A 57,671-nucleotide genomic window follows, 5' to 3' on the forward strand; every position below is an offset into this window, starting at 1 on the left:
GTTGTCCTCGCGCTTCAGGTAGACCGGATTGCGCAGGCGTGCCGACAGATTCGGCGCGCGTTCGAGTTCGGTCTCGCGCGCCACGTCGTAGACGCGTGCGGTCAGGGTTTTCTTCAGGTAGTCGTGGGAAGCCATGCGGGTGGCGCGGTGCGCTATGTGAGACGGGAAAAGGTCAATGATAGCGCCAACGGGGTACGCTCTGGCCCGTTGACTATCCCTCGAGCCCGTCCTGCGCGGGCCGCCCGACCGTTCGGTCGGGAAATCCGGTGTGTGGCCCGTGTGTGCGATTCGCCATGAAATCGCGTAAAGCCCCGCCTTTGCTCAGATTTCAGCCGTCAACGCGTGGCGGGATCATGCGGTAGAATTCCATTTTGGAATAAGGATCGGAAGATGCACTGGCAGCCTCGGATCGCCCACTTGATGCCCGCACCGCGTGAGTCTTGCCCCGCGGCGGAGCGTCTCGTCCGCCACGCACGATCGTGTAGCTAGACCCGAGCGCCGCGAAGCGACCGGTGTGGGTACACCGCCGGTGGCGCTTCGCTCCCAAATAAGATTTCCAGCATTGCGCCCCACGCGCACCGTCATCCGACGCCTCGCCAATGAGCGCGCCTGGTTGACCCACCGAGTCGTCCGAACATGAACGCACCTCAAGTATTCGATCCGCACGGGGCCGCCGCTGCGGTGGCCGCCGATCCCGAAGCGCGTCTGCGCGAAATTCCCTATAACTACACGTCGTTCTCCGACCGTGAAATCGTTATCCGCCTGCTAGGCGACGAAGCCTGGGCGGTGCTCGCCGAGTTGCGCGCGGAACGCCGTACCGGCCGCTCGGCACGGATGCTGTACGAAGTGCTCGGCGATATCTGGGTCGTGCGCCGCAATCCGTATCTGCAGGACGACCTGCTCGACAATCCGAAGCGCCGCGCGCTGCTGATCGAGGCGTTGCATCACCGGTTGAGCGAGATCGAGAAGCGCCGCCGCGCCGATCTGGTCGAACACGGCGACGAAGCGGGCGTTGACCGCGCCGCGCGCGTCGAAACGCTGGTGCAGGCCGCGCGCCGTGCCGTCGACGCTTTCGAAAGCGAATTCCAGAAAACCTACGATCTGCGCCGCCGCGCCACCAAGGTGCTAGGCAAGGTCACGGAAAAAGACAACATCAAGTTCGACGGCCTGTCCCGTGTCTCGCACGTGACCGACGCGACCGACTGGCGTGTCGAATATCCGTTCGTCGTGCTCACGCCGGATACCGAAGCCGAGATCGCCGGCATGATCAAGGCGTGTTTCGAACTCGGTCTGACGGTGATTCCGCGTGGCGGCGGCACGGGCTACACGGGCGGCGCGGTGCCGCTCACGCCGTTCTCCGCTGTCATCAACACCGAGAAGCTCGAACAGCTCGGCGCGGTCGAAATGACCGAACTGCCGGGCGTCGACCGCAAAGTCGCGACGATTTTCTCCGGCGCTGGCGTCGTCACGCGTCGCGTGACCGAAGCGGCCGAACAGGCCGGCTTCGTGTTCGCGGTCGATCCGACCTCGCTGGACGCGTCCTGCGTCGGCGGCAACGTCGCGATGAACGCGGGCGGCAAGAAGGCGGTGCTGTGGGGCACGGCGCTCGACAACCTCGCCTGGTGGCGCATGGTCGACCCGGAAGGGAACTGGCTCGAAGTCACGCGCCTCGACCACAACATGGGCAAGATCCACGACGTCGAAGTGGCGCGTTTCGAGCTGAAATGGTTCGACGGCAACTACGCGCCGGGCGAGAAGCTGCTGCGCAGCGAGTCGCTCGATATCAAAGGCCGCGTGTTCCGTAAGGAAGGCCTCGGCAAGGACGTCACGGACAAATTCCTCGCTGGCCTGCCGGGCGTGCAGAAAGAAGGCTGCGACGGGCTCATCACGTCCGCCCGCTGGGTGCTGCACAAGATGCCGGCGCACACGCGCACCGTCTGCCTTGAATTCTTCGGCCAGGCGCGCGATGCGATTCCGAGCATCGTCGAAATCAAGGATTACTTGTTCGAGACGTCGAAGCAGGGCGGTGCGATTCTCGCAGGCCTGGAGCATCTGGACGAGCGCTATCTGCGCGCGGTCGGCTACGCGACCAAGAGCAAGCGCAATGCATTCCCGAAGATGGTGCTGATTGGCGACATCGTCGGCGACGACGCGGATGCGGTCGCGCAGGCCACCTCGGAAGTCGTGCGCATGGCCAACGGCAAGAGCGGCGAAGGCTTCGTCGCGGTCAATGCCGAAGCGCGCAAGCGTTTCTGGCTCGACCGCAGCCGTACCGCCGCGATCGCCAAGCACACCAACGCGTTCAAGATCAACGAAGACGTGGTGATCCCGCTCGACCGCATGGGCGAGTACACGGACGGCATCGAGCGCATCAACATCGAGCTGTCGATCAAGAACAAGCTGCAACTGGTCGACGCGCTCGAAGCCTTCTTCAAGGGCGGCAAGCTGCCGCTCGGCAAGAGCGACGACGCCAACGAAATTCCGAGCGCCGAATTGCTCGAAGACCGTGTGCAGCAGGCGCTCGATCTGTTGAAGCGCGTGCGTACGCGCTGGGAATTCCTGCGCGACAAGCTCGATCTCTCTTTGCGTGAAGCGCAGCACTATCTGGTCGGGCTCGGCTACGAAGCGCTGGCGGAGAAGTTCGCCGACCGCGCGGACGCGCAGCCCGATGCGAACGTGTTCCATGTCACCCAGGACCGCACGATTCGCGTGTCGTGGAAGCAGGAAATCCGCGCGGAACTGCGTCAGATCTTCAACGGCGGCGAGTTCAAGCCGATCCTCGACGAGGCTCAGGCGATCCACAAGCAGGTGCTGCGCGGCCGCGTGTTCGTGGCGCTGCACATGCACGCGGGCGACGGCAACGTCCACACCAATCTGCCGGTCAACTCCGACAACTACGAGATGCTGCAGGACGCCCATACGGCGGTTGCGCGCATCATGAAGCTGGCGCGTTCGCTCGACGGCGTGATTTCCGGCGAGCACGGCATCGGCATCACCAAGCTCGAATTCCTGACCGACGACGAGATCGGCGAATTCCGCAAGTACAAGCAGCGCGTCGATCCGCATGGCCGTTTCAACGCGGGCAAGCTGCTCGAAGGCGCCGACCTGCGCAACGCCTACACGCCCAGCTTCGGGCTGATGGGTTATGAATCGCTGATCATGCAGCAGTCCGACATCGGCGCGATTTCCGAGTCGATCAAAGACTGCCTGCGCTGCGGCAAGTGCAAGCCGGTGTGCGCGACCCACGTGCCGCGCGCGAACCTGCTGTACAGCCCGCGCAACAAGATTCTCGCCACCTCGCTACTGGTCGAGGCGTTCCTGTACGAAGAGCAGACCCGCCGCGGCGTGTCGATCAAGCACTGGGACGAGTTCAACGACGTCGCGGATCACTGCACCGTCTGTCACAAATGCGTGACGCCGTGCCCGGTGAAGATCGATTTCGGCGACGTGACCATGAACATGCGCAACCTGCTGCGCAAGATGGGCAAGAAGAAGTTCAACCCGGGCAACGCAGCCGGCATGTTCTTCCTCAACGCGACGAATCCGCAGACCATCAACCTCGCGCGCACTGCGATGATGGGCGTCGGCTACAAGGCCCAGCGCCTCGGCAACGAAGTGCTGAAGAAGTTCGCGAAGAAGCAGACGGCGCACCCGCCGGCGACCGTCGGCAAACCACCGGTCACGCAGCAGGTGATCCACTTCATGAACAAGAAGATGCCGGGCAATCTTCCGAAGAAGACGGCGCGCGCGTTGCTCGATATCGAGGACAACAAGATTGTCCCGATCATCCGCAATCCGAAGACCACCAACGCCGACACGGAAGCGGTGTTCTACTTCCCGGGATGCGGCTCCGAGCGGCTCTTCTCGCAAGTCGGTCTCGCCACCCAGGCCATGCTGTGGGAAGCGGGCGTGCAAACCGTGCTGCCGCCGGGCTACCTGTGCTGCGGTTATCCGCAGCGGGGCTCGGGCCAGTACGACAAGGCCGAGCAGATCGTTACGGACAACCGCGTGCTGTTCCACCGTGTCGCCAATACGCTGAACTACCTCGACATCAAGACGGTCGTGGTGTCGTGCGGCACGTGTTACGACCAGTTGGCCGGCTATGAATTCGAGAAGATCTTTCCGGGCTGCCGGATCATCGACATTCACGAGTTCCTGCTGGAGAAAGGCATGAAGCTCGAGGGCGTGAACGGCGTGCGCTACATGTACCACGACCCGTGCCACACCCCGATCAAGACGATGGACCCGGTCAAGCTCGTCAACCAGTTGATGGGCTCGGAGAACGACGGCTACAAGATCGAGAAGAACGATCGCTGCTGTGGCGAATCCGGCACACTCGCGGTCACGCGGCCTGACATTTCGACGCAGGTGCGCTTCCGCAAGGAAGAGGAAATTCGCAAGGGTGCGGCGAAGCTGCGCGGCATTCCGGTGGTCGCCAGCGCCGGCGCGAATGGGACTGGCCCGGCCAACGCGGCAGGTGCGCCGAACGGCGCTTTGCCCAATACGGGCAACGGCACGCAACAGGCTGGCGCCACCGACGTGAAGATCCTGACGAGCTGCCCGTCCTGCCTGCAAGGCCTGTCGCGCTACAACGAAGACGCCGGCATCGAGGCGGACTACATCGTGGTCGAGATGGCGCGTCACGTGCTGGGTGAGAACTGGATGGCCGACTACGTGCAACGGGCGAACAATGGCGGAATCGAGCGCGTGCTGGTTTAATGGCACGACTGACGATTTTTGCCTGAGGACGACGATGGACTGCGTTTTTTGCCGTGAAGACGGTGGTGATGTCTTGTGGCAGGACGATACCTTGCGTGTCGTCCTCGCCGACGAACACGATTACCCGGGTTTTTGCCGAGTGATCTGGAACGGGCATGTGGCGGAGTTTTCCGATCTCGACGGGCGCGACCGCGATCGCGTGATGCAGGCCGTGTACGCGGTCGAGCGCGCGATCCGGCGCATCCTTCAGCCGGTCAAGGTGAACCTGGCGAGCCTCGGCAACCAGGTGCCGCACGTGCATTGGCATGTGATTCCGCGTTTTTCGAACGACGCTCATTTCCCGCTGCCCATCTGGGCGCCGCGCCAGCGCACGGTGTCCGAAGCGATGCTGTCGTCGCGGCGCGCGCAGGCCACCCTGCTGCGCGAAGCGGTGCGGCAGGAAATCGAACAGGCTATCGGTTGAGCGTTCCGAATCTGCCGTGTCGCGCCGGAGCCCCGAGAGGGCGGCAACCTGGGGCGGCGCGGTATTTCTACTGAGGTCATGATGAGTGGACTGACCCCTGATACGCCGGTGCCGACCGGCGTAGTCGTGCATTCCAAATCGCGCGTACTCGAATTGCAGTACGCAAACGGCGAATCGTATCGCCTGCCGTTCGAGCTGCTGCGCGTGTATTCGCCGTCGGCGGAGGTGCAGGGCCACGGGCCGGGGCAGGAAACCCTGCAGACCGGCAAGCGCGAAGTGACGATCACCATGATCGAGGGCGTCGGCAATTACGCGTTGCAGCCGACTTTCTCCGACGGACACGCCACCGGCATCTATTCCTGGGACCTGCTGTACGACATGGCTGTCCGCCAGGATGAACTCTGGCAGGGCTATCTCGCCAAACTTCAGGCGGCCGGCGTCGATCGGGATACGCCGATGGTTCAAGCCGGTGCTGCACACGGACACTGTCACTGATACGATTCGCCCCGGGCGCCGCGCTGATGCGGCGCAACATTTCAGAATACGCGAAAGGACGAGCGCGATGAGCAAAACCCACTTCGGCTTTCAATCGGTCGACGAACAGGACAAGGCGCAGAAGGTGGCGGGGGTGTTCCACTCGGTTGCCGCCAACTACGACTTGATGAACGACCTGATGTCGGGCGGGTTGCACCGGGCGTGGAAGATGTTCACGATCGCCCAGGCCAACGTGCGCCCGGGTTACAAGGTGCTCGACATCGCGGGCGGCACGGGCGATCTGTCGAAGGCGTTTGCTAAACAGGCAGGCGAAACCGGCGAAGTCTGGCATACCGACATCAATGAATCGATGCTGCGCGTGGGCCGCGACCGCCTGCTGGACAAGGGCGTGATCACCCCGGCGCTGCTCTGTGACGCGGAGAAAATTCCCTTTCCGGACAATTACTTCGATGTGGTGACCGTGGCATTCGGTCTGCGCAACATGACGCACAAGGACGTCGCGCTGGCGGAAATGCGGCGCGTGCTGAAACCGGCCGGGCGTCTGCTGGTGCTGGAATTTTCGAAGGTGTGGGATCCGCTCAAGAAGGTCTACGACGTCTATTCTTTTAAGGTGTTGCCGTGGCTGGGCGAGCGCTTTGCGAAAGACGCCGAGAGCTATCAGTACCTGGCGGAATCGATCCGGATGCATCCGGATCAGGAAACTTTAAAAACAATGATGGAACAAGCTGGCCTGGACGGCGTCAAATATTACAATTTGTCAGCTGGCGTGGTAGCTTTACATGTGGGGACCAAATACTAGGGTTCCTAACCCATCGATTTTTAAAGGAAAGTACGAAAATGTCCGATTCAGGTGTGTTATCTCCCCGTAAGGTTGGGCGGTCGCTGGTGAGAAGAATCGGACTGATCGCGGTGGTCGGTCTGATCATGGCCGGCTCTCTCGCTTCGCTCGATGCGGAAGCGCGCCGCATGGGCGGTGGCCGTAGCATTGGCCGTCAGTCGAATACCGTTTCGCAGCAGTCGGCGCCGTCGCAACCCTCCCAAAGCAATCAGGCCATGCAGCAGCGTGCGCAGCCGGCACCGGCGCCCGCGCCCACGCCGGCGCCCGCCGCGCAGCCTAACCGCTCGCGCTGGCTGGGGCCAATCGCCGGTCTCGCGGCCGGTCTCGGCATCGCCGCGCTGCTGTCGCACTTCGCGCTGGGCGGCGCGTTCGCGAGCGCCATGGCCAACATCATCGTGATTGCTCTCATTGCGATGATTGGTATCTGGCTGATCCGCCGCTTCATGGGCCGCAAGCGCGACGCGGCGCAGCCGGCGTACGCGGGCAGCGCGCCGTCCCTCAATTCGGGCGGCACGGGCTATTCCCAGGAACCGCGTTACAACGCGCCCTCCACTGGCTCTTACCTCGAGCCGCAGGGCAACCCGTTGAGCACGCCGTCCGTCAACGCCGCGCCCACCGTGCCGGCCGGCTTCGACTCGGAAGCGTTCCTGCGTAACGCCAAGGTGTACTTCGTGCGGCTGCAGGCCGCATGGGACGTCGGCAATATCGAGGACATCCGCGAATTCACCACGCCGGAGATGTTCGCCGAGGTGAGAGTCGATCTGTCTTCGCGCGGTACCGAGACGAATCAGACGGACGTGGTGCAGCTGAACGCCGAGTTGCTGGGCGTGGAAGAACGCGCGAACGAATACTTTGCCAGCGTGCGCTTCTCGGGCCTGATTCGCGAGAATCCGGGCGCGGCCGCGGAGCCGTTTGTCGAAGTCTGGAACCTGTCCAAGGCGAACCGCCCCGGCGAAGGCTGGCTGCTCGCCGGCATCCAGCAGGTCACGCAGCACTGAGACGCTGCCGGAACCGGGCCAAGGCAGGACGGTGCATCCTGATTTGGCCCCGGCAAGCGTTGGCCGTTCGGCATAGCAGGCCGCGAAGCGAACGGACGTTACAATAGGAACCCGCGCGGGCACCTCGCTCGCGCGGGTTTTTTCTTGCCACCTTCAATGACCCTCGCCGCCAAGCCCTTCGCCGCTGCTGTCAATCATCTGCTCGCCCGTGAATCGTGGGCTCGTGAGCGCCTCGCCCCGTATGCGGGCAAGACCGCCAGACTGTCGTGCCCGCCGGTCGTATTGGCGCTGCTGGTGCAGCCAGATGGCTATCTGGGCGTGGTCGCCGAAACCGAGGCGCACCAGTTCGACGTGACCATCTCGGTGCCGTCCGACGCGTTGCCGGCCTTCGTCCAGGGCGGCCAGGCGGCGGTGATGAAGCACGTGAAAATTGAAGGCGACGCCGAATTCGCCACGGTGATCGCCAAGCTCGCCGAGCACCTGCGCTGGGAGCCGGAAGAGGATCTGTCGCGGCTTATCGGCGACGGTCCGGCGTGGCGGGTGGCCTCGGTCGTGCGTACGGTCGGCGAACATGTGCAACGCACCGGCCGCAACCTGCTCGACACCGCCGCCGAATATTTGCTCGACGAGAACCCGCAACTGGTGCGCCGCACCGCGCTCGCGGACTTCAACGTTGAGCTGGCCCGCGCGCGCGACGCCTTGGCGCGGGTGGAAAAACGTATCGAGCGTCTTGAACAGAAGGTCGAAGCCCGTAGCGCCAATGCGCCGGACGCCGCCGCCACATCGCGCGGCACGCGCTAGTCAACGGGCACAACCATGCGTTTTCTGCGTTTCCTCAAGATTTTTTTCACGGTCATCCGCTTCGGCCTCGATGAGATGATGCTTAGCCGCGTCAACGACCGGCGCGTGCGTCTGCTGTTGCGCATCACCACGATCGGCCGCAAGTTCAACCAGCCGCCCGGCGTGCGTTTGCGGCTTGCGCTCGAAAGCCTCGGGCCGATCTTCGTCAAGTTCGGGCAGGTGCTGTCCACCCGGCGCGATCTGCTGCCGGTCGACATCGCCAATGAACTGGCGAAGCTCCAGGATCAGGTGCCGCCGTTCGATTCGGCGGTGGCGATCGGGCTGATCGAGAAGTCGCTCGGCGCGCCGGTCGACGTGCTGTTCGACGATTTCGAGCGGGTGCCGGTGGCGAGCGCGTCGATCGCGCAAGTCCATTTCGCGACGGTGAAAGCCGGGCAGCACGCCGGCAAAGCGGTCGCCGTCAAGGTGCTGCGCCCGAACATGCTGCCGGTGATCGATTCCGACCTCGCCTTGCTGCGCGACATCGCCGTGTGGGCGGAGCGCCTGTGGGCCGACGGCAAGCGTCTGAAACCGCGCGAAGTGGTCGCCGAATTCGACAAATATCTGCACGACGAACTCGACCTGATGCGCGAAGCGGCCAACGGCAGCCAGCTGCGGCGCAACTTCGTCGGGCTGGACCTGCTGCTGGTGCCGGAGATGTACTGGGAGTTCTGCACACCCACGGTGCTGGTCATGGAGCGCATGGTCGGCGTGCCGATCAGCCAGGTGGAGACGCTGCGCGCGGCGGGCGTGGATATTCCGAAGCTGGCGCGCGAAGGGGTCGAGATTTTCTTCACCCAGGTGTTTCGCGACGGTTTTTTCCACGCCGACATGCACCCGGGCAACATTCAGGTGAGCCTCGATCCGGCGCACTTCGGCCGCTATATCGCGCTCGACTTTGGGATCATCGGCGCGCTGTCGGATTTCGATAAGAACTATCTCGCGCAGAACTTCCTCGCATTTTTCAAGCGCGACTACCATCGCGTCGCCACGCTGCATCTGGAATCGGGCTGGGTGCCGCCCACCACGCGCGTCGAAGAACTCGAGAGTGCGATTCGCGCGGTGTGCGAGCCGTACTTCGACCGCGCGCTGAAAGACATTTCACTGGGCCAGGTGCTGATGCGCCTGTTCTCGACTTCGCGCCGCTTCAACGTCGAGATCCAGCCGCAACTGGTGCTGCTGCAAAAGACCATGCTGAACGTGGAAGGTCTCGGCCGCTCGCTCGATCCGGAACTGGATCTGTGGAAAACGGCGAAGCCCTACCTCGAACGCTGGATGAACGAGCAGATCGGCGTGCGCGGCTGGTACGAACGGCTGAAAATCGAGGCGCCGCAGTGGAGCAAGACGCTGCCGCAGCTGCCGCGCCTGATCCATCACGTGCTGGCTGCGCGCCACGATCAAGGGCGCGGCGCGAACGACGACATCGTTCAACAGATCCTGCTCGAGCAGAAACGCACCAACCGGCTGTTGCAAGGCCTGCTGCTGTTCGGCGTGGCGGTCGGTGTCGGCGCGGCGCTGGCGCGGGCGTTCCTCGCGCTCGCGTACGGCGGTTGATGGAGATTCCAAGGAGGTATTCGATGAGCGACCCCACCCAACCCGCCATGCCCGATTTCGAGTCTCGCGACCCCAATTCGCCGGCGTTCTGGGACGAGCGGTTCGAGCGCCAATTCACGCCTTGGGGTCAGGCGGGTGTGCCGTCCGCGTTTAAGTCGTTCGCCGCGCGCCACGCGAGCGCCGCCGTGCTGATTCCGGGCTGCGGCAGCGCGTACGAAGCGCTGTGGCTGGCGGAACACGACAACCCGGTCAGGGCCATCGACTTTTCGGCGGCGGCCGTGGCGGCCGCGCACGCTCAGTTGGGCGCGCAGCACGCGCCACTGGTGGAGCAGGCGGATTTCTTCACCTACACGCCGCCGTTCACGCCTGGCTGGATTTACGAGCGCGCGTTCTTTTGCGCTTTGCCGCTCGCGCGCCGCGCGGACTATGCGCAGCGAATGGGCGACCTGTTGCCCGCCGGCGCGTTGCTGGCCGGGTTCTATTTCATCGGCGCGACGCCGAAAGGGCCGCCGTTCGGTGTCGAGCGCGCGGAGCTCGACGCGCTGCTCGCGCCGTACTTCGAGTTGATCGAAGACGAAGCCGTGCACGATTCGATTGCCGTGTTCGCCGGCCGTGAGCGCTGGCTGACCTGGCGCCGCCGCGGCTGACGGGCTGCATCGCTGCGCCCGGCCGCGGCGCGGGCCGCACTTGATTCGACGGCCGCCGCCCCCACCTAGCGCAACGGCGGCTCCGTCGGGCGCTCGTCCCGGAAATCCGGGGGAGGGCTATCGTTTGCGGCTATAATTCAAGGCTTTGCAAGCGTTTACAAGATTTCAGTAGGAAAAAGGTCATGCCGATCTACGCTTATCGTTGCGAGTCATGCGGCTTCGGGAAGGACGTGCTTCAGAAGATGAGCGACTCCCCGTTGACGCAGTGTCCCGAGTGCGGGAAAGACACATTTCGCAAGCAGGTCACTGCCGCGGGTTTCCAGTTGAAGGGTTCCGGCTGGTATGTGACCGATTTCCGCGGCGGCAATGGCGGCGCGAGCGCGCCGGCCAAGCCCGACGCGAACGGCGCATCCGGTGAGAATGCGGCCGCCGGCAATGGCGCCGCGCAATCCGGCACGGCCCCGGCCAGCAGCACGGCCGCAGCTGCTTCATCGAGCGCGGCGGCCACGCCGTCCGCGCCTGCTGCCGCACCCGCCGCTTCGGCGAGCTCGAGCGGTTCCGGCAGCGCCTAGTGGGACTGCCGCCCTTGCGGGCGGCGCACACGCCGCGCCTTGGGCTTCGGCCCGCGCGGCTTTCTGGCGGTACACATGACGACGAAAAAAACGACGCTCAAATCGGTGTTCCTGACTGGCCTGCTGGTGCTGGTGCCTCTGGCTATCACACTGTGGGTGCTCGGCCTGATCATCGGCACGATGGACCAGACGCTGTTGCTGCTGCCGAGCGCGTGGCAGCCGGAGCGCCTGTTCGGCTTCCGTCTTCCCGGCCTCGGGGCGGTGCTGACGCTGGCGTTCATCTTTGTCGTCGGGCTGTTGACGCAAAACTTCATAGGGCAGAAGCTCGTGAAGTGGTGGGAGCTCGTGGTTGGTCACATTCCGGTGGTCGGCCCGATCTACACCAGCGTCAAGCAAGTGTCCGACACCTTGCTGTCGAGCAGCGGCAACGCGTTTCGCAAGGCGCTGCTGATCGAGTACCCGCGCCGCGGTTCCTATACGATTGCGTTTCTGACCGGCGTTCCGGGTGGCGACGTGGTCAACCACCTGAAAGAAGATCACGTCAGCGTGTATGTGCCGACCACGCCGAACCCGACGTCCGGTTTCTTCCTGATGGTGCCGAGAAGTGAAGTGATCGAGCTCGACATGACGGTCGACGCCGCACTCAAGTACATCGTCTCGATGGGCGTCGTGGCGCCGTCCGCGCCGCCGGCGCCGGTGCGCCGCACGACAGTCGAGCCTCCGCTGTAACGCGGTGCGTTGCGTTTCAATGCCACGCGCCGTTCAACCAATGCAAAACGAAAGACAAACATCATGTCGATGAGATCTGAATACTGCGGTCTGGTGACCGAAGAACTGCTGGGCCAAACCGTTTCGCTGTGCGGCTGGGTGAGCCGCCGCCGCGACCACGGCGGCGTCATCTTCATCGACCTGCGCGATCGCGAAGGCCTCGTTCAGGTCGTCTGCGACCCGGACCGCGCGGAGATGTTCAAGACCGCCGAAGGCGTGCGCAACGAGTTCTGCCTGCAGATCAAGGGCGTGGTTCGCGCCCGTCCGGAAGGCACCACGAACGCCGCGCTCAAGAGCGGCAAGATCGAAGTGCTGTGCCACGAGCTGATCGTGCTGAACGCCTCGATCACGCCGCCGTTCCAGCTCGACGACGACAACCTGTCGGAAACCACGCGCCTCACGCACCGCGTGCTTGACCTGCGCCGTCCGCAGATGCAGCACAACCTGCGTCTGCGCTACCGCGTGTCGATCGAAGCGCGCAAGTATCTCGACTCGCTGGGCTTCATCGACATCGAAACGCCGATGCTGACCAAGAGCACGCCGGAAGGCGCGCGCGACTACCTCGTGCCGTCGCGTACGAACCCGGGCCAGTTCTTCGCGCTGCCGCAGTCGCCGCAGCTGTTCAAGCAGCTGCTGATGGTGGCGAACTTCGATCGCTACTACCAGATCGTCAAGTGCTTCCGCGACGAAGACCTGCGCGCTGACCGTCAGCCGGAATTCACGCAGATCGACTGCGAAACCTCGTTCCTCAACGAACAGGAAATCCGCGATCTGTTCGAGGCGATGATCCGTCACGTGTTCAAGGAAACGATCGGCGTCGAGCTGGCCGAGAAATTCCCGGTCATGCTGTATTCGGAAGCCATGCGCCGTTTCGGCTCGGACAAGCCGGACCTGCGCGTGAAGCTCGAATTCACGGACCTCACGGACGCGGTCAAAGACGTCGACTTCAAGGTGTTCAGCACGCCGGCCAACACGAAAGACGGCCGCGTCGCGGCGATTCGCGTGCCGAAGGGCGGCGAGCTTTCGCGCGGCGATATCGACAGCTACACGGAATTCGTGCGCATCTATGGCGCGAAGGGTCTGGCGTGGATCAAGGTCAACGAAGTCGCGAAGGGCCGTGACGGTCTGCAAAGCCCGATCGTCAAGAACCTGCACGACGAAGCGGTCAAGGCGATCATCGAGCGCACCGGCGCGCAAGACGGCGACATCATTTTCTTCGCGGCGGATCGCGCGAAGGTGGTGAACGACAGCCTGGGCGCGCTGCGCCTGAAGATCGGCCATTCGGAATTCGGCAAGGCCAACGGTCTGGTCGAAACCGGCTGGAAGCCGCTGTGGGTGATCGACTTCCCGATGTTCGAGTACGACGAGGAAGACAACCGCTACGTGGCCGCGCATCACCCGTTCACGAGCCCGAAGGACGAGCACCTCGAGTACCTGGAAACGGATCCGGCGCGCTGCCTCGCGAAGGCCTACGACATGGTGCTGAACGGCTGGGAAATCGGCGGCGGCTCGGTGCGTATCCACCGTGAAGAAGTGCAGAGCAAGGTGTTCCGCGCGCTGAAGATCGGTGCGGAAGAAGCGCAAGCCAAGTTCGGCTTCCTGCTCGACGCGCTGCAATACGGCGCGCCGCCGCACGGCGGTATCGCCTTCGGCCTGGACCGCATCGTCACGATGATGGCCGGCGCCGATTCGATCCGCGACGTGATCGCGTTCCCGAAGACACAACGCGCGCAGTGTCTGCTCACGCAGGCGCCGAGCGAAGTGGACGAGCGCCAGTTGCGCGAGTTGCACATCCGTGTGCGTACGCCGGAACCGAAGGTGTAACGGCCTGAAGCAGGTCGGTGCTGTCTGAAAACGACAGCCGGAGCAAACAGGAAAGGCGCGTCATGCGCCTTTCTTGTTTTTTGCGTTACAGTCGATGCAACGGCGCTCCGCCTTTCATCGTTCCACTCGCCGACATGTACCGCGCAAGCGTTGCGCCCAGCTTTCACGCCATGCCGAAACCGCCGAAGATTCCGCAATCCGTTCTCGTCATTATTCATACGCCCGCGCTCGACGTGCTGTTGATCGAGCGCGCCGATCATGCCGGTTTCTGGCAGTCGGTCACGGGCTCAAAAGACCGGCTGGATGAGCCGCTCGTCGAGACGGCGGTGCGCGAAGTGGCCGAAGAGACCGGCATCGTGGTGGGCAGTGCGCGGGTGCCGCGCAATGCGCTGTTCGATTGGCACTATTCGATCGAATACGAGATCTACCCGGAGTTCCGGTATCGCTACGCTGAAGGCGTGATCCACAACACCGAGCACTGGTTCAGCGTGGAAGTGCCCGAGCAGCTCGAGGTCACGCTGGCGCCGCGCGAGCACACCGCGTTTCTGTGGCTGCCGTATGAAGAGGCGGCGTCGCGCTGCTTCTCGTCGTCGAATGCCGATGCGATCTTGCAGTTGCCCAGGCGGCTCAGTGGGCGCCCGTTAGGTGGGCATTCCGCAGAGCGTGGCCGATGAGTGTCGGCGGCGCGCGCCGTTTCGCCCGACTGCGGCAAGCGCTGCTCGGCCGCCGCTATTGGCAGCGTTACCGCTTCACCAGCGGTAATGACGTCAAGCTGCTGTGTGCCGGCGATGAATTCTTCCGCGCCCTGATTGCGCGTGTCGATGCGGCGCAAAGCGACGTGGTTCTCGAAACCTATATCTTCGAAAATGACCATGCCGGCCAGGCGGTCAGCGCGGCGCTATTACGCGCCGTCGCGCGCGGGGTGAAGGTGCGCGTGATTACGGACGGCATCGGCACCGAACGTCTGCCGATGTTCAACGATTGGCTCGCGGCCGGCATCGAGCATCGCATCTACAACCCGCATATTTTTGGCCGCTTTGGCTTTTCGCGCACGCACCGCAAGCTGGCGGTGATCGACGACCAGTTCGGATATTGCGGCGGCATCAATATCGTCGACGACTACGAGAACAACGGTGCAAAGCTGCCGTACCGGCGCTGGGACTTCGCGGTCGAATTGCACGGGCCGGTGGTCGCCGATATCCGCCAGGCGTTCGAGGTGCAGTGGCAGCGGATCCGGCTCGGACATCGGCCGCTCGACTCGCTGGAGCCGCAAGGCGGTCCGAAGACCGCCGCCTCGCTCGGCAGTCTGCGCAGGCGTCGCCGTCGCCGTAACGAGGAGTTGTGGGCGGGCGGCCAGCCGTGTGTCGCGTTCGTCGCACGCGACAACCTGATCAACCGGCGAGCCATCGAAAAAGCGTATCTGGCCGCGATCGGCCAGGCGCGCAATGAAGTGCTGCTCGCCAATCCGTATTTCATGCCAGGGCGCAAGCTGCGGCGCGCGCTGGTGTTCGCGGCGCGGCGCGGCGTCGTGGTGAAGCTGATTGTCGGGCGCAAGGAGTTCAAGGCGCTCGATTACGCGGTACCGTTTCTGTATCGCGCGTTGCTCAAGGCCGGCGTGCAGATCGCCGAATACGAAAAAACCATGCTGCACGGCAAGGTCGCGGTGGTGGATTCGAACTGGGCGACGGTCGGCTCGTCGAACCTCGACGCGCTGAGTCTCGTGCTCAACAACGAAGCCAACGTGGTGCTGGTGAACGACCCGTCGATCGGCGCGTTGCGTGAAGCGATCCTCGTCGCGTTCAAAGACTCGCGGCGCATCGACGAGGCGCGCTACGACGCCAGGCCGGCCGGCGAGCGTCTGCTCAACTGGCTCGCCTACACGAGCTATCGGGCAGTGATGAAGCTGCTGACGGTGGGCGGGTACGACTGACGTGCGCTAACGCGCCGCATACAGCGGCGGCTGTCGCACGAGAGCGGCTTAACGCGCAATGCTTGAGTCAGCGCGCGCCATATCAGCTCATGGCGTGCCGCGTTTCGGAACGATCCTAAAGACGGCCCGCAGCCTGGCAAACATAATCTGCGCTCGTTAGAAATCGGGCGGCTCGCGGCATCGTATCGCGAAGCCGAAGCCCGTTTTCTGCTCATGCCCCGCTGCCGGTTCGACTGCGCACTCATGGCAACCGGACCGGCCGCGCAACGGAGACGTGTTCGCCAACCATGCCTGCTCCCCCTTCCGCCCAAGCCAACCACCATGTGAACCTTCACGAGCAGGCCTTGCAGGCCTATCAGGCTGGTCGACATGACGTGGTGCGGACACTCGCCGATCGAATTCTCGCCGAAGACTTCGAGCATGTCGGTGCCGTCCACTTGCGAGGCTTGCTCGCGCTGGCGTCGGACCAACCACAGGACGCGCAGCGCTGGCTCGAACGGGCTCTTCAGATTCGCCCCGAGCCGATTCTGTACAACACGCTCTACGCCATTCAACTACGTCTCGGCGACTTTGCCGGCGCCGTGCGGACGCTTCGGCAGGGACTCGCGATCCAGCCGGACTTCGTGCCGCTTCACTACAACCTTGCCTTGACGCTTCAACACCTCGGCAATCTTGAGGATGCCGCGCTCGCCTATCGCCGCACGCTCGAACTCGAACCCGGCCACTCGGCGGCGCACAACAATCTGGGCCGCGTGTGCTCGGACCTCGGTCGACTGGAAGAGGCCGAGCGGCACTACCGGCGTGCTATCGAGCTTGCGCCAGCCAACCTCGTCGCGCGCAATAACCTGGCCATGGTTCTGCTCACAGCCGGCCGCTACGAAGAAGCGTGGCCATATTTCGAAGACCGCTGGGTCAGCTTCAAGCTGGCCGATGGGCGTCCCGCGCGGGTACCCGTGCAAGTGCCCCTGCCGCGTTGGCCGGGCGTGAGCCCATCCGCCACGCACGGCGGGCAGGCGCCGCCCGCGCGCGCGGGGCGTCTTCTCGTGCTGCACGAGCAGGGCTTCGGCGACAGCCTTCAGTTCGTGCGCTACCTGCCGCTCGCGCTCGCCCACTTTGCCCAGGTGGGTTATGTGTGCCCGCCGGCGTTGCGCCGCCTCTATGACCAATCCTTACGCGCCCGCTGGCCAGATCTCGTGTTGCTTGACGCGGTGCCGGCCGGGTTAGCCAGCTGGGACCAGCATATTCCGCTGATGTCGCTCCCCATGGCCTTTGCGACACACGTGGCCACGATTCCAGCCACGCTTCCTTACCTGTATGCCGATGCCGGGTTCGCCGCGCGCTGGCGCGCCCGACTGGACGCGCTGCCGGTCCCGCATCTGCCGCGCGTCGGCGTCGTTTGGGCGGGTGGCAACTCGGGGATTGCCTTGGACGGGTTGCGCAGTCTTGCCGCTGCGCAAATCGCGCCGCTGCTGACCCTGCGCAACGTGTGCTGGATCAGCCTGCAAAAGACCGACGATCCGGCCAAGCGTGCTGACGCTGCGATCAGCGCGCATCTGGTCGACTGGACAGACGAAATCACCGACTTCGCCGATACGGCGGCATTGGTCGACAACCTCGATCTGGTGATTGCCGTCGATACCTCGGTGGCGCATCTGGCCGCGGCGCTGGGCAAGCCGGTCTGGTTGCTCAACCGATTCGCGGGCTGCTGGCGCTGGTTGCATGGCCGCGACGATAGCCCGTGGTATCCCGGGCTACGTCTTTTCACCCAGCCGCAGCGCGGGGATTGGGACGATGTGCTGGCGCGCGTTGACGCGGCGCTGCAGCAAAGATTTCCCTTGCCCGAGGGCGCGTCTCCAAACCGGCGCGCGGCTCTGGTGCCGGCAGTCAGGCAGCCCTGATTGGACCTGTAAGAAGACGCTTCCACGCCCGCCGGCCCGGCCTCTCGCTGAGCGCTTCCAGCGAGGTTTTCCACCAGCCGTCCTGACTGCAACGGGCGCTACCCAGCCTACCCAGCACGCCAATCCTTCTGCATTCGCCCTGACTTGCGGCATCATGTCGGCCGACTGCGGCAATCAGGGACGGCGAACGCCCGGACAGGCAACCCTTGTCTCAAGGCAAACGCCTCTAAAAAATCTCATTCCTCTGATTGACGGATGCCGCAAAATTGAAACCGGGTTAGAAACCGGTTTCTAATAAAGTCCTTGTTTCGCGGACGGCAGCACTCAATAATAGTACGGCCGTTCGATTTTCTTTCGGTCACATTAGAACGGTAAATAGCTATGCGAAAAGGCGAACAAACACGAGCCGCAATTCTCGACGCAGCACTCGATCTGGCAAGCCGCGACGGACTGGAAGGTCTGACGATCGGGCTGCTGGCCGAGCGCATGCAGATGAGCAAAAGCGGCGTGTTCGCGCATTTCGGGTCGCGTGAGGATTTGCAGGTCGAAGTCGTGCGCGAATATCACCATCGTTTCGAAGACGAGGTGTTTTTTCCGAGCTTGCGCGAACCTCGTGGATTGCCGCGCTTGCGCGCGATGATTTCCCGCTGGATCGAGAAACGCATTCAGGAAGTCACCACCGGCTGCGTCTACATCAGCGGCGCCGTCGAATATGACGACCGCGCGGATAGCCCCGTGCGGGAGCAACTGGTGTCGAGCGTGACGATCTGGCGTGCGGCGCTCACTCGCGCAATTTCGCAAGCCATGGAAGAAGGGCATCTGCGTGCCGACACGGATCCGCAACTGATGCTGTTCGAACTGTACAGCTTCACGCTCGGTCTGCATCACGACGCGCGCTTCCTGCATTTGCCGGATGCGGTGCGTCTCACGTGGGCCGCGCTGGAAAAATTGATTGTTTCGTATCAAAGCGAAAGCCGTTAGCAGCGCTGCCTCGAATCACACGGATTCAGCAGCGCAGAAGGTTCCGATCCACGGACTCAGCTAACGGCCTGGCTTCTTGTCAAACTTGGGAGATAGAGTCATGGGACAGTACGCCGCGCCGCTGCGTGACATGCAATTCGTGTTGCACGAGCTGCTCAACGTCGAAGCCGAAATCAAGCAGATGCCGAAGCACGCTGATCTCGATGCCGACACGATCAACGCCGTGCTCGAAGAGGCCGGCAAGTTCTGCTCCGAAGTACTGTTCCCGCTCAATCACAGCGGCGACCAGGAAGGCTGCACGTACGTCGGCGACGGCGTCGTGACCACGCCGAAGGGCTTCAAGGAAGCCTATCAGCAGTATGTTGAAGCCGGCTGGCCGGCACTCGGCTGCGATCCGGAATATGGCGGCCAGGGCCTGCCCGCGTTCGTCAACAACGCGCTGTATGAAATGCTGAACTCGGCAAACCAGGCGTGGACCATGTACCCGGGCCTCTCGCATGGCGCCTACGAATGTCTGCACGCGCACGGCACGCCCGAACTGCAGCAACGCTATCTGCCGAAGCTGGTGGCCGGCGTCTGGACCGGCACCATGTGCCTGACCGAGCCGCATTGCGGCACCGACCTCGGCATTCTGCGCACCAAGGCCGAACCGAACAGCGACGGCTCGTACGCGATCAGCGGCACGAAGATTTTCATCTCCAGCGGCGAACACGATCTCGCGGAGAACATCGTCCACCTCGTGCTCGCGCGTCTGCCGGATGCGCCCAAGGGCACCAAGGGTATTTCGCTCTTCATCGTGCCGAAGTTCATCCCGAACGAAGCGGGCGAGCCGGGCGAGCGCAACGGCGTGAAGTGCGGCTCCATCGAACACAAGATGGGCATTCACGGCAACGCGACCTGCGTGATCAATCTCGACAACGCCAAGGGCTGGATGGTCGGCGAACCGAACAAAGGCCTGAACGCCATGTTCGTGATGATGAACGCGGCGCGTCTGGGCGTCGGCATGCAGAGTCTGGGCCTGACCGAAGTCGCGTACCAGAACTCGCTGGTGTACGCGAAAGAGCGTCTGCAGATGCGTTCGCTGACCGGCCCGAAGGCGCCGGAAAAGGCGGCCGACCCGATCATCGTGCATCCGGACGTGCGCCGCATTCTGCTCACGCAGAAGGCCTACGCTGAAGGCGCGCGCGCTTTCACGTACTGGTCCGCGCTGCATATCGACAAGGAACTGTCGCATAGCGACGAATCGGTTCGCAAGGATGCCGCCGACCTCGTCGCGCTGCTCACGCCGATTCTGAAGGCCTTCCTGTCGGACAACGCGTTCGAAGGCACCAACCACGCCATGCAGGTCTATGGCGGCCACGGCTTCATCGCCGAGTGGGGCATGGAGCAGTATGTGCGCGACGCGCGCATCAACATGATCTACGAAGGCACCAACGCGGTTCAGGCGCTCGATCTGCTGGGCCGCAAGATCCTCGGCGACATGGGCGCGAAGATGAAGAAGTTCGGCAAGCTGGTGTCGGATTTCGTCGAAGCCGAAGGCGTCAAGCCGGAAATGCAGGAGTTCATCAACCCGCTCGCCGACATCGGTGAAAAGGTGCAGAAGCTGACGATGGAAATCGGCATGAGGGCCATGCAGAACCCGGACGAAGTCGGCGCCGCCGCCGTGCCGTATCTGCGCACGGTCGGCCACCTGGTGTTCTCGTACTTCTGGGCCCGCATGGCACGCATCGCGCTCGACAAGGAAGCCTCGGGCGATCCGTTCTACAAGGCGAAGCTCGGCACCGCGCGCTTCTACTTCGCGAAGCTGCTGCCGGAAACGGCCATGACGATCCGTCAGGCCCGCGCCGGTTCGAAGTCGATGATGGACTACGAAGAAGCGCTGTTCTAAGACCAACGCAAGCACATCAAGGCAGGCGCCGCTCGTGTCAAACACGCGGCGCCTGCATCAGCCACACATCGCGAAGCATCCAACCCGGCTTCGCGACACCGCATAACTCTCCGGAGGAACGACGTGAGCAATCTGATCATTCGCAAGGTGGCCGTGCTCGGCGCCGGCGTGATGGGCGCGCAGATCGCAGCGCACCTGATCAACGCCAAGGTGCCTGTGCTGCTGTTCGACCTGCCCGCCAAGGAAGGCCCGAAGAACGCGATCGCGCTGAAGGCGATCGAGAACCTGAAGAAGCTGTCGCCGGCGCCGTTCGGCGTGAAGGACGACGCGCAATACATCCAGCCCGCGAACTACGACGACGACATCGAGAAGCTCGCCGAATGCGACCTCGTGATCGAAGCGATCGCCGAACGGATGGACTGGAAGCACGACCTGTACAAGAAGGTCGCGCCGCACCTCGCACCGAACGCGATCTTCGCGACCAACACGTCGGGTCTCTCGATCACCGCGTTGTCGGAAGGTTTCTCGGATGAACTGAAGGCGCGCTTCTGCGGCGTGCACTTCTTCAATCCGCCGCGCTACATGCATCTCGTCGAGCTGATCCCGACCGCGACGACGCGTCCGGAAATCCTCGACCAACTCGAATCGTTCCTGACGAGCGTGGTCGGCAAGGGCGTCGTGCGCGCGAAAGACACGCCGAACTTCATCGCCAACCGCGTCGGCATTTTCTCGATTCTCGCCGTCGTGACCGAGGCCGCGAAGTTCGGCCTGCGTTTCGACGAAGTGGACGACCTGACCGGCGCGCGCCTTGGCCGCGCCAAGTCGGCGACGTTCCGCACAGCCGACGTGGTCGGTCTCGACACGATGGCGCACGTCATCAAGACGATGCAGGACACGCTGAAGGACGACCCGTTCTTCCCGGTCTACGAGACGCCCGCTGTGCTGGCCGAACTGGTGAAGAAGGGCGCGCTCGGTCAGAAGACCGGCGGCGGCTTCTACAAGAAGGAAGGCAAGGCGATCAAGGTGCTCGACGCGAAGACCGGCGAGTACGTTGAGGGCGGCGCGAAGGCGGACGAACTGGTTGGCCGCATCCTGAAGCGCCCGGCGGCGGAGCGCCTGAAGCTCCTGCGCGAATCGCAGCATCCGCAGGCACAGTTCCTGTGGGCGATCTTCCGCGACGTGTATCACTACATCGGCGTGCATCTGGAGTCGATCGCCGACAACGCGCGCGACGTCGATCTGGCGATTCGCTGGGGCTTCGGCTGGAACGAAGGCCCGTTCGAAGGCTGGCAGACGGCCGGCTGGAAGCAGGTCGCCGAGTGGGTGCAGGAAGATATCGCGGCGGGCAAGGCGCTCTCAAACGTGCCATTGCCGTCGTGGGTGCTCGAAGGTCCGGTGGCCGAGAAGGGCGGCGTGCATACGAACGAAGGTTCGTGGTCGCCTGCGGCGAAGCAGTTCGTGCCGCGTTCGTCGCTGTCGGTCTATGACAAGCAGGTGTTCCGTGCGCCGCTGGTCGGCGAAACCGCGGCTGACCCGAAGACCTACGGCAAGACGCTGTTCGAAACCGACGCCGTGCGCGCATGGGTCGACGATCGTGCCGGCGAGAACGACGTCTTGATCGTGTCGTTCAAGAGCAAGATGAACACGATCGGACCGTCGGTGATCGACGGCCTGACCCAGGCAATCGAGCTGGCCGAAAAGGACTACAAGGGCCTGGTGGTGTGGCAGCCGACCTCGCTGAAGCTCGGCACGCCGGGCGGCCCGTTCTCCGCGGGCGCGAACCTCGAAGAAGCCATGCCGGCGTTCATGACGGGCGGCGCGAAGGGTATCGAGCCGTTCGTGAAGAAATTCCAGCAAGGCATGTTGCGCGTGAAATATGCGAACGTGCCGGTCATCTCGGCGATGTCGGGCATCGCGCTCGGCGGCGGCTGCGAACTGGCGCTGCATAGTGCGAAGCGTGTCGCACACATCGAAAGCTATATCGGCCTCGTCGAAGTGGGCGTGGGTCTGGTGCCCGCGGGCGGCGGCCTGAAGGAAGCGGCACTGCGCGCGGCGGAAGCGGCGACGCAAGTGGGCGCGACCACCGACCTGCTGAAGTTCGTGCAGAAGTCGTTCGAAAACGCTGCGATGGCGAAGGTGTCGGCCTCCGCGCTCGACGCTCGCGCCATGGGCTACCTGAAGCCGTCGGACACGATCGTGTTCAACGTGTTCGAGCTGCTCGACGTTGCGAAGAAAGAGGCGCGCGCGTTGTCGGCGGCGGGTTACCGTCCGCCGCTGCGGGTCACGCAAGTGCCGGTCGCCGGCCGCTCGGCAATCGCGACCATCAAGGCGTCGCTCGTCAACATGCGCGATGGCCGTTTCATCAGCGAGCACGATTTCCTGATCGCCAGCCGCATCGCGGAAGCGGTGTGCGGCGGCGATGTGGAAGCGGGCAGCCTCGTCGACGAAGAATGGCTGCTGCAGCTGGAGCGTCGTGCGTTCGTCGATCTGCTCGGCACGCAAAAGACGCAGGAACGGATCATGGGCATGCTGCAAACCGGCAAGCCGGTGCGCAACTAAGCGACGCGAGCCCGCAAAAACGTGCATGGGACCAGAGTAAGCGCTAAAGCGCTAACTCTGGTCGACCGCGATAAGACTGCATGGGGCAGCAGTAACCGCTAAAGCGCTAACTGCTGCCGACAAAGGAGCTTTAAATGACAAAGCAATTGCAAGACGCATACATCGTCGCCGCGAGCCGTACGCCGATCGGCAAGGCGCCGCGCGGGATGTTCAAGAACACGCGCCCGGACGAACTGCTGGTGCACGCAATCAAGTCGGCAGTGGCGCAAGTGCCCGGCCTCGACACCAAGGTGATTGAAGACGCGATCATCGGCTGCGCGATCCCGGAAGCGGAACAAGGGCTGAACGTCGCGCGCATGGGCGCGCTGCTGGCCGGCCTGCCGAACACGGTCGGCGGCGTCACGGTGAACCGCTTCTGCGCGTCGGGCCTGACCGCGCTGGCCATGGCCGCTGACCGCATCCGCGTCGGCGAATCGGACGCGATGATCGCGGGCGGCTGCGAATCGATGAGCATGGTGCCGATGATGGGCAACAAGCCGTCCATGTCGCCGCACATCTTCGATCGCAGCGAAGACTTCGGCATCGCCTACGGCATGGGCCTGACGGCGGAGAAGGTCGCCGAGCGCTGGAAGATCAGCCGTGAAGCGCAAGACGAGTTCTCGGTCGAGTCGCACCGCCGCGCGATCGCCGCGCAGCAAGCCGGCGAGTTCAACGACGAAATTGCTGCCTACACGATCACCGAACGCTTCCCCGATCTCGCCACCGGCGAGGTCCGCGTGAAGACCCGCGAAGTGTCGCTCGACGAAGGCCCGCGCGCGGAAACGTCGCTGGAAGGCCTCGCGAAGCTGCGCGCGGTGTTCGCCAACAAGGGTTCGGTGACGGCCGGCAACAGCTCGCAAACGTCGGACGGCGCGGGCGCGCTGATCGTCGTGTCGGAAAAGATGCTCAAGCAGTTCAACCTGACGCCGCTCGCGCGTTTCGTCAGCTTCGCCGTGCGCGGCGTGCCGCCGGAAATCATGGGCATTGGTCCGAAGGAAGCGATTCCGGCCGCGCTGAAGGCCGCGGGTCTGAAGCAGGACGACCTCGACTGGATCGAGCTGAACGAAGCGTTCGCCGCGCAATCGCTGGCGGTGATCCAGGACCTCGGCCTCGACCCGTCGAAGATCAATCCGCTGGGCGGCGCGATCGCTCTCGGCCACCCGCTGGGCGCCACGGGTGCGATCCGCGCCTCCACCGTGGTGCACGGTTTGCGCCGCCGTAACTACAAGTACGGCATGGTGACGATGTGCGTCGGCACGGGCATGGGCGCTGCGGGCATTATCGAGCGCCTGTGATCGCGTTCAGCCCGGGATTTGCCCCGGTCCTCGCGGTGACCCCCGCGGCGATCCCGTAAAGACCGCAGAACGGTTCGCAGGCTGTGAGGCTTGCGAACCGTTTTTCATTCTCAGCAGGCATGGAAGGAGATGAAGGACATGACGACGGATATTCTCGTCGAGCGCGCCGACGGCGTGCTGACGATTGCTCTTAACCGGCCCGAACGGAAGAACGCGATTACGGCCGCGATGTACCAGACGATGGCCGACGCGCTCGTCGAAGCACAAGGCGACGCCGCGGTGCGCGCCATCCTGATTCGCGGCAGCGTGGGCATTTTCAGCGCCGGCAACGATCTCGAAGACTTCATGAAGACGCCGCCGTCGGGCGAACACGCGCCGGTGTTCCAGTTCCTGCGCGCGCTCAGTTCGGCGGAAAAGCCGGTGGTGGCGTCGGTGGCGGGCCCGGCGGTGGGCATCGGCACGACGCTGCTGTTGCATTGCGATCTGGTCTACGCGGCCGATACGGCGAGCTTCTCGCTGCCGTTCACGCAACTCGGGCTGTGCCCGGAGGCGGCCTCGAGCCTGCTGCTGCAGCGTGTGGGCGGCTATCAGGCGGCGGCGGAAAAGCTGCTGCTCGGCGAAGCATTCGACGCGGCGGAAGCGCAAAGCATGGGCTTCGTCAATCGCCTGCTGCCCGCCGCGGAAGTCGACGCGTTCGCGGCATCGCAGGTTGCGAAGCTGGCCGCGCTGCCCGCCTCGTCGTTGCGCGTCACGAAGAGTCTGATGAAGCGCGCGAGCCAGCACGAACTGCAAACACAGATGTCGGAAGAAGCCGTGCATTTCGGCAAGATGTTGATCGCGCCGGAAGCACGCGAGGCGTTCAAGGCGTTCTTCGAAAAGCGCAAGCCGGACTTCCGCCAATTCGACTGAACGCCGCACCAGCGGCGTCGCTAGCGGCGCCCTAACCGCTCAAGGCTGCGCCGGCTGCAACGTATCGTAGTCGACGTAGCTGGTCTCGCGGCAGAAGCTGACCAGACGCACGCCCGCTTTGCGGGCAATCGCGATGGCGAGCGACGACGGTGCCGAAATCGTCGCGACCATCGGCACGTCGACGCGCGCGGCCTTGCGTACCAGCTCATAGCTTGCGCGGCTCGACAGAAACACAAAACCGTCCCGGGTATCCGCGCGATCGAGCACGAGCTGGCCGATCAGCTTGTCGAGCGCATTGTGACGGCCCACGTCCTCGAACGCGTAGCGGATCGCGCCTGCCGCATCGCACCATGCCGCGGCGTGCAGGCCGCCGGTCAGGCGGGTAAGCGCCTGGTGATCCGGCAATTCGCGGGCGGCGCGCGCGATCGCATCCGGCGCGAGCCGTTGCAGGAAGCCAGTGTCTTGCACGCGCTCCGGTTTCAGATCCAGCAGATCGATGCTTTCGATCCCGCAGACGCCGCAGCCGGTCCGCCCGGCGAGCGCGCGGCGCTTTTCCTTGAGTGCGACGAACGCCTGCTGCACCACCTGCAAGTGCACCTCGGCATGCGGCAATTCGTCGTCGTCATGCAGCTCGACCTCGATGTCCTGAATATCGCTGCCGCGCTCCACGATCCCTTCCGATATGGCGAATCCCACCGCAAACGCTTCCAGATCGCGCGGCGTGCACATCATCACGGCGTGCGAAATGCCGTTGAAGACGAGCGCGACCGGCCACTCCTGACCGACATGGTCCGTCACGGTTTCGACCGCCGCGCCGCGATGCCGGCGCACCGGGCGTTCGACAGCGCCGGGCTGGCCGGCTGTTTCCTGATCGTTCAAGCGAAGTCACTCCTTTGTCATGCTGCGCGCGCCGGTCGGTTGGAACGCGTTGCGGTCAGCCCATGCCGACGCCGCAAGAATAAGGTTCTAAAATACCCCAAGCTGGGCTTGCGTGTTGCCGGCGATCCAGGAGGGACACTGTCATGGGACTCAACGAAGCACCGCTTCTGTTCAACTTCGAGGTCCAGTCTTCGGAGAATTTCACCTACATTCCGATGTCGGTGCGCTTCAATCTCGACCGTTTCGGGCTGCGCATCACGCTCGCCCAGTGGCAAATGCTGCCGCTCGAAGACCGCAAGTTGCTGGCGCGCTTTCCGGTCGAGGAGGACGTGGAGATCGAACCGAACTTCGATCACGCCCTGTTCGAAATGCTGCGCACCCACGCGAACATCGAGCCGGAGTGGTTCACGCCCGAGGACGCGCCGGCCTGGCGCCGCACGGATAGCGTGCCGGACGGCGTCTCGAAGCAGGCGCAACTGGCCGGCCTCGTCGCGCCGGGTGTCGCGCAGTGGGCGGAACTCGCACCGTTCAAGCGCTACGTGCTCGCCAAACTGTCCCGCAAGCAGGAGATCAACCACGACTTCGTCCCGGCCATGAAGGAGTTTGGCGCGGCCGGCTAGGTGCGACCGGCTAAGGCGCGACCGGCTAAGGCGCGACCGGCTAAGGCGCGACCGGCTAAGGCGCAGCCGGCCAGCTTTATTTCATTCGCGCCCTCAATTTGTTCCGAACGCTGCCGTTATCCATGGGTTGGCGCGTAAAGTGACCCGTCTCGATGCGGCCCGACGCACCGAAATCGACCGCGCGCTCCCGCCCGCAGAACGACTGACGTTCGGAACCCATGACTCCTCTTTTATCGAAGCGGCTGCTGATCAACCTCGCGGTTGTCGCAGCGGCGGTCGGCGCGAACGCGTTCGTCGCCTACACGCAGATTTGCGGTCAACGCGACGCCGACGCGCGCATGCTGCGGTCGGCGAGCGTGCGCCAGAACCTCGACGCCTACCACGCGGCGCTCGGCGGCGGCCTTGCCGCGCTTGGCCGCTTCGAGGCGTCGGGCGAGTCCGCGCCGGCCAGCGCCGCCACCGCCATGAGCACAAGGCTGGTGGACCTCGAGCGCGATCTGCGTGCCGAGCTTGCCGGCGAACCCGCCATGCTCGACGCGCTCGCCAGGGTGGCCGTCGACAGTCATGCGCTGCAACATGATATCGACGACGCGCTGGCGAGGAGCGCCCAGGCCGAGCCAAACGCCTCGCGGGCGTGGGCGGCCTCGGCCTATACCCATCTTGGGCTCGGCCTGAATCGTGTCGAAGCCGCGCTGGCCGCGCTGCGTGGCGAGGAGAACCGGGCCTTGCAGGTTTCGCTCGCGGCGTCCGCCAGCGAAACCCAGCGGGCAATGTTCCTGCTGATCGTGACCATGCTGGCCGGCAGCGTGCTGCTGATCTTCACGTTCGGCGCGCGCGAAAACAGCGCACGCGAGAAGCTGCGCGTGGTGCGCGCGCTTGGCCGCAACGACGAGCGCTTTCGCGGCCTGTTCGACGATCATCCGGTGCCGATGTATATCTTCGAACATGAGACGCTGCGCTTTCTCGCCGTCAACGCCGCCGCGATCAAGCAATACGGTTACACGGAGAGCGAATTTCTCGGCATGACGATCCGGGCGATCCGGCCGGGCAGCGAAGTCGCGCGTCTCGAATCGCATCTTCAGCGCAGCAGCGACGGGGCTTCGCGCGGCCGCATCATGGCAGGCATCTGGCATCACCGGCGCAAGGACGGTTCGACGATCAGCGCCGACATCTCGTACCACGCACTGAACTTCATGGGCCGCCCGGCGTTCTTCGTGCTGGCCGACGACGTCACCGACCAGATCAACGCCGAAGCCGAAGCACAGCGCTCGAACCAGATGCTCGAAGCGGTGATCGACAACATTCCGCAGCGCATTTTCTGGAAGGACATGGAGTCGCGCTATCTCGGCTGCAACATGGCGTTCGCGCGCGATGCGGGGCTCGCGTATCCGGAGCAGGTGGTCGGCAAGAGCGATACCGACATGCCGTGGCGCGATTTTGCGAACCTGCTGAACGACCATGACCAAGAGGTGGTGAGCACCGGCGTGCCGAAGATGAACTTCGAAGTCGATCTGGTGATCGACGGCGTGCATCGCACCACCGTCACGAGCAAGCTGCCGTTTACCGATGGCGACGGCCGAGTGATCGGCGTGCTCGGCTCTTACACGGATATCACCGAGCGCAAGCGTGCCGACCTGGCCTTGCGTCTGCAAAGCCGCGCGCTCGATGCGAGCGTCAACGCGATTCTGATCACCGCGCCGTCGCCGTCCGGCAATCTGATCGAATACGTGAACCCCGCGTTCACACGCATTACCGGCTACGATGCGGCCGAAGTGATCGGCCATGATTGCCGCGTGCTGCAGCGCGACGACCGCGATCAGGAAGGCGTCGCGCTGATCCGTCAGGCGCTGACGGCCAACCGCGAAGCCAGCGCGGTGGTGCGCAACTACCGCAAGGACGGCGCGCTGTTCTGGAATCAGCTCTTCATCGCGCCGGTGCCGAATACCGAAGGTGTGACCACGCATCATATCGGCGTGATCAACGACGTGACCGATCTGATCCGCTATCAGGAACAGCTTGAATACCAGGCCAACTACGACAGCCTGACGCGCCTGCCCAACCGCAATCTGCTGCGCGACCGTCTGCAGCATGCGCTGATCGTCGCGCAGCGGCATCACAAGGGCGTCGCGGTGGTGTTCATTGATCTGGACGGCTTCAAGAACGTCAACGACAGCCTCGGCCACAGTGTCGGCGACCGGCTGCTGAGCGTGGTCGCCGAGCGCCTCGCGCGCTGCACGCGCACGAGCGACACAGTGGCGCGCCACGGCGGCGACGAGTTCGTGATCGTGATGACCGATACGGTCGACGAGCAGTCGCTGATCGCGTGGATGGAGCGCGTGCGCGCTTCGATTTCCGAGCCCGTGTGGCTCGACGGCAACGAGTTGTATGTGGGTTGCAGCATGGGCGCGAGCCTCTTTCCGCAAGACGGCGAGGACGCTGAAACGCTGATGAAAAAGGCCGACCTCGCGATGTACCGCGCGAAGGACATGGGCCGCAACACATTCCAGTTCTATCAGCCGGAGATGAACGCGAGCGCGGGCGCGCGCCTGAATCTCGAACGGCGTTTGCGCCGTGCCTTGCGCGACAACGAGTTCCTGTTGCATTACCAGCCGCAGGTCGACATCGGGACTGGGCAGATCGTCGGCACCGAGGCGCTGGTGCGCTGGCGCGATCCGGAGGTGGGTCTGATTGCGCCGTCGTCGTTCATTCCGGTCGCGGAAGAAAGCGGGCTGATCGGGCCGCTTTCCGAGTGGGTGCTGCGCGAGGCGTGCCGCCAGAACAAGGCCTGGCAGGATGAAGGCTTGCCGCCGGCGCGGGTGTCGGTGAATCTCTCGGCGCGGGTGTTCCAGCAGCGCGACATTGCCAAGCTGGTGATGCAGGTGCTGGCCGAGACCGGCCTCGAGCCGCAATATCTGGAGCTCGAGCTGACCGAAAGCACCATCATGCGCAACGCGGAAGAAGCGGTGTCGATGCTCAACGAACTGCACGCGCTCGGCATCGGCCTTGCCATCGACGACTTCGGCACCGGCTATTCGAGCCTCAGCTATCTGAAACGCTTCCCGGTGGACCGTCTGAAGATCGACCGCTCGTTTGTCTCCGACATCGGCGTGTCCGGCGACGACGAGACGATTACCTCGGCGATCATCGCGCTTGCGCATTCGCTGAAGTTGCAGGTAATCGCCGAAGGCGTGGAGACGTCCGCGCAACTCGACTTTCTGAAGGAGCGCGCGTGCGACGAGATGCAGGGTTTCTATTTCGCGAAGCCGCTCTCGACCGACGCGATCTCCGAGTTGATGCAGGGCGGCGTGGGGCGGGAACTGGCGACGGTCTGAGCGGCCGCCGCCGGCACGTTTACTCCGCGGGTGTGCTCAGGAACACCGGCAGTTGTTCCGCCAGTTCGGAAAACGCCTGCAGGCGCGGATGCGCCGCCTTGCTGACAACCTCCGGCAACATCATCTGCGTGAAATGCCAGGCGATCGCCACGGTGACGTGCGAAGCGTCGAACTGATCGGCCTCTTTCGGCAACGCGGCCGTCGCGAGGTCGCGTTCGAGTTCGGCATAAGCCGCCAGCAACTGGGTGGTGACCCGGTCCACCCACGGTTCGTGCTGCTTCTCCGCTGGCCGCAAATTGCGTTCGTAGACGATCTGCACGGATTTCTCGCACGCGGCGAGCGCGAGGCCGTTGAGGTGCGCGGTGCGCAGCGCGTCGTCGGGACGCGTCGGGAAAAGCCGTTGATCGGGCCCGGCGAGCGTGGCGAGGTACTGCAGAATCACCGAGGAGTCCATGACCCGTTGGCCATTGTCGGCGATCAACGTCGGCGCCTTGACGACCGGGTTGATCTTCGCGAACTGGTCATAGGTGCTGAACACCGAGATCGACTCGTGCTCGAAGTCGAACTTCAGCAATTTGAGGCAGATAGCGACTCGTCGCACGTAGGGCGAATCCAGCATTCCGATCAGTTTCATCTGTTTCCCGTTAGAACATGGATCATGGCGCGCCCGAGTCCGCCTGGGCGCCTCGTCATCTGCTTACCGCAAGCCGCTCAGTCCAGCACGGGCAGCGCGCGCGGGCGCCGGTCGCTGTCGGTGGCGACGTAGGTCAAGGTGGCCTCGGTGACCTTCACGAGATCTTCGGTCAGGCTCATGCGCTGCGCGTAGACCTCGACTGAAACGGTGACCGACGTATTGCCCGTCTTGACGATATCCGCATAGAAGCTCAGCAGATCGCCGACGAACACCGGCTGCTTGAACACGAACGAGTTGACCGCGATGGTCGCCACCCGCCCGTTGGCGCGGCGGCTCGCCGGAATCGAGCCGGCAATGTCCACCTGCGCCATGATCCAGCCGCCGAACACGTCGCCGTGGACATTCGCGTCCGATGGCTGCGGCACGACCCTCAGCGCACAGTGCTTTTGCGGAAGTTGAAGAATATTGGTCATTGGAGGCACTCTTGACAGACGTAGGGGCTCGACCGGCAGGCGGGGTGTTTCGCGACTACGCGCTGCTCGCGGCGCGGCAAGCCATAAAAAGTCACGAATGGTCACGAACAGCGGCGCCAGCCGGCTTCTGCGACAATAGAACGATCAGGAATTGTACGGGAAAGCGCCCAGCCGGGTCGCGCGATAACACATGGTGTGCCGGGCCGGCATGCCACGCTCGCCGCGCCGCTGCGAACTCCGTCGCTTCCATTTTCTCCCTAGCCGACCCCATGCGCCGCACGCCCGCCTCCGAACCCTCGCCGATTTCCACCCTGCCGCGCAACGACTGGCAGACGATCCTGTCGCTGTTGCCCTACCTTGCCACGTACAAATGGCGCGTTGCCTTCGCGTTGAGCTGCCTGATCGGCGCGAAGGTCGCCAATCTCGGCGTACCGATCGTGATGAAGCGGATCGTCGACAGTCTCGCCTCGGTGCAGCATCTCACCGCGCTCGGCCGTGCCCACGACTCGCCGGCTATCGTGCTGCTGGGCGGCATCGGTTTGCTGGTGGTCGCGTATGCGGTGGTGCGGCTCTCCACCTCGCTCTTTACCGAGCTACGCGAAATCCTGTTTTCGAAGGTGACCGAAAGCGCGGTGCGGCAACTGGCGCTGAAGGTGTTCCGCCATCTGCATGGGCTGTCGCTGCGTTTTCACCTCGACCGGCAGACAGGCGGCATGTCGCGCGATATCGAACGCGGCACGCGCGGCATCACGCAACTGATCTCCTACTCGCTCTACAGCATCTTGCCGACGCTGGTCGAAGTCGGACTCGTGCTCGGTTTTTTCGTCGTCAAATATGAGGCGTACTACGCGGTCGTCACGTTTATCGCGCTCGCCGTGTACATCGTCTTCACGGTGAAGGTGACGGAGTGGCGCACGCATTTTCGCCGCACCATGAACGATCTCGATTCGAAGGCGAATTCGCGCGCGATCGATTCGTTGCTCAACTACGAGACCGTCAAATATTTCGGCAACGAAGAATGGGAAGCGCGCCGCTACGACGAAAACCTCAAGCGCTATCGCACGGCGGCGATCAAATCGCAGCGCTCGCTGTCGGCGCTGAACTTCGGCCAGCAGGCGATCATCGGCACGGGGCTCGTGTTCATCCTGTGGCGGGCGACCCAGGGCGTAATGGCGGGGCGCCTGACGCTCGGTGACCTGGTGCTGATCAACACCTTCATGCTGCAGCTTTACATTCCGCTGAATTTTCTCGGCGTGGTGTATCGGGAGTTGAAGCAAAGCCTCACCGACATGGACCGCATGTTCACGCTGCTCGGCGCCGCGCAGGAAGTGCCCGATCTGCCGAATGCACCGGCGTTGCAGGTGAAGGGCGCGCAGGTGCGCTTCGAGCAGGTGAACTTCGCGTATGAGCCGGCGCGCCAGATTCTGCACGACGTGAGCTTCACGATTCCGGCGGGCACCACGACGGCGGTGGTCGGCCACAGTGGCTCGGGCAAGTCGACGCTCGCCCGGCTGATGTTCCGCTTCTACGATCTCGATCGCGCCACGGGCGGCGCGATTACCGTCGACGGGCAGGATATTCGCGACGTCACACAGGATTCGCTGCGGGCGTCGATTGGCATCGTGCCGCAGGACACGGTGCTGTTCAACGATTCGATCTACTACAACATCGCCTACGGCCAGCCCTCGGCGACACGCGACGAAGTGATCGCGGCGGCGCGCGCGGCGCATATTCACGATTTCATCGAAGGGCTGCCCAAGGGCTATGAGACGCCGGTGGGCGAGCGTGGTCTGAAATTGTCCGGCGGCGAAAAGCAACGCGTGGCGATTGCGCGGACCATACTCAAGAACCCGCCGATCCTGTTGTTCGACGAAGCCACCTCTGCGCTCGATTCGCGTTCGGAGCGTGCCATCCAGCATGAGCTCGATCAGATTGCCCGCGAGCGCACCACGCTGATCATCGCGCACCGCCTTTCCACGGTGGTGCACGCGCAGCAGATCATCGTGATGGACAAGGGGCGCATTGTCGAGCGCGGCACGCATGCGGAACTGCTGCAAGCGAACGGACTGTTTGCGCAGATGTGGGCGTTGCAGCAGCGCGCGGCCGAAGCGCCGGAGTCGCCGGAAGCGGTCGGCGCGGGCGAGGGTGGCAAATGAGAGGCAATTGAGAGGCAACTGAGCGAGTGGCGGGCGGCTTTGCCAAAGGGCGCCGCCCAAATGCATCTTGCCCGCTCTCAGCCTTCCCTCAAGTGCCGATCTAGCGCGCTCAACTGTGCAGGCGTGCCGACGTTTTCCCACCAGCCCTCGTACAATTCGCCGCTGGCGAGACCGCGTGTGATCGTGTCGCGGTAGTAAGGCGTGAGCGCGCGCCGCGTGCCGCGCGGCAGATCGCGGAACATGCGGGTGTCGTAGAGGCCGATGTTGCCGAAGGTGAAGCGCGGCTCGCCGTCGAGCGACAGCGCGTTGTCCACCAGGCCGAAGTCGCCGGCCGGATGAAACGCCGGGTTCGGCACCATCACCAGATGCATGCCCGGCTCGGGCAAGGCCGCGAGTTTCTCAGCGCGAGCATTCAAGGCGGCGTAATCGAACTCGGCATAGACATCGCCGCTGACCGCGACGAACACCTCGCTCGCGCCGTTGTCTTCCAGCAGCGGCAACGCCTGCACGATGCCGCCGGCCGTTTCCAATGCTTCGTTTTCAGCCGAGTAGCGCAACTCGACCTGCCAGCTCGAACCGTCGCCGAGCGTGGCTTCGATCTGCTCGCCGAGCCAGGCGTGGTTGATCACGATGGTCCGGAAGCCCGCCTGCGCGAGCCGCTCGATCTGCCAGACGATGAGCGGCTTGCCGCCCACTTCGAGCAAAGGCTTGGGGCACGTGTCGGTCAGCGGACGCATGCGCTCGCCGCGGCCCGCGGCGAAAATCATCGCTTTCTTCAGGGGCATCGTCATGGGTCAGAAGGTGTAGCCGACTTCGTTCGCGCGGCCTTCGAGATCGTCGAGCAGTTTCGCGAACGGACGCAGCGGCGCGTAGCGTTCGGCGACCTTGCGCGCATAGCCGGTGAAGCGCGGCAGATCCTTCATGTAATGCGGCTTGTTATCGCGGTAGTTGATCCGGCAGAACAGCCCCAGCACCTTGATGTGCCGTTGCAGGCCCATCCACTCGATCTGGCGGTAGAACTCGCCGAAATCGGGATCGACCGGCAGGCCGGCTTTTTTCGCCCGTTCCCAGTAGTACACGAAGCAATCCAGTTCGAATTCCTCGTCCCAGCTCAGGAACGCGTCGCGCAGCAGCGAGGCGACGTCGTAGGTGATCGGGCCGTAGACGGCGTCCTGGAAGTCCAGCACACCAGGATTGACCGGATTCGGCTCGCCGGAGAGCATCAGATTGCGCGGCATGAAATCACGCAGCATGAATACCTGCGGCTGAGCGCGGGCGCTGGCGATCAGCAGCGCGAAGGTGCGGTCCAGCACGCCACGGGTGGTTTCGTCGACCTCGCGGCCCAGATGCCGACCCAGATACCACTCCGGCATCAACTCCATCTCGCGGCGCAGGAAGGCCTCGTCGAACGGCGGCAGCACGTCCTCGCGCGACGTGGCCTGCCAGCGGATCAGCGCGTCGAGCGCGTCGCGCATCAGCGTGCGGGCGCGGCGCGGGCCGTCCTCGCTCTGGCCTTGCGCTTCGGTCAGCGCGCCGAGGTAGGAGGCGGTGCCCAGATCGGTGACGAGCATCAGCCCGGCGTCGAAATCGACCTCCAGCACGCGCGGCACATGCACGCCGGCGGCGTCGAGCAACTGGGCGACCTGCACAAATTCGCGGCACTTTTCGGGCGGCGGGGCGTCGACGGCGATCAGCGTGCCGGTGCTTTCGCCTTCCCCCGCCTTACCGGCGAGCCGGAAATAGCGCCGGAAACTGGCGTCGGACGAGGCCGGAACAAGGGTGTCGAGCTCGAGCGCATGGCGCGCCGCATGGCCTTTCAGCCAGGTTTTGAGCAGTTCGAGACGGGTATCGGTAGAGTCTTGGGAAGAGGGCAGGGTCATGAAAACCGGCAGCAAATTCTTGGGGGCAACGTCTTGCCATATAATACCCCACGACTTTTTTGACGCGACTCACGCCAGCTTTTGCGTATTCCGCTTTACCGCCCGCCTCATCGTTCGGCAGATTGTCAATATTGATGTACAGCCGACTGTCACGGTCGGGGTGTGCAGGCGGCGGATCGTGACTGCAGAAGCTGACGGACGGGCCGATTCGCCAAACGATACATGCCGCCAAGACAGCTTTCCCAAACGACACCCTCTTGTGCCAAAGAGCCGCGCAAAAGGCGGCTCGTCGCGGCGTTGATCGCCGCTCCGGGCCTGATGCCCGCGCTTGCGCACGCCCAGCTGGTGGGGGAAGCCGCGCAGCCGCAGCCTATCGACGCGCCATGGGGCATGCAGCTTGCTCCGCAACTGGAAGAACATCCGTTGCAGACGGGCCAGAAGCCGGCCACCTTCGTGCTCGGCGACACGACCAGCGGCACCACCGATCAGGACCTGGCCGCCAAAGGCTCCGCCGAGGTGCGTCGCAATACGTTCGTGATCAAGGCCGACGCGCTGCACTACGATCAGGACACGGACATGGCCGACGCATACGGCCAGGTTCACCTGAACAACAATGGCGCGACGTTTGCCGGCCCGGAAGCGCACATGCGCGTGGATTCGAGCGAAGGTTTCATGACCGCGCCGAAGTACCACTTCAACGTGACCGGCGGCTCGGGCAGCGCGGAGCGCGTCGACCTGCTCGACAACGAGCGTTCGGTCTTCACGAAGGGGACCTACACGGCCTGCGCATGCGTGGACGACCCGGCCTGGTATATCAAGGGCAGCGAGTTCGACTTCGACACCGGCGCGGATGAAGGCGTCGCCTACAACGGCGTGCTGTTCTTCCAGGGCGTGCCGGTGTTCGCCTCGCCGTGGCTGTCGTTCCCGCTGTCGGGCGACCGGCGCAGCGGGCTTTTGCCGCCCACGTTCTCGCTGAGCTCGTCGAACGGCTTCGAACTGTCGGTACCGTATTACTTCAACATCGCGCCGAATCGCGATCTGACGCTCACGCCGCGTCTGATTTCCAAGCGCGGTGTGCAGACGCAGGCGTCGTACCGCTATCTGTCGCCCACGTATTCCGGCTCGATCACCGGCGAGTTCCTGCCGGACGACCACCTGACCAAGACCAACCGCTACGCGCTGTACATCCAGCACAACCAGAACTTCGGCAACGGGTTCGGCGGCTACATCTACTACAACAAGGTCTCGGACAACACGTATCCGGAAGACCTGTCGTCGTCGGTCAATCAGTTCATGAACGGCACCCAGCTCCTGTATCAACAGGAAGCCGGGTTGACCTACAACAACGGCCCGTGGTCGGTGCTTGCGCGTGAGCAGCACTGGCAGACGCTGGCGCCTTCAACGGCGCCGTACGGCCGCGAGCCGCAGTTGAACGTGAAGTACGCGAAGTACAACATTGGCGGCTTCGACTTCGGCACGGAAGCCGACTACACGAATTTCCGCATCACCACCGCGGACACGACCGAAGGCCAGCGGGTGCTGTTCAACCCGTACATCTCGTATTCGGTGGTCGGGCCCGGTTACTTCGTTACGCCGAAGGTGCAGTGGCACTTCGCGTCGTACAACCTGAATCACATCAGCGACGACGCGCCGGTCGGCACGCCGAAGAATTTCACCGAATCGATCCCCACGTTCACGTTCGACACGGGGCTGATTTTCGACCGTTCGGTGCGGGTCTTCGGCCAGGACTACATTCAGACGCTTGAGCCGCGCCTGTACTACGTGTACACGCCGTATCGCAACCAGCAGTTCGCGCCACTGTTCGACACGGCTGAATCCGACTTCGGGCTGGCGGAGATCTTCACGCCGAACACCTTCGTCGGCAATGACCGGATCGCCGACGCGAACCGTCTGACGGCGGCGATCACAACGCGCTTCATCAACCCGGCTACGGGCGACGAACGCGCGCGCTTCGTGATCGCGCAGCAGTATTACTTCCAGGATCAGCGCGTTACGCTCACGCCGACCCAGACCAGCACGCAGGCCACTCATTCGGACCTGATTCTGGGTGCGTCACTGAAGCTCGGTGCCGGTTTCGCTTCGGAAACGGCGTTCCAATATAATGCGGACAACAACCAGCTGGCGAAGACGAGTGTCGGCTTCGGTTTCAGTCCCGCGAGCGGCAAGGTGGTCAACGTTGCGTATCGCTACACCCGCGCAACCGCGACGCTGGGCAACCAGCCAATCAACCAGGTGCTGATTTCGGGCCAATGGCCGCTGTCGCACCGGGTGTTCGGCGTCGGCCGATTCAACTACGACCTGGGTGGACATAAGATCGTCGACGGCCTGGTCGGCCTGCAATACGACGCCGACTGCTGGACGCTTGGCGCCGGTATTCAGCGCTATGCCAACGGTGTGAACACGTCGTCGCAGAATCAGTCGAGCACGCGCTTTCTCATGCAGCTGACCTTCAAGGGCCTGTCGAGCGTCGACAACGGACTGATGACCGCGTTCCGCAGCAGCATCGCGGGCTATACGCCGCTGCCGCCGCCGCCGCCGCCCGAAGCGCGTTTCACCAATTACGAATGACGTGAGCCCGATCGCGATCGTTTATAGAGTGCGAAAAGACGGGCCAGGCGTGCCCGACATCATTGGAGTATCTGTGGCAATCATGAAAAAGTTTCGCTTGGCAACGCTCGCGGCCGGTCTTGCAGCCGCGGCGTCTTTCCTGTCGGTGGCGCCCGTACAGGCGCAGGCTCTGGGCGGCAATAGCGGCCAGACGGTCGACACCATTGCCGCAGTGGTCAACAACGGTGTCATTACGCGGCGTGAGCTCGACGAGCGCATCGGCCTGATCACGCACCGCCTGAACCAGCAGAACGCGCCGGTCCCGCCGATGGACCAGTTGCGCCAGCAGGTGCTCAACCAGATGGTGCTGGAACGCATCCAGTTGCAGAAGGCGAAGGAAGACGGCATCAACATCGACGACGCCACCGTGCAAAGAACGCTCGAGCGGCTCGCGCAAGCCAACAATCTGTCGCTCGAAATGTACCGCGCGCGGATCGAGGCGCAAGGCGTGCCCTGGACCACCTTCACGAGCGACGCGCGTACCGAACTCACGCTCTCGCGCCTGCGCGAGAAGGAAGTGGACAGCAAGGTCACGGTGTCGGACGCCGAAGTCGCGAATTACATCGCCAGCCAGCGTGGCCCGAACGCCGGCCAGACGAGCGACCTGCATCTGCAGCACATTTTCCTGAAGGCGCCGCTGAACGCGTCGGAGACGGATATCGAAGCGGCTCAGAAAAAGGCCCAGGCTCTGCTGACCGAAGCCAAGGGCGGCGGCAATTTCGAGAAGCTCGCGAAGGCCAATTCGCAGGCGCCGGACGCGTCGAAAGGCGGCGACCTGGGTTTCATGCCGCCTTCCAAGCTGCCGCCTGAATTCGTCAAGGCCGCATCTGCCATGCGGCCGGGCGAGGTCGATGCGGATCTGGTCCGCACCAACGACGGTTTCGAAATCGTGCGTCTGGTGGACCGCCGCTCGGGTCAGGGCACGAGCGCGGATGCGCCGAAGCTCGTGCAAACGCACGTGCGGCACATCCTGCTGCGCGTCGGCGACGGCATGTCGGAACCGCAGGCGCGTCAGAAGCTGCTGGACATCAAGAATCAGATCGCCGCGGGCGGCGACTTCGCGAAATTCGCGCGCACGTACTCGCAAGACGGCTCGTCGACGCAAGGCGGCGACCTCGGCTGGATCAGCCCGGGCGAGACGGTGCCGGAATTCGAACGCGCGATGAACAACCTGCAGGACAACCAGATCAGCGACCCGGTGCGCAGCGAATACGGTTACCACCTGATTCAGGTGCTGGGCCGCCGCGAGGCGGAAGGCTCGGTTTCGCAGCAGATGGATCTGGCGCGTCAGGCCATCGGTCAGCGCAAGGCGGAACAGGCTTACGCCGATTGGCTGCGCGAACTGCGCGACACCGCCTACGTCGAAGTGAAACCCGTTCTGTCGATCGCGCAATAACTGTCATGACCACCGCCGCCCAGTCCGCCAGCCCACCGCTGCAGATCGCGATCACAACCGGCGAGCCCGCCGGCGTCGGTCCCGAACTGACGGCGCAGGCGCTGGCCGGCGCGGCGGCGCATTGGCCCGGCGCGGAGTTCACGGTGCTGGGCGACGCGGCGCTGCTCGCCACGCGTGCGGGCTCCGTGGGCGTCGATTGGGCCGCGCTGCTGGCGCACGGCAGGCGCGTGCGCGTGGAACACCGGCCGCTCGGTGCGCCTTCCGTCGCGGGTAAGCTGGATGCGGCCAACGGCCGCTACGTGCTCGATCTGCTCGACACCGCAATCGACGGTGCCGTAGCCGGCACGTTCGACGCGATCGTCACCGCACCGCTGCAAAAGAGCACCATCAACGACGCCGGCGTGCCGTTCACCGGTCACACCGAATATCTGGCCGAGCGCACCCATACGCCGCAGGTGGTGATGATGCTGGCCGGCACCGGCAAGCGTCCGTTGCGCGTCGCGCTGGCGACCACCCATCTGCCGCTCAAGGATGTGTCGGCCGCGCTGTCGATCGACGGCATTCTTGAGACGCTGCGTATCATCGACCACGATTTGCGGCACCATTTCGGCTTGCCGGCGCCGCGCGTTCTCGTCACCGGCCTGAACCCGCACGCGGGCGAAAACGGCTATCTGGGCCGCGAGGAAATCGAGGTCATCACGCCGGCGCTGAAGCTCGCGAACGATCAAGGCATCGACGGGCGCGGCCCGTACCCGGCCGACACGCTGTTCCAGCCACGTTACCTGGAGCAGGCCGACTGTGTGCTGGCCATGTTCCACGACCAGGGCCTGCCGGTGCTGAAATACGCCACGTTTGGCGAAGGCATCAACATCACGCTCGGTTTGCCGATCATCCGTACCTCGGTCGATCACGGCACCGCGCTCGATCTGGCCGGCACCGGCCGTGCCGACGCGGGCAGCCTGATTGCCGCGATCGACACGGCCGTGTCGATGGCGCGCCACCGTCGCGGCGGCTGATCAAGCGCTGCCGCGCGGCACGTTTCTTTTCTTAAGCAGTTCTCTTTCTTAGCGTTTCTTCGATGTCCACCAGCAGACAACAACAGGGCCGGCACCAAGGCCATATCGCGCGCAAGCGTTTCGGTCAGAACTTTCTGGTCGACCTGGGCGTGATCGATTCGATCGTTAATGTGATCCGGCCGCAGCGCGGCGAGCGCATGGTCGAGATCGGGCCGGGCCTCGGGGCGCTCACCGGGCCGCTGATCGAGCGTCTGGCGACGCCCGAGTCGCCCCTGCACGCCGTCGAGCTGGATCGCGATCTGATTGGCCGTCTGAAGACCAAATTCGGCGACTTGCTCGAACTGCATGCGGGCGACGCGCTCGCGTTCGACTTCGGCTCGCTCGCCGCACCCGGCGAGAAGGCGTCGCTGCGCATTGTCGGCAATTTGCCGTACAACATCTCGAGCCCGCTGCTGTTCCATCTGACCACGTTCGCGCATTGCGTAATCGATCAGCACTTCATGCTGCAGAACGAAGTGGTCGAGCGGATGGTGGCGGAGCCGGGCACCAAGGCATTCAGCCGTCTGTCCGTGATGCTGCAATACCGCTATTCGATCGACAAACAGCTCGACGTGCCGCCCGAAGCGTTCCAGCCGCCGCCTAAGGTCGACTCGGCAATCGTGCGGATGATCCCGTACGAACTGCACGAGTTGCCGCAGGTGGACGAGCGCGTGCTTGGCGAAGTCGTCACGGCGGCGTTCTCGCAGCGCCGCAAGATGCTGCGCAACACGCTGGCCGCGTTTCGCGATTCCGTGGATTTCGAGGCGATCGGCTTCGACCTGCAACGACGGGCCGAAGACGTGCCGGTCGCCGAATACGTGCGCGTCGCGCAGATCGTCGCGGGCCAGCCCTAAGCTCGGCCCTAAATTCAGCCCTAAGCCGTCACGCGCTTTGCCGGCGCGTTGACCAGTGCAATGCCGGTCAGCACCAGCAGCGCGGCGATCAGAAAGCGCACGCTGAACGATTCGCCGAGCAACAGCACGCCGAAAGTCACGCCGAACAGCGGTGTGAGAAACGAGAACACCGACAGGCGCGAGGCGATATAGCGCGTCAGCAGCCAGAACCACACCAGATAGCTGACGAACGCCACGATCACCGCCTGATACGCGAGGCTCGCGATCGCCAGCGGCGTGACCGTTTCCACGCGCGCCTGGCCGAGCGCCACAGCCAGCGCGAGCAGCACGACCGCCGATACAGTCAACTGATAGAACAAGGTCTTGCTGGCGCTCGAGTGGGCGAGGCGCGTGCCGCGCACGACCACCGTGGTCGCGGCCCATGCGATGCCGGCCAGCACGCCGAGTGCGTCGCCGGCCACGCCTGTCAGCATGGAGCCTTGCGCCGGGTGGCCGTGCAGGAAGCCGTCCGCGAAGGCCAGTGACATACCCGCGAACGCGACGGTGATACCCAGCCATTGAATCCGCCGCATGCGCTCGCCGTCGACGAACCAGTGCAGGCCGAGTGCCGTAAAGCACGGCGCGGTGTACAGAAACACCGCCATCCGCGACGCACTGGTCAACGTCAGGCCAAGAAAAATGCACACGAACTCCGCAGCGAACAGTACGCCCGCGAGCAGGCCGGCACCGAGAGTGCCATCGTCGCGAAAGAGCGGCGTGCCGCGCGAGCGGGCCCAGCCCCACACCAGCAACGCAGCGATCGCCGAACGCAAGCCGGCCTGAAAGACGGGCGGCAAGGCCGTGTTTGTACTTTTGATCGCGACCTGCTGGAGACCCCAGATCGCGCACAAGCCGATCATCAACAGAATGGCGAAGCTATCCGGCGCACGGCGCGCGGGCAGGGCAGTGGTGCTCATGGGCAGGATGGTGGCGAAATGAGCCCATACGATAGCAAACCTGCCCGTCGCGCCAACCGATGACCCCACCGCCTACGCGTGCTTCTTACAGGTTGCAAGCGGTTTGCTGACTAAACGACACCCAGGCGACACCTAAGCAACACCTAAGTCAGACTAATTCCTAACTGGTCTTATTTCGCGCTAAGGTGCAGCCACAGCGTTTCGTCAGCACAATCGCGCGCACGTGCCCGAGTGATCGACGTGCGACGCCCAGACATACGAACTCTTTCCGCGCAACGCGGAGCCTATACGAGGAGACGGTATGAAGCACGTAGGCAGGTGGACCGTGGCTGCGGCATTGGCGTCATCGTGGTGTCACATGGCGTACGCGCAGTCCAGCGTGACGCTGTACGGTGTGGTTGACGAAAGCGTGCGCTATCTGACCCACGCGAACCAGGCCGGCGACTCGTCGGTCGGACTCGGCACCGGCGGCATGACGCAAAGCCGCTGGGGCCTGAAAGGCGTCGAGGATCTGGGCGGCGGCTGGTCGACCTTCTTCAAGCTCGAAAACCGCATCTACATCAATACCGGCCAAAGCGATCCCACCCTGCCGTTTTTCAACGAGGCGCAGATCGGCGTGCGCTCCGACGCTTTCGGCCAGGTGATTTTTGGCCGTCAGTACAACGTCGTGATCGAAGGCGTGACGGTGGCCGGATACGGCAGCAACTCGTGGATTCCGTACGACTTCAGTTTTCAGCCCGAAGTGACCATGACCGGCGGCATCTGGACCAGCAATCAGGTGCAATATCAGGCGCGCTTCCGCGGCCTCACCTTCGCGGCCGGCTACGCGTTCGGCGGTAACGCGGGCAACTCATACGGCAGCCAGATCGGCGCGGCCCTCGCGTACAAGCCGGAAGGCGGGCCGCTCAGCGTCGGTGGTGCGTACGAAGAGTCGAAAGATTCGGTCAACGGCGCGGCCGCGAAGACGTGGACGTTCGGCGGCGCATACACCTGGAACCTGACGCGCTTTTCGGCAGGCTACATCGTCAATCAGAATGACGCGGGCTTTTCGAATTTCGCTAACGGACCTTTCACCGCACCCGCATTGGCGGCACTCAAGTACACGGACTTTGCACGCCGCCGCATGATCATGGGGGGCATCACGCAGCAGGTCAGCAACAAGTGGCACTTCGCCGCGAACGTCTGGCGCACGCTGCAGGACGGCAAAACCCGCCCGCAGGACGGCTCCGCCTGGCAGTACCAACTGGTCGCGGACTACAACCTGTCGAATCGCACCGACATCTATGTAGAAGGCGATTACTCGCTGTACCGCGGCGATCTGATCGGCGCGCAATTGCAGGGCGTCAACGGCGTCGGACTGGCTCAGAAGGGTTCGCAGATCGGCTTGATGGCAGGCGTGCGGCATCAGTTCTGAGTGCGCGTGGCTATGTAGGCCGCGCTGCAGCACAGCGTGATTCCGGGTACATTGACGGTCTCGTTACCACGCAACAGGGAGTGCGCCATGCGTCTGCTTCACACCATGCTCCGGGTCGGCGACCTGGACCGTTCGATCGCCTTTTACACCGAACTGCTCGGCATGAAACTGCTGCGCCGCGACGATTATCCGGAAGGTAAATTCACGCTGGCTTTCGTCGGCTATACGGACGAGCGCGACGGCACGGTCCTCGAATTGACCCACAACTGGGACACGCCTTCGTATGACCTCGGCACCGGCTTCGGCCACCTCGCCGTCGAAGTCGAAGATGCGTACGCCGCGTGCGAAAAGATCAAGGCGCAGGGCGGTGCAGTCGTGCGTGAAGCCGGCCCGATGAAACACGGCACAACGGTAATCGCGTTCGTCACGGACCCGGACGCACCCATAACTTTTGCCCCGCTTGACTTTCCTCAAAACTTTTGGAACGATGGACATCATTCGGAAAACTGGGAGATGCGATGCGCCACGATGGAACCAGGAGAATACTGCTACCTCAATTGATATTGAGTGAGACCTGTGCCCCTGGTGATTTTGGAGCCATCTGCCGTACCGTCGTCTTAAACGGACGAACCACCAAATACTCCTACCGTCCCATATCTGCGCGTCCAATCTCCGAGCGAGACTCTCGGACCTCCAGCTACAACCACGTCCCTACCGTAGTCGACGGCGACGGTGCACCCTGGGAACACGCAGCAATAAGCCTACTCGATATCATTGAGAGCGCGGGTCTACCAGCAAATGGTATCGACACGTCACAGGCGAATGGCACGGACCTGGCGGATTTCAAAAGATTTCTCGACACTGAAACCATCGACTATCTCACCATCCCAGACGTAAAGCGACGCAGGCCCCCTTATTTGTATCGTGCCCATCTGATTTCAAAGGTCAATGCGCGCGAGATGTCTCGGAATGTAGCGCGCCGCAGGATGTCGAGCGTCATAAATTTCTATCGACGTTTGCAAGAGCGGGAAATCATTTCCTCAGAGATAGAGATTTGGGAGACCAGCGACAAGTTAATCGAGTTTGAAAGTCACACAGGCGGTCGCAATTTTAAGATAGTCAAAAAGACAGACCTTTCCATTTCTGCTCCAGAGAAGTCCGGTCTGCTCGACGAGTGCATCATTGATGGGGGTAAGCTGCGTCCACTGCCGTTCGAGGAGCAGGCGGTTCTTCTCGATGTACTACTGGCAGGCAAGAACACTGAGATGACTCTCATTATTCTGTTTATGCTTCTCAGCGCAGCGCGCTTGCAGACAGTTTTGACTTTGCCAGTAGATAAATTTCTGGACGAAGGTTGCTCAAAGCTGAAGGACGTTCGTATTCCGGCAGGGCCGGGTACAGGAATAGACACTAAGGGAGATGTTAATAGAAATATTCACATCCCAGGTTGGTTCTACCGGCAGTTGAGAACGTATGCGCTCAGCGACCGTGCCGCTGCCCGACGCGAAAAAGGCGGCAGGTCGCTTGATGACGCATACCTGTTCCTCAGCAATCGGGGGAAGCCGTATTTCGAATCTAAATTGGACCGAAGCACGTTCGATGACGCTGCGGAAGCGGGGCAGGCGAAGAAGGGTGCCGCAGTACAGGCGTTCATCCGCAAATATCTCTTGCCGACACTTCAAGAAAAGTTTGGTGCGCAATTCACGTTGCGGCCACACGACCTGAAAGCCACAGCTGGGTTGATTAAATGGGAAGTCTTGTCCAAAGCGATTCAACTCAAAAAGCTCAATCATAATCAAGCGAGAAATCAGCTCCGGGAGTTCATGTGGCATTCGAGTTTCGAAACCACTGACCTGTACATCAACTACAAGCATAGTCGCGAGATGTTCTTCGATATTCAGAGCCGTTTCGAGAATCGTCTACTTGGCCTAATGGATATGGCCAATCACGACGACCGGAGCGACGATGACGAAGAGGAAGGCAGCAACCACCGACGGCGGGTACGACCTAGCACATAGGGAGCTCGTAGAGTTTGTAATCCCCGTCCCAAAAGGGTTAAAACTACTGTCGATTCAACAAGCGCTTATACGCTTTGGCGATAGCGGACTGACACGAGATTTTGGTTCGTTTTGCTATCTTAAGCGCGAGCCGCGCGCAATCCGTGCGCCGAATCGAGCAACTCGCGTGGCTTCGGAGACGTTTGTCCCAGCACGAAGGAAGGTGCTAGCACGCATTATTGAAGAGATGTCAGAGGCTGTCCGGCAGGGTGGGAGCCAAAGAACACAGTACCTGCACGCACAACGATTCCTCACATTCCTTGCATGGGCAGATGCCGCATACGGTTACGACGTACTGCAGACGTCGGCCACGGCCCGTGACGCGCTTCTGGCCTTCAGTGACGTTTTGCGCCAGCGGTCGCGGACCGGTGAGCTGGCCGTCTCTACGGCGTCTAACTGTCAGGCGACGGTGAGCAATTTTTTGTGTCTCGTAACAGGCGACACCGCGTTGTCGGACGAGGTAACACCGATTAAGAAGCGTAGAGCAGGCGTCAATGGAACGCCGCCGCGTTCCGACGAAGCAGTGGGGCGGCAACTCGCTTTGGATAGGTGTTTATTCGAAGGCCTCCGGGAGGTCGTGCTCCGTGGCTTGCCTTTTCCCTATGCCCTTAACGTTCCCCCATTTGTCGACCAAGGTAACAACACATTGTGGATATTCCCCACGTCGGGACTTTTCAGGACTGAGTCTGAGGTGGAGAGCCGTCACTACGAAATGAACGCATATGATTTCTCTGCCGGCCGCTTACGGACCTACGAAGAGTGCAAGAACCTTTATGCAACTCCCGCTATGGCGAAGTCCTCTGTCGCGGCGGCAAATGAGCGGTTGATGTTAGCGAATGCTGACCATCGCTGCAGCGCCCGCTTCGCGCTGGCGAAAATATCGATGAACTCATTTATCGATATGTTTCTTGCCAATTCCGGCATGAATTGGGAACAAGTACGTTTGTTGGAGTGGGCAGGGGAGCTCGCACCCGAGCAAACATCACAGGACTTCTCGCAAATTAAAGCACGCGCCGGAGGAGCAGAGGTCACGTTCTCTTTGACAAACACATTTTTGCCGCGGTTTCGCCGCTATCTCGAATTGCGCACATGGATGCTCGAAGGAGACACGACCAATCTTCTCTTCTTCCACGCGGTGAAAATTAATAACGGAAGAGGTCACCGGCTGCAAAAACTTCCGCTGGCGAGTCCAGAATTGCTGTATGCACATCGTCGAATTCTGCCGGGTATGACTTTGCTCGGAAGTAGGGAGTGGCGGTCAACCAAAACAAACTGGCATGTCAACAACTACGGTACTGCTATCGCGGCCGCTGTCGCCCAAAGCACCGTCCGGACAATTGAAACGAAATATGCAGCGGGTACCGACGAACAGATGATTCGTGAGACCGGCGAATTTTTCAGCAAGTTAAGCGGACGGTTGGTGTCGCGGGAGCGGATGGCAAAAGCGACCCCGTCGGCCGTGGGTGGCTGCGAGAAATATACAAACCCCCAGCCGTACGGCCCGGACATGCCGTTCGAGCCAAACTGCGCTCAACCGGAGGGATGTCTGTTTTGCTCAGAGCACGAAGTTGTTGCGGACGAAACAGACGTCCGAAAACTTTTGAGTTTTCGATACTGCATTATGCACACCCGAGCCCTTAGTGGCTCTAAGCAGGAGTGGCGAGCTATGTATGCGCCAGTCCTCAAGCGCTTAAAGCAACTGCTCGGCCTTATCGCTTCGGTCAGCAAAGAGGCTGAACAGTTGGTCCGGAGGATAAGAAGAGAGGTGAACAAGCAAGGCAAACTAGACCCCTACTGGGACCTGAAAATGAGCATGCTCGAAGATATTTCGAGGGGCGCGTTATGACAAGCGCAATGGCTACAAAGGCAAGGTCTCGGGCGATGACGCCCCCGCAATGGGGGTCTTTGTCTTCTGCCTTTTATCCACCTGATAGCTTCGTGGTAAGTCGGCACCAGAACGGGGCGCCCCTGTCTTTATATGGTTCGCGCGAATGGGATATGTCTCCGTATGATGGGCGGGGAGTCAGGCGGAACGTCAGTTTCGCTTTCTGGGGTAAGGGTGACTACGATACGTTGAAGTCGATGCTGGTTGATTCTGCCAAACGATTGATGTTCATTGTGATTTGGCGGCACCCGCATGGTTTCCTCGCCCCTTCCACTTTATTAAAGTACCACGAGGTCATCCGCGAGATGGTTCGTTTCTGTTTCCACAGGCGCATTTGTCTAGAGGAGTTATTGAGAAGTGCGAAATACTCTAGGTCGCTCGTCGTAGAGAAGTATGCGAGCTTCGTAAAGCGCTTTCTCGCGCTAACATCATTACTCCGGAAACAGAAGTCTAGTCAAACCGGGTTCAGTGTTCCTTCAAATCGGGACCAGGCTCCACTACGTAAGCTAAGCAAAGCGGCCATTGACGGCAGCCTGCAGTACGCACCACTACCCTCTAGAATCTACGAAAACCTTCTGAACGGATTGATGGAAGAAATCGAAGAGTTCAAAAAGGTTGAGGACCAAATCATCTCGGCGGTAAGCGCTCTTCGGTCGGAGAGCATAAGGGCGGATGCAATTCGGGAGAACAAGAACGTAAAGACTCTTTACGCGCACCGTCTCAGGTTGTGGAGAAAAGGCATCTCTCCTCGCCTAACTGCATACCTCACGTCGCGAGGGCTGCGCGTCAGTAGGTACGGTTTGAATTCAGCAATATCGAGATTTCAGCGCATCGCAAAAACCTTCTTGCATGCATTCTCGGGGGCGCGAGATTCGGAACTGCTTCACGCCCCATTCGCGTGCCATACCACCGTGTTGCTCGATGGAATTGGCTACCACCTATTGCTGTCAACTACCACGAAATTCGAGAATGGGATACCTGTGTCCGCTTTTTGGGTCACATGTGACTATGCGGAGACTGTCGTCCGAAGCTGTCAAAAGCTTTGCGCGCTCATTTATCAAATTTCACGCATTCATTTTCCGAGCTTGCCCAAAGAGTTAGTCGAATCTTCTACGCCTTTGTTCCTGAGTACAGGCTATCTATACCGCGACAAGCGCAGAGTCCCACGGCGCCGAAATCGGCCCGGAGAGACGCGGCTCGCACTAACGCCGGAGATTTTCAGTAGCTTCGACCTGTACATAAGAGACGAAGATATTAAGGAGCTGGAGGAGATTGACGTCAATCGCGCTTGGCGAAGCGAAAAGAGATTTAAGGTTGGAAGCTTTTGGCAAGTCCAAAATCACCAACTGAGGCGCTCGCTTGCCCTGTACGCAAAAGCGGCAGGAATTATTCAATCAACCTCACTTCGCAGGGTGCTCAAACATATCAGTGTGGGCATGAGCGACTATTACGCCCGGGGCAGCGAAAGTGCAAAAAACATCCTCGAGGATGACCCATACCATATGTGCAACGTGTACCAATCGAATGAAGCTGATGCGGAGGCGTTGCTATTTCTACGCGATTTAGTACAGTCTAATGACGAGTGGTCTGGACCCCTCGCGACATTTGTTGACCGGCATATTCGCACCGATAGCATTGTAATAGTGAAGAGTCGGGCTGAAATGACGTCACGCGTTAAGAGGGGGCTGATGGCTTATCAAGATACGTACCTTGGCGGGTGCGGTAAGCGAGGCCATTGCGAAAAGCGAGCAATGAGGTCCCTTGTGGAATGCCTTGATTGCAACAAGAGCGGGATTAACAAGAGAAAGCTCGACCGTGCGATAGCGGCGCAGACCAATATTGTTGCCAGGCTGCCCGCGGGTACGATGGAGCGCAGGGCCGAAGAGGAAGACTTGCGCGCCCTTACGGCGTATCGGGCAAAAAACTTCAACTAACGGAGCGCACGAGATGAATGCGATTGAAGAGTACGATGCCGCACTTGAGCGCCTCCGGTCAGGCGACACCATTCGGGTACCCGTCGGAACCCGAATAACGAATGATGCAGTATCGACCGAGGCTGGACGTGGAAAAGGCAGCATCAAGAAGAACCGCAAAGGCTTTGATGACCTAATTCGTCGAATCAAGGAGGCTACGCAAGAGCAAAAGGCAAACTCTCAGGTCAATGTCGAAACCGATGTCAGCAAGCACAATACTGCTAGCAATCAATATTTCAGAATGTATCAGGAATCACTGGCAAGAGAGCTGTCACTCCTCTACGAGAATCAGAATCTCAAAGAGGAGCGTGTCAAATTGAAAAGCACTATCGAGAAGTTGAACGCGGACTTAGCGGAGCTGAAGCGGTCGAAAGCTCCTTCAAAGTTGCATCGAGTCCGCTAGTCACAGCTCGCTCGCGTTCGATGGCCGATGTCGCGCAGTTTTAGTCGACCCGGCCTTTCTTCTGAATAAATTCAATTTTGTAGCCATCAGGGTCGGCGACAAACGCGATGACGGTCGTGCCATGCTTCATCGGGCCGGCCTCGCGCGTCACGACTCCACCTTTCGCTTTGACCGCAGCGCACGTCGCATAAGCGTCATCTACCTCCAGTGCGATGTGGCCATACCCATCGCCCAGGTTGTAGCCTGGCGTATCCCAATTGTGGGTCAGTTCGATGACCGCCCCTTGCTCTTCCGACTGATAGCCGACGAACGCGAGCGTGAAGCGGCCGTCTGGATATTCGTGTCGACGAAGGAGCTTCATCCCGAGGACGTTGGTGTAGAAATCAATCGATTTGTCGAGGTCGCCGACTCGGAGCATTGTGTGCAAGAGGCGCATGGCTTCTCCAGTGGGTAGATTGCGGGATTTTGTGCTCACTTATTGTAAGTTAATCAAGCGCTGCGCGCTTGTCGGTAGTCGGCGCAGCCTTGGCTTCCCGACGTTGTTAGCCTGACGTGGGTGACTCGCTGACGCCGCCGTTCGGCACACCGGCGGTTCGTGCTCCGTCAGTCGTATAAGATGTTACGTAACAGTAAACACCAAATTCGCATTTTCCCAAATGAGCGAACGACCAGTCTATCCCGAGATTTCTCCGAGCCCCAACCGTGGGGACCCTCCCGACTTCTGGCGGATGGAGTGGAAGCAATTCGAAGAGCTCACCTGCGCGTTATTGGAGGAGGAGCCGGGCGTCGAAACCGCCGACCTTTTCCACGATGACGGCCAGCAGCAATTTGGAGTCGATGTTCTAGCTAATCTGTCGATGGAGGTCGACGTAATCGTTGCTTCGTGCAAGTGCTATGAAGTCATCACGCCTGGGCAGGTCGTCAAATGGTCAGATGCCTTTTTGGACAATTTCGACTCTTACTGGAAAGCCCGCCACGTTCGGAGATTTATTTTGGCCGTCGCGTCGTCCGTTAACGGGCAGAAAGTCTCTGATGAGATTCTTAGACAAAAATCCCGTTTCCGTGCGATAGGGGTTGAATATTCAGTTTGGGGGCCACGCCAGTTCCAAGCGAAACTAAGGCCTCATCGAGCGATTGTCGGGCAGTATCTCGATGCCTTCTGGGTAACGCGAATATGCGGGGATGTCCCGGTAGGGGCGGGAGCAGTTGCGCCGAGCATGAACGCAGTCCTCGACCATTTTACGAATCAAGTTTCGCCGCTTCTTGCCGCCCTTTCCGGGGAAACGGACGCTCGCCTTGAGCAACTTCGACAGCGCCTTCGGGAAGAGCTGCCTGGCCCGATTGAATTTGAGCTCAACGCGATGCGGGCTGCTCCGCATTGGCATCAGCTGACGGCAAATGTGCGGAGTAAGTGCATCCGATACCTTGCATCCGCCAAGCTTCAAAACGGGGACATTGATGGTGCGACACTGTTGGCTGACGAAGCAGACGCCGTTTCTACGGATGGGGCCACGACATTCAGGGCGTTACTGCTCGCCCGCCAAGGAGACCACGCTGGGGCGCTGTTGAGGCTAGCGACAGCCACTGAGTCCTCCGCCCTCGAACTCAGAGCTGCCCTGCTGATAGAAAACGGGAAGCTTGACGACGCCGAACAACTGATAGCTGCGTTGACCAAAGGGGCGTCGGAACCATCAGTGGAGTGCTTAAGGCTCAAGGCTTTCATACTACTGTTCCGACACAACCGGGAGGAAGCGCTTGATGAGATTCAGCGCGCCGAAGCGAGAGCGCCAAAGTGGTTCGCTATTAGGCGAGCCGGAGCCGTCATTCGGTACGCATGCGCCTTGTCGAATTCGGTCGGCCCGGAACATTTTGCGAACCCCTCTCCAGTTGCCCTTGAACTGGTGCGGGAGGATGACGTCAGTCAAGCGCGCCTCAAAGAAGCTTTATCGATATTTGAGAAGCTGGCGAACGAGCGCGATGCCACGTCGAAGGTCACATTTGATGACGATGTCTGGGCACTTGCTTGCGAATGCAATCTCTTGGATGGCTCGGGCGCTGCGCAGCAACGATGTGACAAGATGCTCGGCGCGGCACCCCAATTTCCAGCCGCGATTAGCTGGGCACTGGCAAGGGGGCTCACATTTGATAGGGCGCGCAGCATAGCCGCTCTTGAAAAGGTCATAGCGTCGTCTGGAATCACCGCCGGGCATGTGCTGGCTTGCAGTTGGCTCCTTTCGCTTGACGGTCGGGAGGCAGACGCAAAATCTCTTGTTGAGAAGAGCGAAACTTTATTCCGTGATGAGGGGCAACACGATGCGTACGAAGCACGTCTTGCGTCCATCCTTGACAGTCGTGGCGATGACATTGCGAATGTCATCAGCTCCCCTGAAAAACGAATGTTCGCTCTTCTCGCGGACACCTTCGAGCGCCCTCAATGGGAGCGGGTCGAACAACTCTTCGCAGAACTAGCGACGGAGCGGCCGCAATCGACTGCTTTGTTGGCTGCAGCTGCCAGGCTGGCAACTGGGGGCCAATGGGAGTTTCTTGCGAAGAATATTGAAATCATTTTGCGGTTTGAAACGGCGTCCGCAGTCGAAATCGCGGTACACGCAGCCTACAACGGGAGCTGCCCCAAACTCGCGCTCGAAGTGCTCGCTGCAAATCGGAATGCTTTCCCTCACCAAATGCCTCCGCGAAACGTTCGGCTCATCGAAGTTCACGCCCTGGCAGCTGAAGGCGACCACAGAACGGCTCTAAACGCTGCGGAGCGACTTGCGTTGGAGTTTGGTGGCCCACAAGAGCGGCAACTTACTGCCGATATTCGTATTGGATTTGGCGACGTGCGAGGTGCGTTGCCTATCATACGGGCCGGACTGGCGGACCGAGCCTTCGCGCCGGCGGATGCATTGCGGTTTGCTCAAGTAGCTGAATTGGAGGACGAGGAACTTGCGCGGAAGCTTTGGCAGCATGCCCATGCGCAAGGCATACCGGTCGAACTCGCCCTAGTTGCGCACAGGCAGGCGTTGCGCTTGGGCCTCGAAAAGGAAGCAAATGTTTTCGTACCTACCCTTGCGAAGCTCGCTGGTACAGTCGGGAGCGGGGCATTCGTCCTGACACTTGAGGAGTTCAAGGAGCGTATTGCAGCATGGAACCAAGACCGCGCTAGTTTCCTGGAGTCGTACCTGAACGGAGCGGCCCCTTTCCACGTAATCTCACAGGTAGCCAATCTTAGCTTTGGCGAGCACTATTTGCTTGCACCATCGCCAACTTTAGGCCGTGTCAATGCGCATGGACTGCCGTTGTTGATTCGACATGGAGCTCGGGCCCTCGAATTCGAAACCGGTATTCCTCTTGGCGCATGGCAGTTGCACGCTGATGTCTCGTCACTGCTCCTCGCAAGTCAACTGGGTATCCTCGAATCAATTGAGGCGAGTGTTGCTGCGGTTTTCGTGCCACGCAGTATTCAGCGGCAGCTGTTCGAGATGCGGTCGGCCCTTGGTCATCCCCAGCCGAAGAGACTCGCGATTGAACTGGCAATAGATGCGTCGATTCGGGAGGGGAGGGTCCAGGTGTACAAATTAACAGGTGCGCCTACCGGGACAGCCGTAGAGAGCGGTAACTCATCCGCGTTCTGGATACTGGAGACGCAAGGCGAGCGCGCGGACACCGATTCAGTCGGAGGTCAACGTACTACGCTTCGTGGTGTCGTGGAGGGTATGCGTCAACACGGAAAGATTACGGAAAGCTCATACTCGGAGGCCAACGAAAGACTGAGTTTTGCTGACGAAAACGGTGAATCCACACTCCCCCTAGGCGCCCGAGTGTTGTTTCGGGGCACTAGTCTCGAACTCGTTGTCGCAGCCTGCACACTCGACGCCGTTCTAGAAACGTATGTCGTGCTGGTTGAGGAAGAGTTTGCAGCGTTTTGTGCATTGGAGACCGCGCAGGAACAGGCGAGGCAGCGCTCAATTGTGGTCCTCGATGAGGTCCGAAATCACATCGCGGGGGAAATCCTCAGCGGCGCTTACCGAACATTGGCGGTGGCCGATGTTGACAGCACTGAACGTGACGATGCTGATGCGAGCGCGTCCATGGAAAATCTGACGTCGATGCTCGGCCTAAGGGAGTTACTTGGGGCTCTTCCATCGACGAACGCCGTCTTTTTATGTGATGACCGGTATATAACAGGACATCCTGGATTTGGCCCCGCGCCACTCGTTGGGATATTTGAAGTGCTGAGCGCGTTGAGAAGGGCGCGGAAGCTTTCTGACGCTGAGTACTTTGAAAAGTTGTTGCAGCTTCGACAGGCCAGCGCATTGTTTCTTCCGATGAGCCCGGAAGAAGTGCTTTTTCATCTAAGTCGCGCGCCCATTAAAGATGGTTCCGTAGTAGAAACGTCCGCGCTTGCTGTCCTTCGACAGTATATGGCTCGCGTCGCGCTGCTCGAAAAGCATTTGAAAATTGGCGACTATCCGGTGCAGACCACCGAGCGGCCGGACGAGACGAGCGTTTTGCTATCGGCCCGCCGGCTCAACGATGATTGCATCACCTCTGTGTGGATGTCGTCGGTAGACACTGACGAGCAGTGCGCCGCGAAGGCTACCTGGATTTGGTCATCCTTGCGAGCAGAGCGTCATCTGGGCTTGCATCCAGCTATCAGGAACGATATCGATTCGGTAAGAACTTTCGCTGCGGTGAATATCTGCTCGGTCGTCGCCATACTGTTTCAGATGGTGACGGGAAAAGCAGAGAGCCGAAAGGGAGCGTTCTCGAGATGGTTGAGTGCTGTCGTCATCAAACATCGCCTGGATATCGACGCTGAACTTACGGACCGCATCGCTAGCCAACTGATTTATTTCACGGAGAACCTCTTTACCCCTAGCCCGGGTGAGCAACCGAAGTCATATTCCGATGCGACTATCGCGGCTTATTTGAGGAAGGCGGTCGACGAATTCCCACCCCAAATCCGGGAGCGCTTGCAGGCCAACGAGGATGTTCGGCGACGTCTGAAGACCCATACCATCACCGTTGTCACCTTGGGAGCACTTCAGCTTCGTCGTGAGAAGTTTCTACTGGGAGTTCGGAAGGCACTGAGGCATGGCAAGTCTAAAATTAAGGCAGACGACAGTAAGAAGAGGGTGACGTTTGAGCGTATCGAGGACGGCCAAGATATCTATATTGGGTATGACGGGCAGCGAATCCGTATCTGCGACCCTTGGTTCCCTCTTCTTGCTCTCACAGACCTTGCAGAGGTCAAGCACATTTTGACCGCCCGCAGGGAACTGTTCGATTGTGCCCGGCCGGAGCTCGAGCAAGTGATTGATGAAATTCTTGGACTCGGAACCCCGGGGCAACGATTTGATGCAGCGGACAGTTTGAGAAGGAAAACCGTTGCACAAGCGTACGCTGATATTGAGGCACAACTTCGCGAACATGGCAGTCTGCCACTCGAACATTGCGTGACACCTAGTCCGCAGGACGTATATCGCCACCTTCACCTCGAGGCAAGTACTGCCAAGCCATTTGAACAACGCTGGGATGCTGCGGCGAAGTCGCTAGTTGAGGAAGTAGGGTGCGGGGAAGCCTTTTTACGGTTAGCTAGCCTGCCGATTCCACTCCCTCCGTCGTTTGTCGAGCGGTTCATGGCGAGTTCGAGCGAGGATAAGACATCGCTTTGGACTGAAGTGATAGCTTGCGGGAGGCAGTCGCCTGTGCATTTCTTCCACGCGCTGAGCCTTCTTGGAGGCGACTGCAACCAAGAGTTATCTCTGGGGGACCATGCCAGCTTTGCGAGTGACGTACTGGACCGCTGGACCGACCTGTCGGATGCGTTCGGCGCTGTGCTCTCATGGGTCGATTCGCAAGCCTATCAAACTGACGGATGGAGTGACTGGTCGGTTTCCGAGCAATTGCTCACCGTGTGGTATCACTCTGCGAGATTGTTGAGTCTCTTAAATCGCTCGCCAGGTTCGGAGAAGCGAATTTCACAATACTTCAAAGGCGCTAAGTCTGGCACTTCTTCGGATGGTGCATTCGGCGGGCTCGGGCGTTCGAGAGATTGTGCAGCGCCTAGCGCGTATGTTGGTGTGGTCTTCCTATATAGCGGTCTGAACTACGTCGTAGCATCAAGCGGTACCGCAAGCATCCTCAGTTCGTCCGAATGGGACCAGGCCGGAGCGCTCATGCGTGTCTCTGACGTTACAAACCCGTGGCTGCTAGCGAGCAGGGAATCGGCTGGAAATTTGCTTGCTACCTTCTTGCGTGTCAGCCGTCCGGTTCTTCCAGATAGTGTTGTCGTCAAGGAGGAGAAAATATTCGACTTTGAGGATGGTTTGTTGAGTTCCTTGGAGGCCGAACGTGCCACGCCGTTGCATTGGATTCACCTTTTCGCACTTTCCAGAATGGGACTGACGGTTGCGAACTACGCTCGAGCTACACACCTTGTGACGAGGGCAAATCTTGTTGGTCTTGCCAGCGCAAGTGGTCAAGAACTCTTGAGTTGGCGAGCCGCCGCAGGCTGTGTATCGCTATTTGGCGACGATTCTGCACGAGCGAAGGCTGAGAAGGGGCTCATCGAGTTGGCATCTGACTTGAGAAAGAAGCATAAGTCGAACGAATTCCCAATTGTCTTCGGGACAGATGACCTGCGCGCGATGGAGTTGTCTGAGCTTGTTGAGGCCTGCGTTGCTTTGAGTCGCAGCGATGTCACAGAGCACGCATATCAAGTCATAGCTCGATTGCTGCTTGGTATCATCAATGCTTGGCCGGCCGCCCGAGCGGCGGTTAGCAACCTTTTGGCGACAATTTACGAAGAGTCTCGGCTACAGGAGAACTACGCGATTTGGTCAGCATATGTCGCGACTCGCGCGATGGCAGGTTGAGTCGATTGTCTCAGGGCATATCTCGGGTATTAAAAAAAGAAAAGGGGGGAACATGTTTTATCAGATTTCGACGGAAGGCAGCGGCTTTGAGCGCCGCAACCAGATTGCCGACGCTCACAATTTTGAAGCCTTTGCGCTGGAACTTCTGAGTTTCCATGTTAAAAACCAGAACAAGCCTTTCGAATTGGGGCGCACGGGCAGGTCAGATTTCGATGCATTTGCGTCGGATGGATTCGATGAATTTAACTGTCCGGTAATCGTAGAGTGCATGTTGGCAATTTCGCGCCAGAGATATCGAGCGGCAATCGAAAGGGCTTTGCGTTTCATTGATGAGAGACGGTCGAAGGGCGAGTTGCTAGGTCGGCTTGTTGTGCTATTCGTTGTCGAACAGCAGGAACTGAAAGAGACCGTGCTCGGCATTCATGCGGAGCAGGCAAAGAATCGAGAAGTGGAAACAAAGATTTGGACGTGGTCACAGCTTGAACATCTGGCGCAGTTATACCCAGAGAGGTCGAACGAAATTTTGGACAACCTGCTTCCTCTCCGGGTTCGAAATGTCGTCAACAACCTCGACGCCGATTGGCGGTCGGGGAGGCAGTCTCGGGTAAGCGAACTGTGGGACCGATTTCACACGGGTCAGTTTTCTCTCTTTCTCGGAGCGGGTGTTTCAAGCAGTGCTGGCATGCCCGATTGGAACACGTTGTTGAATGCTCTTTTCGTAACCTATCTTGCGAACGGGGCAAGCAGTGTTGACGAGCAGGAAACATTGCGACTTGTCAAACGGATGAATATAGTGGACGGACACTCGGCGCTGGTCGCGGCGAGGTATCTGCGAAAGGGTATCGGCGGAAATAGCGCGGACAGCGGTGCGTTTAAGGTGGCGATTCGAGAAGCGCTTTACCGGCTTCGACGGCAGGACCAGCCGATGGACTCCGACCTGATAAAGACCCTAGTCAAGCTTTGTATGCCACGGCGTTC

Annotated in this window: 40 protein-coding genes and 1 pseudogene (1 of these 41 running past the window's edge); 34 read left to right on the forward strand and 7 right to left on the reverse strand. The window is 61.5% G+C overall.

Going from position 1 to position 57,671, the window contains the following annotated elements; all coding sequences use genetic code 11:
* Nucleotides 1-636: 636 nt before the first annotated feature.
* From A6V37_RS07575 to A6V37_RS07665, 19 genes are all read left to right on the forward strand, one after another.
* Entirely contained in the window at nucleotides 637-4,719 is a 4,083-nt protein-coding gene (locus A6V37_RS07575; RefSeq protein WP_064265551.1) for a DUF3683 domain-containing protein, read from the forward strand.
* Between the two features lie 34 nt (nucleotides 4,720-4,753).
* Nucleotides 4,754-5,182 (forward strand): HIT family protein, encoded by a 429-nt coding sequence (locus A6V37_RS07580; protein ID WP_064265552.1) that lies wholly within the window; start codon nucleotides 4,754-4,756, stop codon nucleotides 5,180-5,182.
* A gap of 81 nt (nucleotides 5,183-5,263) precedes the next feature.
* Entirely contained in the window at nucleotides 5,264-5,677 is a 414-nt protein-coding gene (locus tag A6V37_RS07585; protein ID WP_064265553.1) for a gamma-butyrobetaine hydroxylase family protein, read from the forward strand.
* Between the two features lie 67 nt (nucleotides 5,678-5,744).
* Nucleotides 5,745-6,476 (forward strand): bifunctional demethylmenaquinone methyltransferase/2-methoxy-6-polyprenyl-1,4-benzoquinol methylase UbiE, encoded by a 732-nt coding sequence (gene ubiE, locus A6V37_RS07590; protein ID WP_064265554.1) that lies wholly within the window; start codon nucleotides 5,745-5,747, stop codon nucleotides 6,474-6,476.
* Between the two features lie 38 nt (nucleotides 6,477-6,514).
* Entirely contained in the window at nucleotides 6,515-7,513 is a 999-nt protein-coding gene (locus tag A6V37_RS07595) for a Tim44 domain-containing protein (protein ID WP_064285889.1), read from the forward strand.
* A 156-nt stretch (nucleotides 7,514-7,669) separates the two neighbouring features.
* On the forward strand, nucleotides 7,670-8,314 hold the full coding sequence (locus A6V37_RS07600) for a ubiquinone biosynthesis accessory factor UbiJ (RefSeq protein WP_064265556.1): 645 nt from the start codon (nucleotides 7,670-7,672) through the stop codon (nucleotides 8,312-8,314).
* A gap of 15 nt (nucleotides 8,315-8,329) precedes the next feature.
* Nucleotides 8,330-9,907: a ubiquinone biosynthesis regulatory protein kinase UbiB gene (gene ubiB / locus A6V37_RS07605; protein WP_064285890.1), complete on the forward strand. Its 1,578-nt coding sequence runs from the start codon at nucleotides 8,330-8,332 to the stop codon at nucleotides 9,905-9,907.
* Nucleotides 9,908-9,930: 23 nt separating this feature from the next.
* On the forward strand, nucleotides 9,931-10,554 hold the full coding sequence (locus A6V37_RS07610; RefSeq protein ID WP_064285891.1) for a class I SAM-dependent methyltransferase: 624 nt from the start codon (nucleotides 9,931-9,933) through the stop codon (nucleotides 10,552-10,554).
* 182 nt (nucleotides 10,555-10,736) lie between these two features.
* Complete coding sequence (locus tag A6V37_RS07615) at nucleotides 10,737-11,126, forward strand: FmdB family zinc ribbon protein (protein ID WP_064265559.1); 390 nt, start codon at nucleotides 10,737-10,739, stop codon at nucleotides 11,124-11,126.
* Between the two features lie 75 nt (nucleotides 11,127-11,201).
* Nucleotides 11,202-11,855, forward strand: coding sequence for a DUF502 domain-containing protein (locus tag A6V37_RS07620; RefSeq protein ID WP_064265560.1), 654 nt, complete (start codon nucleotides 11,202-11,204; stop codon nucleotides 11,853-11,855).
* Between the two features lie 63 nt (nucleotides 11,856-11,918).
* Nucleotides 11,919-13,718 (forward strand): aspartate--tRNA ligase, encoded by a 1,800-nt coding sequence (gene aspS, locus A6V37_RS07625; RefSeq protein ID WP_064265561.1) that lies wholly within the window; start codon nucleotides 11,919-11,921, stop codon nucleotides 13,716-13,718.
* Nucleotides 13,719-13,888: 170 nt separating this feature from the next.
* Nucleotides 13,889-14,392 carry a dihydroneopterin triphosphate diphosphatase gene (nudB, locus tag A6V37_RS07630; RefSeq protein WP_064265654.1) on the forward strand — a complete coding sequence of 168 codons (504 nt, stop codon included), beginning with the start codon at nucleotides 13,889-13,891 and terminating at the stop codon, nucleotides 14,390-14,392.
* Nucleotides 14,389-15,648: a cardiolipin synthase ClsB gene (gene clsB / locus A6V37_RS07635; protein ID WP_064265562.1), complete on the forward strand. Its 1,260-nt coding sequence runs from the start codon at nucleotides 14,389-14,391 to the stop codon at nucleotides 15,646-15,648. Before nudB ends, clsB begins: the two co-directional genes overlap by 4 nt.
* 287 nt (nucleotides 15,649-15,935) lie before the next feature.
* Complete coding sequence (locus A6V37_RS07640) at nucleotides 15,936-17,546, forward strand: tetratricopeptide repeat protein (protein ID WP_064265563.1); 1,611 nt, start codon at nucleotides 15,936-15,938, stop codon at nucleotides 17,544-17,546.
* A 381-nt stretch (nucleotides 17,547-17,927) separates the two neighbouring features.
* Nucleotides 17,928-18,527, forward strand: coding sequence for a TetR/AcrR family transcriptional regulator (locus tag A6V37_RS07645; protein ID WP_064265564.1), 600 nt, complete (start codon nucleotides 17,928-17,930; stop codon nucleotides 18,525-18,527).
* Between the two features lie 100 nt (nucleotides 18,528-18,627).
* Entirely contained in the window at nucleotides 18,628-20,415 is a 1,788-nt protein-coding gene (locus A6V37_RS07650; RefSeq protein WP_064265565.1) for an acyl-CoA dehydrogenase C-terminal domain-containing protein, read from the forward strand.
* Nucleotides 20,416-20,538: 123 nt separating this feature from the next.
* Nucleotides 20,539-22,974: a 3-hydroxyacyl-CoA dehydrogenase/enoyl-CoA hydratase family protein gene (locus A6V37_RS07655; RefSeq protein ID WP_064265566.1), complete on the forward strand. Its 2,436-nt coding sequence runs from the start codon at nucleotides 20,539-20,541 to the stop codon at nucleotides 22,972-22,974.
* A gap of 134 nt (nucleotides 22,975-23,108) precedes the next feature.
* Nucleotides 23,109-24,308, forward strand: a complete 1,200-nt coding sequence (locus A6V37_RS07660; protein ID WP_064265567.1) for an acetyl-CoA C-acyltransferase — start codon at nucleotides 23,109-23,111, stop codon at nucleotides 24,306-24,308.
* A 138-nt stretch (nucleotides 24,309-24,446) separates the two neighbouring features.
* Nucleotides 24,447-25,217, forward strand: a complete 771-nt coding sequence (locus A6V37_RS07665) for an enoyl-CoA hydratase (protein WP_064265655.1) — start codon at nucleotides 24,447-24,449, stop codon at nucleotides 25,215-25,217.
* 39 nt (nucleotides 25,218-25,256) lie between these two features.
* Here A6V37_RS07665 and fdhD read toward each other — a convergent pair whose 3' ends face one another.
* Entirely contained in the window at nucleotides 25,257-26,096 is an 840-nt protein-coding gene (gene fdhD / locus A6V37_RS07670; protein WP_064265568.1) for a formate dehydrogenase accessory sulfurtransferase FdhD, read from the reverse strand.
* 143 nt (nucleotides 26,097-26,239) lie between these two features.
* Here fdhD and A6V37_RS07675 point away from each other — a divergent pair, with 143 nt between their 5' ends.
* A complete protein-coding gene (locus tag A6V37_RS07675) occupies nucleotides 26,240-26,716 on the forward strand; it encodes a nitrate reductase associated protein (RefSeq protein ID WP_064265569.1) in 477 nt (158 codons plus the stop codon).
* Nucleotides 26,717-26,934: 218 nt separating this feature from the next.
* Entirely contained in the window at nucleotides 26,935-30,048 is a 3,114-nt protein-coding gene (locus A6V37_RS07680) for a sensor domain-containing protein (RefSeq protein WP_064265570.1), read from the forward strand.
* Between the two features lie 19 nt (nucleotides 30,049-30,067).
* Here the strand turns inward: A6V37_RS07680 and A6V37_RS07685 are convergent, their stop codons facing one another.
* Nucleotides 30,068-30,682, reverse strand: coding sequence for a glutathione S-transferase (locus tag A6V37_RS07685; RefSeq protein WP_064265571.1), 615 nt, complete (start codon nucleotides 30,680-30,682; stop codon nucleotides 30,068-30,070).
* Between the two features lie 77 nt (nucleotides 30,683-30,759).
* The gene (locus A6V37_RS07690; protein ID WP_064265572.1) at nucleotides 30,760-31,155 is read right to left on the reverse strand and encodes an acyl-CoA thioesterase; all 396 of its coding nucleotides are present in this window, start codon (nucleotides 31,153-31,155) and stop codon (nucleotides 30,760-30,762) included.
* 269 nt (nucleotides 31,156-31,424) lie between these two features.
* Between A6V37_RS07690 and A6V37_RS07695 the strand changes: the two genes are divergently transcribed.
* On the forward strand, nucleotides 31,425-33,311 hold the full coding sequence (locus A6V37_RS07695) for an ABCB family ABC transporter ATP-binding protein/permease (RefSeq protein WP_064265573.1): 1,887 nt from the start codon (nucleotides 31,425-31,427) through the stop codon (nucleotides 33,309-33,311).
* 77 nt (nucleotides 33,312-33,388) lie between these two features.
* Here the strand turns inward: A6V37_RS07695 and murU are convergent, their stop codons facing one another.
* Together murU and A6V37_RS07705 are read right to left on the reverse strand one after the other, a co-directional pair.
* Nucleotides 33,389-34,102, reverse strand: coding sequence for an N-acetylmuramate alpha-1-phosphate uridylyltransferase MurU (gene murU, locus A6V37_RS07700; protein WP_064265574.1), 714 nt, complete (start codon nucleotides 34,100-34,102; stop codon nucleotides 33,389-33,391).
* 3 nt (nucleotides 34,103-34,105) lie between these two features.
* A complete protein-coding gene (locus tag A6V37_RS07705; protein WP_064265575.1) occupies nucleotides 34,106-35,191 on the reverse strand; it encodes an aminoglycoside phosphotransferase family protein in 1,086 nt (361 codons plus the stop codon).
* Nucleotides 35,192-35,413: 222 nt separating this feature from the next.
* Between A6V37_RS07705 and A6V37_RS07710 the strand changes: the two genes are divergently transcribed.
* From A6V37_RS07710 to rsmA, 4 genes are all read left to right on the forward strand, one after another.
* The gene (locus tag A6V37_RS07710; protein ID WP_064265576.1) at nucleotides 35,414-37,780 is read left to right on the forward strand and encodes an LPS-assembly protein LptD; all 2,367 of its coding nucleotides are present in this window, start codon (nucleotides 35,414-35,416) and stop codon (nucleotides 37,778-37,780) included.
* Between the two features lie 82 nt (nucleotides 37,781-37,862).
* Nucleotides 37,863-39,215: a peptidylprolyl isomerase gene (locus A6V37_RS07715; RefSeq protein ID WP_479724536.1), complete on the forward strand. Its 1,353-nt coding sequence runs from the start codon at nucleotides 37,863-37,865 to the stop codon at nucleotides 39,213-39,215.
* Between the two features lie 5 nt (nucleotides 39,216-39,220).
* Nucleotides 39,221-40,231 (forward strand): 4-hydroxythreonine-4-phosphate dehydrogenase PdxA, encoded by a 1,011-nt coding sequence (pdxA, locus tag A6V37_RS07720; RefSeq protein WP_064265578.1) that lies wholly within the window; start codon nucleotides 39,221-39,223, stop codon nucleotides 40,229-40,231.
* 62 nt (nucleotides 40,232-40,293) lie between these two features.
* Nucleotides 40,294-41,124: a 16S rRNA (adenine(1518)-N(6)/adenine(1519)-N(6))-dimethyltransferase RsmA gene (gene rsmA / locus A6V37_RS07725; protein WP_064285892.1), complete on the forward strand. Its 831-nt coding sequence runs from the start codon at nucleotides 40,294-40,296 to the stop codon at nucleotides 41,122-41,124.
* A gap of 20 nt (nucleotides 41,125-41,144) precedes the next feature.
* Here rsmA and A6V37_RS07730 read toward each other — a convergent pair whose 3' ends face one another.
* Entirely contained in the window at nucleotides 41,145-42,080 is a 936-nt protein-coding gene (locus tag A6V37_RS07730) for a DMT family transporter (RefSeq protein WP_064265580.1), read from the reverse strand.
* A gap of 301 nt (nucleotides 42,081-42,381) precedes the next feature.
* Here A6V37_RS07730 and A6V37_RS07735 point away from each other — a divergent pair, with 301 nt between their 5' ends.
* The 6 genes and pseudogenes from A6V37_RS07735 (at nucleotide 42,382) to A6V37_RS07760 (ending at nucleotide 49,812) form a co-directional block, all read left to right on the forward strand.
* The gene (locus A6V37_RS07735) at nucleotides 42,382-43,494 is read left to right on the forward strand and encodes a porin (RefSeq protein ID WP_064265581.1); all 1,113 of its coding nucleotides are present in this window, start codon (nucleotides 42,382-42,384) and stop codon (nucleotides 43,492-43,494) included.
* An 87-nt stretch (nucleotides 43,495-43,581) separates the two neighbouring features.
* A pseudogene (gene gloA / locus A6V37_RS07740) lies at nucleotides 43,582-43,932 on the forward strand (lactoylglutathione lyase); the annotation flags it as partial.
* Between the two features lie 80 nt (nucleotides 43,933-44,012).
* A complete protein-coding gene (locus tag A6V37_RS07745) occupies nucleotides 44,013-45,512 on the forward strand; it encodes a site-specific integrase (RefSeq protein WP_131799804.1) in 1,500 nt (499 codons plus the stop codon).
* Nucleotides 45,460-47,397, forward strand: a complete 1,938-nt coding sequence (locus A6V37_RS07750; RefSeq protein ID WP_131799805.1) for a hypothetical protein — start codon at nucleotides 45,460-45,462, stop codon at nucleotides 47,395-47,397. The genes A6V37_RS07745 and A6V37_RS07750 overlap by 53 nt, the downstream gene beginning before the upstream one ends.
* 626 nt (nucleotides 47,398-48,023) lie before the next feature.
* The gene (locus tag A6V37_RS07755; RefSeq protein ID WP_131799806.1) at nucleotides 48,024-49,370 is read left to right on the forward strand and encodes a hypothetical protein; all 1,347 of its coding nucleotides are present in this window, start codon (nucleotides 48,024-48,026) and stop codon (nucleotides 49,368-49,370) included.
* Between the two features lie 13 nt (nucleotides 49,371-49,383).
* Nucleotides 49,384-49,812: a hypothetical protein gene (locus tag A6V37_RS07760; RefSeq protein WP_064265585.1), complete on the forward strand. Its 429-nt coding sequence runs from the start codon at nucleotides 49,384-49,386 to the stop codon at nucleotides 49,810-49,812.
* A 40-nt stretch (nucleotides 49,813-49,852) separates the two neighbouring features.
* Here the strand turns inward: A6V37_RS07760 and gloA (A6V37_RS07765) are convergent, their stop codons facing one another.
* Complete coding sequence (gene gloA, locus A6V37_RS07765) at nucleotides 49,853-50,248, reverse strand: lactoylglutathione lyase (protein ID WP_064265586.1); 396 nt, start codon at nucleotides 50,246-50,248, stop codon at nucleotides 49,853-49,855.
* Between the two features lie 292 nt (nucleotides 50,249-50,540).
* On the opposite strand from gloA (A6V37_RS07765), the gene A6V37_RS07770 reads away from it, so the two are divergent.
* A complete protein-coding gene (locus A6V37_RS07770; RefSeq protein WP_064265587.1) occupies nucleotides 50,541-56,693 on the forward strand; it encodes a tetratricopeptide repeat protein in 6,153 nt (2,050 codons plus the stop codon).
* Between the two features lie 52 nt (nucleotides 56,694-56,745).
* A protein-coding gene (locus tag A6V37_RS41245; protein ID WP_165614392.1) for an SIR2 family protein crosses the window boundary here: on the forward strand, nucleotides 56,746-57,671 show its 5' portion. The gene runs 613 nt beyond the window's last position; only the first 926 of its 1,539 coding nucleotides appear in the window; it begins with the start codon at nucleotides 56,746-56,748; the stop codon falls past the right edge of the window.

It is taken from the genome of Paraburkholderia ginsengiterrae, assembly GCF_001645125.1.
In the GTDB taxonomy this organism is placed as follows: domain Bacteria; phylum Pseudomonadota; class Gammaproteobacteria; order Burkholderiales; family Burkholderiaceae; genus Paraburkholderia; species Paraburkholderia ginsengiterrae.

What these genes read in the sequence shown, in the direction of transcription:
- A6V37_RS07575 (WP_064265551.1), top strand. Translation starts at nt 637, where the DNA reads ATGAACGCACCTCAAGTATTCGATCCGCACGGGGCCGCCGCTGCGGTG.
- A6V37_RS07580 (WP_064265552.1), top strand. Translation starts at nt 4,754, where the DNA reads ATGGACTGCGTTTTTTGCCGTGAAGACGGTGGTGATGTCTTGTGGCAG.
- A6V37_RS07585 (WP_064265553.1), top strand. Translation starts at nt 5,264, where the DNA reads ATGAGTGGACTGACCCCTGATACGCCGGTGCCGACCGGCGTAGTCGTG.
- ubiE (WP_064265554.1), top strand. Translation starts at nt 5,745, where the DNA reads ATGAGCAAAACCCACTTCGGCTTTCAATCGGTCGACGAACAGGACAAG.
- A6V37_RS07595 (WP_064285889.1), top strand. Translation starts at nt 6,515, where the DNA reads ATGTCCGATTCAGGTGTGTTATCTCCCCGTAAGGTTGGGCGGTCGCTG.
- A6V37_RS07600 (WP_064265556.1), top strand. Translation starts at nt 7,670, where the DNA reads ATGACCCTCGCCGCCAAGCCCTTCGCCGCTGCTGTCAATCATCTGCTC.
- ubiB (WP_064285890.1), top strand. Translation starts at nt 8,330, where the DNA reads ATGCGTTTTCTGCGTTTCCTCAAGATTTTTTTCACGGTCATCCGCTTC.
- A6V37_RS07610 (WP_064285891.1), top strand. Translation starts at nt 9,931, where the DNA reads ATGAGCGACCCCACCCAACCCGCCATGCCCGATTTCGAGTCTCGCGAC.
- A6V37_RS07615 (WP_064265559.1), top strand. Translation starts at nt 10,737, where the DNA reads ATGCCGATCTACGCTTATCGTTGCGAGTCATGCGGCTTCGGGAAGGAC.
- A6V37_RS07620 (WP_064265560.1), top strand. Translation starts at nt 11,202, where the DNA reads ATGACGACGAAAAAAACGACGCTCAAATCGGTGTTCCTGACTGGCCTG.
- aspS (WP_064265561.1), top strand. Translation starts at nt 11,919, where the DNA reads ATGTCGATGAGATCTGAATACTGCGGTCTGGTGACCGAAGAACTGCTG.
- nudB (WP_064265654.1), top strand. Translation starts at nt 13,889, where the DNA reads ATGCCGAAACCGCCGAAGATTCCGCAATCCGTTCTCGTCATTATTCAT.
- clsB (WP_064265562.1), top strand. Translation starts at nt 14,389, where the DNA reads ATGAGTGTCGGCGGCGCGCGCCGTTTCGCCCGACTGCGGCAAGCGCTG.
- A6V37_RS07640 (WP_064265563.1), top strand. Translation starts at nt 15,936, where the DNA reads ATGCCTGCTCCCCCTTCCGCCCAAGCCAACCACCATGTGAACCTTCAC.
- A6V37_RS07645 (WP_064265564.1), top strand. Translation starts at nt 17,928, where the DNA reads ATGCGAAAAGGCGAACAAACACGAGCCGCAATTCTCGACGCAGCACTC.
- A6V37_RS07650 (WP_064265565.1), top strand. Translation starts at nt 18,628, where the DNA reads ATGGGACAGTACGCCGCGCCGCTGCGTGACATGCAATTCGTGTTGCAC.
- A6V37_RS07660 (WP_064265567.1), top strand. Translation starts at nt 23,109, where the DNA reads ATGACAAAGCAATTGCAAGACGCATACATCGTCGCCGCGAGCCGTACG.
- A6V37_RS07665 (WP_064265655.1), top strand. Translation starts at nt 24,447, where the DNA reads ATGACGACGGATATTCTCGTCGAGCGCGCCGACGGCGTGCTGACGATT.
- A6V37_RS07675 (WP_064265569.1), top strand. Translation starts at nt 26,240, where the DNA reads ATGGGACTCAACGAAGCACCGCTTCTGTTCAACTTCGAGGTCCAGTCT.
- A6V37_RS07680 (WP_064265570.1), top strand. Translation starts at nt 26,935, where the DNA reads ATGACTCCTCTTTTATCGAAGCGGCTGCTGATCAACCTCGCGGTTGTC.
- A6V37_RS07685 (WP_064265571.1), bottom strand. Translation starts at nt 30,682, where the DNA reads ATGAAACTGATCGGAATGCTGGATTCGCCCTACGTGCGACGAGTCGCT.
- A6V37_RS07690 (WP_064265572.1), bottom strand. Translation starts at nt 31,155, where the DNA reads ATGACCAATATTCTTCAACTTCCGCAAAAGCACTGTGCGCTGAGGGTC.
- A6V37_RS07695 (WP_064265573.1), top strand. Translation starts at nt 31,425, where the DNA reads ATGCGCCGCACGCCCGCCTCCGAACCCTCGCCGATTTCCACCCTGCCG.
- murU (WP_064265574.1), bottom strand. Translation starts at nt 34,102, where the DNA reads ATGACGATGCCCCTGAAGAAAGCGATGATTTTCGCCGCGGGCCGCGGC.
- A6V37_RS07705 (WP_064265575.1), bottom strand. Translation starts at nt 35,191, where the DNA reads ATGACCCTGCCCTCTTCCCAAGACTCTACCGATACCCGTCTCGAACTG.
- A6V37_RS07710 (WP_064265576.1), top strand. Translation starts at nt 35,414, where the DNA reads ATGCCGCCAAGACAGCTTTCCCAAACGACACCCTCTTGTGCCAAAGAG.
- A6V37_RS07715 (WP_479724536.1), top strand. Translation starts at nt 37,863, where the DNA reads ATGAAAAAGTTTCGCTTGGCAACGCTCGCGGCCGGTCTTGCAGCCGCG.
- pdxA (WP_064265578.1), top strand. Translation starts at nt 39,221, where the DNA reads ATGACCACCGCCGCCCAGTCCGCCAGCCCACCGCTGCAGATCGCGATC.
- rsmA (WP_064285892.1), top strand. Translation starts at nt 40,294, where the DNA reads ATGTCCACCAGCAGACAACAACAGGGCCGGCACCAAGGCCATATCGCG.
- A6V37_RS07730 (WP_064265580.1), bottom strand. Translation starts at nt 42,080, where the DNA reads ATGAGCACCACTGCCCTGCCCGCGCGCCGTGCGCCGGATAGCTTCGCC.
- A6V37_RS07735 (WP_064265581.1), top strand. Translation starts at nt 42,382, where the DNA reads ATGAAGCACGTAGGCAGGTGGACCGTGGCTGCGGCATTGGCGTCATCG.
- A6V37_RS07745 (WP_131799804.1), top strand. Translation starts at nt 44,013, where the DNA reads ATGCGCCACGATGGAACCAGGAGAATACTGCTACCTCAATTGATATTG.
- A6V37_RS07750 (WP_131799805.1), top strand. Translation starts at nt 45,460, where the DNA reads ATGACGAAGAGGAAGGCAGCAACCACCGACGGCGGGTACGACCTAGCA.
- A6V37_RS07755 (WP_131799806.1), top strand. Translation starts at nt 48,024, where the DNA reads ATGGAAGAAATCGAAGAGTTCAAAAAGGTTGAGGACCAAATCATCTCG.
- A6V37_RS07760 (WP_064265585.1), top strand. Translation starts at nt 49,384, where the DNA reads ATGAATGCGATTGAAGAGTACGATGCCGCACTTGAGCGCCTCCGGTCA.
- gloA (WP_064265586.1), bottom strand. Translation starts at nt 50,248, where the DNA reads ATGCGCCTCTTGCACACAATGCTCCGAGTCGGCGACCTCGACAAATCG.
- A6V37_RS07770 (WP_064265587.1), top strand. Translation starts at nt 50,541, where the DNA reads ATGGAGTGGAAGCAATTCGAAGAGCTCACCTGCGCGTTATTGGAGGAG.